This is a genomic window from Streptomyces sp. CA-210063 (assembly GCF_024612015.1).
In the GTDB taxonomy this organism is placed as follows: Bacteria; Actinomycetota; Actinomycetes; order Streptomycetales; family Streptomycetaceae; genus Streptomyces.
The window spans coordinates 4,830,776-4,887,379 of the sequence record NZ_CP102512.1 but is presented as its reverse complement, the minus strand read 5'-3'; the positions used below and the strand labels follow the sequence as shown (position 1 = coordinate 4,887,379).

General features: G+C 70.7%; 56 protein-coding genes and 2 pseudogenes (2 of these 58 only partly in view). 44 read left to right on the top strand and 14 right to left on the bottom strand.

Features of this window, described 5'->3' with window-relative positions:
* The 10 genes from JIX56_RS21150 to JIX56_RS21105 form a co-directional block, all read left to right on the top strand.
* A protein-coding gene (locus tag JIX56_RS21150; protein ID WP_257542775.1) for a hypothetical protein crosses the window boundary here: on the top strand, window positions 1–455 show its 3' portion. The gene continues 229 nt to the left of window position 1, outside the view; only the last 455 of its 684 coding nucleotides appear in the window; the start codon falls outside the window, past its left edge; it ends in the stop codon at window positions 453–455.
* Between the two features lie 6 nt (window positions 456–461).
* Window positions 462–2,537, top strand: coding sequence for a peptidoglycan DD-metalloendopeptidase family protein (locus tag JIX56_RS21145; protein ID WP_257542774.1), 2,076 nt, complete (start codon window positions 462–464; stop codon window positions 2,535–2,537).
* Window positions 2,538–2,592: 55 nt separating this feature from the next.
* Window positions 2,593–3,609 (top strand): hypothetical protein, encoded by a 1,017-nt coding sequence (locus tag JIX56_RS21140; RefSeq protein ID WP_257542773.1) that lies wholly within the window; start codon window positions 2,593–2,595, stop codon window positions 3,607–3,609.
* Window positions 3,600–4,037: a PQQ-like beta-propeller repeat protein gene (locus JIX56_RS21135; RefSeq protein WP_257542772.1), complete on the top strand. Its 438-nt coding sequence runs from the start codon at window positions 3,600–3,602 to the stop codon at window positions 4,035–4,037. Before JIX56_RS21140 ends, JIX56_RS21135 begins: the two co-directional genes overlap by 10 nt.
* Before the next feature lie 63 nt (window positions 4,038–4,100).
* A complete protein-coding gene (locus tag JIX56_RS21130) occupies window positions 4,101–5,831 on the top strand; it encodes a type IV secretory system conjugative DNA transfer family protein (protein ID WP_257542771.1) in 1,731 nt (576 codons plus the stop codon).
* Window positions 5,832–5,954: 123 nt separating this feature from the next.
* Window positions 5,955–6,761: a hypothetical protein gene (locus JIX56_RS21125; RefSeq protein ID WP_257542770.1), complete on the top strand. Its 807-nt coding sequence runs from the start codon at window positions 5,955–5,957 to the stop codon at window positions 6,759–6,761.
* 90 nt (window positions 6,762–6,851) lie between these two features.
* Window positions 6,852–7,358, top strand: a complete 507-nt coding sequence (locus JIX56_RS21120) for a hypothetical protein (protein ID WP_257542769.1) — start codon at window positions 6,852–6,854, stop codon at window positions 7,356–7,358.
* Window positions 7,359–7,544: 186 nt separating this feature from the next.
* Window positions 7,545–7,880, top strand: a complete 336-nt coding sequence (locus JIX56_RS21115) for a hypothetical protein (protein WP_257542768.1) — start codon at window positions 7,545–7,547, stop codon at window positions 7,878–7,880.
* Complete coding sequence (locus JIX56_RS21110; RefSeq protein WP_257542767.1) at window positions 7,877–9,127, top strand: zeta toxin family protein; 1,251 nt, start codon at window positions 7,877–7,879, stop codon at window positions 9,125–9,127. The genes JIX56_RS21115 and JIX56_RS21110 overlap by 4 nt, the downstream gene beginning before the upstream one ends.
* 540 nt (window positions 9,128–9,667) lie before the next feature.
* Window positions 9,668–10,822, top strand: coding sequence for a sugar ABC transporter substrate-binding protein (locus tag JIX56_RS21105; RefSeq protein ID WP_257542766.1), 1,155 nt, complete (start codon window positions 9,668–9,670; stop codon window positions 10,820–10,822).
* A gap of 112 nt (window positions 10,823–10,934) precedes the next feature.
* Here JIX56_RS21105 and JIX56_RS21100 read toward each other — a convergent pair whose 3' ends face one another.
* From JIX56_RS21100 to JIX56_RS21090, 3 genes are read right to left on the bottom strand one after another with little or no spacing between them, the layout of a single operon-like run.
* Complete coding sequence (locus JIX56_RS21100; RefSeq protein ID WP_257542765.1) at window positions 10,935–11,822, bottom strand: transglutaminase family protein; 888 nt, start codon at window positions 11,820–11,822, stop codon at window positions 10,935–10,937.
* Window positions 11,823–11,831: 9 nt separating this feature from the next.
* Complete coding sequence (locus JIX56_RS21095; RefSeq protein ID WP_257542764.1) at window positions 11,832–12,767, bottom strand: alpha-E domain-containing protein; 936 nt, start codon at window positions 12,765–12,767, stop codon at window positions 11,832–11,834.
* On the bottom strand, window positions 12,764–14,305 hold the full coding sequence (locus tag JIX56_RS21090) for a circularly permuted type 2 ATP-grasp protein (RefSeq protein ID WP_257542763.1): 1,542 nt from the start codon (window positions 14,303–14,305) through the stop codon (window positions 12,764–12,766). Before JIX56_RS21090 ends, JIX56_RS21095 begins: the two co-directional genes overlap by 4 nt.
* Window positions 14,306–14,709: 404 nt before the next feature.
* On the opposite strand from JIX56_RS21090, the gene JIX56_RS21085 reads away from it, so the two are divergent.
* Window positions 14,710–15,795 carry a helix-turn-helix transcriptional regulator gene (locus tag JIX56_RS21085; protein WP_257542762.1) on the top strand — a complete coding sequence of 362 codons (1,086 nt, stop codon included), beginning with the start codon at window positions 14,710–14,712 and terminating at the stop codon, window positions 15,793–15,795.
* Between the two features lie 84 nt (window positions 15,796–15,879).
* Here JIX56_RS21085 and JIX56_RS21080 read toward each other — a convergent pair whose 3' ends face one another.
* The gene (locus tag JIX56_RS21080) at window positions 15,880–16,893 is read right to left on the bottom strand and encodes a helix-turn-helix transcriptional regulator (protein WP_257542761.1); all 1,014 of its coding nucleotides are present in this window, start codon (window positions 16,891–16,893) and stop codon (window positions 15,880–15,882) included.
* Between the two features lie 104 nt (window positions 16,894–16,997).
* Here JIX56_RS21080 and JIX56_RS21075 point away from each other — a divergent pair, with 104 nt between their 5' ends.
* Window positions 16,998–17,192, top strand: coding sequence for a hypothetical protein (locus JIX56_RS21075; RefSeq protein WP_443031849.1), 195 nt, complete (start codon window positions 16,998–17,000; stop codon window positions 17,190–17,192).
* 5 nt (window positions 17,193–17,197) lie between these two features.
* Complete coding sequence (locus JIX56_RS21070) at window positions 17,198–17,533, top strand: hypothetical protein (RefSeq protein ID WP_257542760.1); 336 nt, start codon at window positions 17,198–17,200, stop codon at window positions 17,531–17,533.
* 214 nt (window positions 17,534–17,747) lie between these two features.
* On the opposite strand, the gene JIX56_RS21065 is transcribed toward JIX56_RS21070, so the two are convergent.
* A complete protein-coding gene (locus tag JIX56_RS21065; RefSeq protein WP_257542759.1) occupies window positions 17,748–18,161 on the bottom strand; it encodes a pyridoxamine 5'-phosphate oxidase family protein in 414 nt (137 codons plus the stop codon).
* 168 nt (window positions 18,162–18,329) lie between these two features.
* On the opposite strand from JIX56_RS21065, the gene clpB reads away from it, so the two are divergent.
* Together clpB and JIX56_RS21055 are read left to right on the top strand one after the other, a co-directional pair.
* A complete protein-coding gene (gene clpB, locus JIX56_RS21060; protein WP_257542758.1) occupies window positions 18,330–20,963 on the top strand; it encodes an ATP-dependent chaperone ClpB in 2,634 nt (877 codons plus the stop codon).
* A 241-nt stretch (window positions 20,964–21,204) separates the two neighbouring features.
* A complete protein-coding gene (locus JIX56_RS21055; protein ID WP_257542757.1) occupies window positions 21,205–21,732 on the top strand; it encodes a YbjN domain-containing protein in 528 nt (175 codons plus the stop codon).
* Between the two features lie 244 nt (window positions 21,733–21,976).
* Here JIX56_RS21055 and JIX56_RS21050 read toward each other — a convergent pair.
* A pseudogene (locus JIX56_RS21050) lies at window positions 21,977–22,072 on the bottom strand (aminotransferase class I/II-fold pyridoxal phosphate-dependent enzyme); the annotation flags it as partial.
* 164 nt (window positions 22,073–22,236) lie between these two features.
* On the opposite strand from JIX56_RS21050, the pseudogene JIX56_RS48070 reads away from it, so the two are divergent.
* The 5 genes and pseudogenes from JIX56_RS48070 to JIX56_RS21025 all read left to right on the top strand — a co-directional run.
* Window positions 22,237–22,572 (top strand): annotated as a pseudogene (locus tag JIX56_RS48070) (Scr1 family TA system antitoxin-like transcriptional regulator); the annotation flags it as partial.
* Window positions 22,573–22,642: 70 nt separating this feature from the next.
* Entirely contained in the window at window positions 22,643–22,864 is a 222-nt protein-coding gene (locus JIX56_RS48065) for a DUF397 domain-containing protein (protein ID WP_443031848.1), read from the top strand.
* Window positions 22,865–23,146: 282 nt separating this feature from the next.
* Window positions 23,147–24,082: a hypothetical protein gene (locus JIX56_RS21035; protein WP_257542755.1), complete on the top strand. Its 936-nt coding sequence runs from the start codon at window positions 23,147–23,149 to the stop codon at window positions 24,080–24,082.
* Window positions 24,083–24,168: 86 nt separating this feature from the next.
* A complete protein-coding gene (locus tag JIX56_RS21030; protein WP_257542754.1) occupies window positions 24,169–24,825 on the top strand; it encodes a DUF433 domain-containing protein in 657 nt (218 codons plus the stop codon).
* Window positions 24,815–25,201, top strand: a complete 387-nt coding sequence (locus JIX56_RS21025) for a toxin-antitoxin system, toxin component, PIN family protein (RefSeq protein WP_257542753.1) — start codon at window positions 24,815–24,817, stop codon at window positions 25,199–25,201. Before JIX56_RS21030 ends, JIX56_RS21025 begins: the two co-directional genes overlap by 11 nt.
* Window positions 25,202–25,241: 40 nt before the next feature.
* Here the strand turns inward: JIX56_RS21025 and JIX56_RS21020 are convergent, their stop codons facing one another.
* The 4 genes from JIX56_RS21020 to JIX56_RS21005 all read right to left on the bottom strand — a co-directional run bounded on the left by JIX56_RS21020 (window position 25,242) and on the right by JIX56_RS21005 (window position 26,985).
* A complete protein-coding gene (locus JIX56_RS21020) occupies window positions 25,242–25,898 on the bottom strand; it encodes a class I SAM-dependent methyltransferase (RefSeq protein ID WP_257542752.1) in 657 nt (218 codons plus the stop codon).
* Between the two features lie 69 nt (window positions 25,899–25,967).
* Window positions 25,968–26,468 (bottom strand): hypothetical protein, encoded by a 501-nt coding sequence (locus tag JIX56_RS21015; protein WP_257542751.1) that lies wholly within the window; start codon window positions 26,466–26,468, stop codon window positions 25,968–25,970.
* A gap of 98 nt (window positions 26,469–26,566) precedes the next feature.
* Window positions 26,567–26,782: a hypothetical protein gene (locus tag JIX56_RS21010; protein ID WP_257542750.1), complete on the bottom strand. Its 216-nt coding sequence runs from the start codon at window positions 26,780–26,782 to the stop codon at window positions 26,567–26,569.
* Window positions 26,782–26,985: a hypothetical protein gene (locus JIX56_RS21005; protein ID WP_257542749.1), complete on the bottom strand. Its 204-nt coding sequence runs from the start codon at window positions 26,983–26,985 to the stop codon at window positions 26,782–26,784. Before JIX56_RS21005 ends, JIX56_RS21010 begins: the two co-directional genes overlap by 1 nt.
* Before the next feature lie 173 nt (window positions 26,986–27,158).
* On the opposite strand from JIX56_RS21005, the gene JIX56_RS21000 reads away from it, so the two are divergent.
* From JIX56_RS21000 to JIX56_RS20990, 3 genes are read left to right on the top strand one after another with little or no spacing between them, the layout of a single operon-like run.
* Window positions 27,159–27,917, top strand: coding sequence for a DUF6879 family protein (locus tag JIX56_RS21000; RefSeq protein ID WP_257542748.1), 759 nt, complete (start codon window positions 27,159–27,161; stop codon window positions 27,915–27,917).
* Between the two features lie 16 nt (window positions 27,918–27,933).
* On the top strand, window positions 27,934–28,785 hold the full coding sequence (locus tag JIX56_RS20995; RefSeq protein WP_257542747.1) for a helix-turn-helix domain-containing protein: 852 nt from the start codon (window positions 27,934–27,936) through the stop codon (window positions 28,783–28,785).
* Window positions 28,786–28,826: 41 nt separating this feature from the next.
* Window positions 28,827–29,429, top strand: coding sequence for a hypothetical protein (locus JIX56_RS20990; protein WP_257542746.1), 603 nt, complete (start codon window positions 28,827–28,829; stop codon window positions 29,427–29,429).
* A gap of 126 nt (window positions 29,430–29,555) precedes the next feature.
* Here JIX56_RS20990 and JIX56_RS20985 read toward each other — a convergent pair whose 3' ends face one another.
* On the bottom strand, window positions 29,556–30,773 hold the full coding sequence (locus tag JIX56_RS20985) for a pyridoxal phosphate-dependent aminotransferase (RefSeq protein ID WP_257542745.1): 1,218 nt from the start codon (window positions 30,771–30,773) through the stop codon (window positions 29,556–29,558).
* A 110-nt stretch (window positions 30,774–30,883) separates the two neighbouring features.
* Here JIX56_RS20985 and JIX56_RS20980 point away from each other — a divergent pair, with 110 nt between their 5' ends.
* From JIX56_RS20980 to JIX56_RS20885, 20 genes are all read left to right on the top strand, one after another.
* A complete protein-coding gene (locus JIX56_RS20980) occupies window positions 30,884–31,108 on the top strand; it encodes a hypothetical protein (protein WP_257542744.1) in 225 nt (74 codons plus the stop codon).
* 269 nt (window positions 31,109–31,377) lie between these two features.
* Window positions 31,378–31,773 carry a hypothetical protein gene (locus JIX56_RS20975; RefSeq protein ID WP_257542743.1) on the top strand — a complete coding sequence of 132 codons (396 nt, stop codon included), beginning with the start codon at window positions 31,378–31,380 and terminating at the stop codon, window positions 31,771–31,773.
* Window positions 31,774–32,354: 581 nt separating this feature from the next.
* Complete coding sequence (locus tag JIX56_RS20970; RefSeq protein WP_257542742.1) at window positions 32,355–32,876, top strand: DUF2617 family protein; 522 nt, start codon at window positions 32,355–32,357, stop codon at window positions 32,874–32,876.
* Between the two features lie 328 nt (window positions 32,877–33,204).
* The gene (locus JIX56_RS20965) at window positions 33,205–34,839 is read left to right on the top strand and encodes a polyamine aminopropyltransferase (RefSeq protein WP_257542741.1); all 1,635 of its coding nucleotides are present in this window, start codon (window positions 33,205–33,207) and stop codon (window positions 34,837–34,839) included.
* Between the two features lie 108 nt (window positions 34,840–34,947).
* Complete coding sequence (locus tag JIX56_RS20960) at window positions 34,948–35,820, top strand: SRPBCC family protein (protein ID WP_257542740.1); 873 nt, start codon at window positions 34,948–34,950, stop codon at window positions 35,818–35,820.
* 83 nt (window positions 35,821–35,903) lie between these two features.
* On the top strand, window positions 35,904–36,707 hold the full coding sequence (locus tag JIX56_RS20955) for an aldose epimerase family protein (protein WP_257542739.1): 804 nt from the start codon (window positions 35,904–35,906) through the stop codon (window positions 36,705–36,707).
* A 32-nt stretch (window positions 36,708–36,739) separates the two neighbouring features.
* Complete coding sequence (gene pyrE, locus JIX56_RS20950; RefSeq protein ID WP_257542738.1) at window positions 36,740–37,294, top strand: orotate phosphoribosyltransferase; 555 nt, start codon at window positions 36,740–36,742, stop codon at window positions 37,292–37,294.
* 171 nt (window positions 37,295–37,465) lie between these two features.
* Window positions 37,466–38,488: a class II fructose-bisphosphate aldolase gene (fbaA, locus tag JIX56_RS20945; protein WP_257542737.1), complete on the top strand. Its 1,023-nt coding sequence runs from the start codon at window positions 37,466–37,468 to the stop codon at window positions 38,486–38,488.
* A 166-nt stretch (window positions 38,489–38,654) separates the two neighbouring features.
* Window positions 38,655–40,142, top strand: coding sequence for an MFS transporter (locus tag JIX56_RS20940; RefSeq protein WP_257542736.1), 1,488 nt, complete (start codon window positions 38,655–38,657; stop codon window positions 40,140–40,142).
* Between the two features lie 344 nt (window positions 40,143–40,486).
* A complete protein-coding gene (locus tag JIX56_RS20935; RefSeq protein WP_257542735.1) occupies window positions 40,487–40,900 on the top strand; it encodes a DUF3151 domain-containing protein in 414 nt (137 codons plus the stop codon).
* A 196-nt stretch (window positions 40,901–41,096) separates the two neighbouring features.
* Window positions 41,097–41,942 carry a tryptophan 2,3-dioxygenase family protein gene (locus JIX56_RS20930; protein WP_257542734.1) on the top strand — a complete coding sequence of 282 codons (846 nt, stop codon included), beginning with the start codon at window positions 41,097–41,099 and terminating at the stop codon, window positions 41,940–41,942.
* Window positions 41,935–43,509 carry a kynureninase gene (locus tag JIX56_RS20925; RefSeq protein ID WP_257542733.1) on the top strand — a complete coding sequence of 525 codons (1,575 nt, stop codon included), beginning with the start codon at window positions 41,935–41,937 and terminating at the stop codon, window positions 43,507–43,509. Before JIX56_RS20930 ends, JIX56_RS20925 begins: the two co-directional genes overlap by 8 nt.
* A gap of 477 nt (window positions 43,510–43,986) precedes the next feature.
* Window positions 43,987–45,021 carry an alpha/beta hydrolase gene (locus JIX56_RS20920; RefSeq protein WP_257542732.1) on the top strand — a complete coding sequence of 345 codons (1,035 nt, stop codon included), beginning with the start codon at window positions 43,987–43,989 and terminating at the stop codon, window positions 45,019–45,021.
* Between the two features lie 442 nt (window positions 45,022–45,463).
* Window positions 45,464–46,372, top strand: a complete 909-nt coding sequence (locus tag JIX56_RS20915) for an alpha/beta hydrolase family protein (RefSeq protein WP_257550998.1) — start codon at window positions 45,464–45,466, stop codon at window positions 46,370–46,372.
* A 301-nt stretch (window positions 46,373–46,673) separates the two neighbouring features.
* On the top strand, window positions 46,674–47,831 hold the full coding sequence (locus JIX56_RS20910; protein ID WP_257550996.1) for an acyltransferase family protein: 1,158 nt from the start codon (window positions 46,674–46,676) through the stop codon (window positions 47,829–47,831).
* 10 nt (window positions 47,832–47,841) lie between these two features.
* Window positions 47,842–49,272 carry a sensor histidine kinase gene (locus JIX56_RS20905; RefSeq protein ID WP_257542731.1) on the top strand — a complete coding sequence of 477 codons (1,431 nt, stop codon included), beginning with the start codon at window positions 47,842–47,844 and terminating at the stop codon, window positions 49,270–49,272.
* A complete protein-coding gene (locus tag JIX56_RS20900; protein WP_257542730.1) occupies window positions 49,269–49,943 on the top strand; it encodes a response regulator in 675 nt (224 codons plus the stop codon). The genes JIX56_RS20905 and JIX56_RS20900 overlap by 4 nt, the downstream gene beginning before the upstream one ends.
* 103 nt (window positions 49,944–50,046) lie before the next feature.
* Window positions 50,047–51,396, top strand: coding sequence for a sensor histidine kinase (locus tag JIX56_RS20895; RefSeq protein ID WP_257542729.1), 1,350 nt, complete (start codon window positions 50,047–50,049; stop codon window positions 51,394–51,396).
* Window positions 51,393–52,058, top strand: coding sequence for a response regulator (locus JIX56_RS20890; protein WP_257542728.1), 666 nt, complete (start codon window positions 51,393–51,395; stop codon window positions 52,056–52,058). The genes JIX56_RS20895 and JIX56_RS20890 overlap by 4 nt, the downstream gene beginning before the upstream one ends.
* 98 nt (window positions 52,059–52,156) lie before the next feature.
* Complete coding sequence (locus JIX56_RS20885) at window positions 52,157–53,374, top strand: cytochrome P450 (RefSeq protein ID WP_257542727.1); 1,218 nt, start codon at window positions 52,157–52,159, stop codon at window positions 53,372–53,374.
* Here JIX56_RS20885 and JIX56_RS20880 read toward each other — a convergent pair.
* The 3 genes from JIX56_RS20880 to JIX56_RS20870 form a co-directional block, all read right to left on the bottom strand.
* On the bottom strand, window positions 53,357–53,743 hold the full coding sequence (locus JIX56_RS20880) for a hypothetical protein (RefSeq protein ID WP_257542726.1): 387 nt from the start codon (window positions 53,741–53,743) through the stop codon (window positions 53,357–53,359). The two genes, JIX56_RS20885 and JIX56_RS20880, sit on opposite strands and share 18 nt — an antisense overlap.
* Before the next feature lie 96 nt (window positions 53,744–53,839).
* Window positions 53,840–55,468 (bottom strand): ABC transporter permease, encoded by a 1,629-nt coding sequence (locus JIX56_RS20875; protein WP_257542725.1) that lies wholly within the window; start codon window positions 55,466–55,468, stop codon window positions 53,840–53,842.
* On the bottom strand, window positions 55,468–56,412 hold the full coding sequence (locus tag JIX56_RS20870) for an ABC transporter ATP-binding protein (protein WP_257542724.1): 945 nt from the start codon (window positions 56,410–56,412) through the stop codon (window positions 55,468–55,470). Before JIX56_RS20870 ends, JIX56_RS20875 begins: the two co-directional genes overlap by 1 nt.
* A gap of 103 nt (window positions 56,413–56,515) precedes the next feature.
* On the opposite strand from JIX56_RS20870, the gene JIX56_RS20865 reads away from it, so the two are divergent.
* On the top strand, window positions 56,516–56,604 hold the beginning of the coding sequence (locus JIX56_RS20865; RefSeq protein ID WP_257542723.1) for a GbsR/MarR family transcriptional regulator. It continues 436 nt past the right edge of the window; only the first 89 of its 525 coding nucleotides appear in the window; the start codon lies at window positions 56,516–56,518; the stop codon falls past the right edge of the window.

Below are 56,604 nucleotides of genomic sequence, written 5' to 3'. Positions count from 1 at the left end.
CCGTGCCGATCGTCTCGGTCGCCGAAGCCGCCGAGGCCCACGAGATCATGACCCGGTACATGGCCGGCATCAACACGTACGACCACACGGCCAAGTCGGCGGCCTGGCAGGCCCCCCTCCTCGAACTCACGTTGAACGACGCGCGGATGAAGCAGCTGACCGTGCTGCCCACCGGAAAGGCGTGGGCGACCTGCGAGGCCGAACAGTGCTCCTCCAAGGGCACCGCGGTCGTCGAACGCGACGCGGTGATCTCGGACGATCTGGTGCGCGACAGCGGTCGTTCGATCTCCAGCCTGGTCGAGGTGAAGGCCACGCGCACCGAAGGCGGCGAGACCACCACTGAGTCCAACCAGTGGCTGGTCAGCGTCCAGGAGGTCAACGGCAAGTGGGTCGTCTCGGGATTCGACATCTTCGGCCTCGGTGACGTGGGCGCCTCCGACGACTCGGGGGTGTGACGCGCCATGGTTGCTCCGGCGGTACTGGCCGCCGCCGCCAAGGCGGCGAAGGTCGCCAAGGCGGCCAAGACGGCGGCCCAGGTCAAGAACGGCTCGGGCGGCGGCAAGAAGGACAACAACAACAAGAAGTGGCTGTGGATAGCCGCCGGTATCGGTTTCCTGCCCCTGGCCGGGATCGGCACCCTTGTCCTGGTCCTGCTGGGGTCGCTCCTCGGCGGTATGGGCGCGGGAGCCGCCGCGGCCGCCTGTGACGACTACGCCGACAACGTCGAGGCCGGCAACACCGACGACGCGGCGGCCACCAACCCGGTCATGCCGGCCGGGAAGATGTACATGCCGAGCGAGACCGCGCGCAACGAGATACCGCCGAAGATGATCCTGGCCTCGATGCGCGCCGCCGCCCGTTACGACGGCCTCGACTGGACGATGATCGCCGGGCAGATGTACCAGGAGACCAAGTACGGCCAAGACCCGTCGGCCGCGCCCGGCGGCGCCAACTCCCTCGGCTACATGGGCATCCTGCAGTTCGGCAAGCCGGCCTGGACGGACTACGGCGACGACGGCAACGGCGACGGCAAGAAGGACCTCTACAACATCGACGACGCGGCCTACGCCGCGGCCAACTTCCTGCACGCCAAGAAGGCGGAGACCCAGCCCTTCAAGGCGCTGCAGATCTACTCCGGCTCGACCGCCTCCAACACCATCTACCCGCGCGTGGTCCTCACCCAGTCCGCCCGCTACCGCGGTGTGCTCACCGGCGACAAGGACCTCATCAAGCGCTGGTACGCCCACCTGGCGGAGACGATCGAGAAGAACCCCGACTTCCCCACCCTGGGGAAGCAGTCGGACATCCCGGAGCCGGTCGGCAACGGCGCCCAGCCCAGCCGGGCCCTCAGCATCGCCGCGACCTCGGCCCGCTCGTGGTCGACACCGCCGCTGGACGACGAGGGCGACGACACCACCACGGCGATGTCCCTGGCGGCCAACTCCACCGACACGACGACCCGCGCCCTCCCCGTCGCCAAGAAGCCCGTCACCAGCGGCAAGGACTGGCAGTGGCCCATGAAGAAGGGCACCTACGTGATGGGCACGGAGTACCACAAGAGCGGCGGCATGTGGAGCCTCGGCTACCACACCGGCCTCGACCTGGTGGCTCGCAGCGGCACCCCGATCTACGCCCCGGCGGACGGCAAGGTCGTGGCCGCGGGCCCCGGCGGGGCGTACGGGAACATGACGAAGCTGCGGCACGCCGACGGCGTCATCACGCTCTACGCCCACCAGACCTCGTTCAATGTGTCCGCCGGTCAGTCCGTCAAGCGCGGCGACCAGATCGGCACGGTCGGCGCGTCCGGCAACGTGACCGGCCCCCACCTGCACTGGGAGGTCCTCGTCCCGGGTGTCGACAACCCGTTCGTCGGGGGCCAGGACCAGGGTCCCGGCATGGTCGACCCCGCGGGGTGGATGGCCGGCCGGGTCACCGCCAATCCCGACTACGGCACCGTTCCGGGCGACAACGGCAGCGAGGGCCGGAACGCGCAGTACGAGGAGTGTGCCGAGGACAACGGCGGCGCGGCCGTCGCCCCCGACGGCGCCGGCGCCTCCGGTGTCCTCCCCGACTCCGACGACCCGGTCATCCGGGCGGTCCTCGGCTGGGCGCAGCGCGGCATCGGTGTCCCGTACGTGTACGGCGCGCCGCGCCTCCAGGGCCAGAACCCGACCAGCTTCGACTGCTCCAGCTTCACGCAGTGGGCGTACTACATGGCCAGCGACAGGAAGATCGACATCGGCAGTACGACCCGCGTGCAGGAGCCCCGCCTCCGCAAGTACGAGGTGTCGCTGTCCGAGGCGCAGCCCGGCGACCTGATCTTCTTCCGGCCCGAGGGCGGCGGCTTCTCCGGCCACGTGGGCATCGTCTGGGACCCCAAGACCAAGAAGATCATCCACGCCCCGCGCCCCGGCAAGTCCGTCTCCTTCAGCACCTGGGACGTCCAGGACGAGATCACCGGCGTCTACCGCGTGCCGATCCCGGCAGGCACGAACGCGGTCGAGGGCGACGGCACGACCGGCACGGAGGACGCATGAGGCGGGCCTCGAACTCCTCTCCTTCAGCCATCGACCACCCGACGGAGCAAGCAAGTTGACGAAGGACCGGATGGCCCTGATCGCCGGGACGATCCTGTCCCTCGGTCTCCTCACCGCCTGCGGTGGGGACGGCGATCCCGAGGACACGGACGCGACCGGCCGGGCGACACCCAAGGCGTCCGCCTCCGCCGCCAAGCGGACGGGTCCCGCCTACGACGGCGCCGCGCTGCCGGGCCTGTCCAAAGAACCCGCGTGGAGTCTGAAGGGCGATGGCACTTCGGGCTGCGTCGCTGACCCCGCCGCATCCGCCGCGCGCCACGTCATCAACATCGACGTGCGGACCTGTGTCCTGGGCGACGCCGTCGTCCTGACCCAGGACATGACGGAGTACTCCCAGGCGGGAAGCGTGGCATCGGAGGAGTACCACTTCCGGGCCCGTCTCCACGACGCTGCCACCGGCAAGGTCCGCCGGACCGTCGACGTCACGGCCCCGGCCGACTGGCCGGGAGGGCGCGAGTTGAGCCTGGACCAGTTCATTCAGATCTCCCAGTGGGAGGACGGCTCCCCGGCTCTCCTGGTCGTGGAGGGCGACGTGGTCGCCCCCGACGGTTTGAAGAAGGAAACGGTCAGCACGACGTACACGATGTACGCCCCGTCCGGGGAGAAGCTGGGCAGTTCCACCCTCGAAGGCGAGGACGCCGACAACCTGACCGCTGAGGCCGGCCATCTGCTCACCGAAGAGGGGAACAAGAGCAGCACCTACACCCCTGTCGGCGGCGGCGCCACCGTCGAGGTCCGCAACCGGGGCGTCGACCAGGCGCCGCTCGGCGCCGGTTTCGGCTACCGCGTCGGTTCGACCTACTCCGCGGTCGACGGCAGCGGCAGCCGCCTGTCCGTCAGCGATCGCCTCACCGGCAAGGAGCTGTGGGACCTGGGCGACGTCGACCGACCCGCCGCCCTCGCCGATGTCGAGGAGGCCGGCGACCTGGAGGGCAGCCTGTACGCGCTGACCCAGGACAAGGGCCTGCTCGCCTGGACCTGCCGGACGACGACACGTACGACGTGGTCCTGACCGTGGTCGATCTCAGGACCGGGCGGCTGCTTGCCGAAGGGCCGAAGGCCGAGTACGGCGAGACGCTCAATGCGCGGGTGGCCTCCGTCCTGGCCTCGGACGGAGGCACCGTGGTCACCCAACTCGGCGGTGGCGCGGTCGCCTGGAACACCGAGACGGGCGCCGAACTGTGGCGCCAGGCGGCGGACGAGCAGAGCATCACGCCCCTGGCGCTGCCGACCGCGGACGTCCTCTACGCCTCCGCCGACGACCTGGGGCTGACGGCCCTGGACATGGGGACCAAGAAGGTCCTCGCTTCCCGCCTCGTCCCTGACATCACCTCCGAACTGACAGCGGACGGCGACGTCCTTCAGTTGACGACAGGCGGCTACGGCGTGCTGGCGAGCGGCTACGACCTCTTCGTATTCGCCCCCGAGACGAAGCAGTAGACGCGACGGACGTCGTGGCGAACCCGGCCCCGACCTTCCGGAGCCACGCAGAAAGGACCGCGGGTGACCGCAGAACAGCAGAAGAAGCCCCGCGCCGAGGACGACTGGACGATCGAGATCGTCATCGTGGTCGCGGTCGTGCTCCTGGGTGTGGTGGGGGCGTGGCTGGCCGCGAAGGTCGGCGCGCCGTTCGCGGACGCGCCGGCGCCGGCGTCGAATCCGCTGACGTTCCTCGTCGACATGGTGAAGGGCGACTACAGCTGGCCGGGGTCCCCCGCCAGCGCCGTCGCCGCCGGGGAGGCGGTACTGCTCGGCATCCTGGGAACCGCCGCGTACCGGGTGGTGCAGCGGTTCAAGAAGAAGCCGAAGGTGGACGGCGCGGCGCAGCACCTCGCGAAGGGTGAGGAGCTGGGCAAGCTGACGATGAAGGGCGCGGCGGCCACGGCCGAGCGCCTCGGGGTGAAGGCACGGACCCCGGGCGTCTTCATCGGACGGTCCGTCAAGGGCAGGCAGCCACTGTTCGGTTCGTACGAGGACATGCACGTCGACATCTGGGGCCCGCGCACCGGCAAGACGACCCGACGCGCTGTCCCCGCCATCCTCGACGGGCCCGGCGCCGTCCTCGTCACCTCCAACAAGCGGGACATCGTGGACTCCACCCGCGGCCCCCGCTCCGCGCGCGGACCCGTGTGGGTCTTCGACCCGCAGCAGGTCGCCGCCGAGACGCCGAGCTGGTGGTGGAACCCGCTGTCGTACGTCACCGACGTGGCCAAGGCACGGAAGATGGCCGACCACTTCGCCAGCGGGTCGCGTGACGCCAACGCCTCCACGGACGCCTTCTTCGACCCGGCCGGTCAGGACCTCCTCGCCAACCTGCTGCTCGCCGCCGCCAGCGGCAAGATGCCCATCACGCAGATCTACACCTGGCTGTCCAACCCCAAGGACGACACCCCGGAGCGGATCCTGCGCGGCGCCGGGCACACCATGGCCGCCGACGGCCTCAACGGTGTCCTCACCGCCCCTGACAAGCAGCGCAGCGGTATCTACGGTGTCGCCCAGCAGATGGCGTCCTGCCTGATCAACCCGGAGGTCAACCGCTGGGTGACGCCGCCCGCCGACCCGAACGCCCCCGAGTTCGACCCGCACGCGTTCGTCCGCACCGGCGGCACCCTCTACTCCCTCTCCCGGGAGGGCCGGGACTCCGCCGGGCCGCTCGTCACCGCGCTCACCGTCGCCGTCGTCGAGGCGGCCGAGGAGTACGCCACCACCCAGCGCGGCGGCCGCCTCGCGCTCCCCCTCGTCGGCGTCCTCGACGAGGCCGCGAACGTCTGCCGCTGGCGCACCCTGCCCGACCTGTACTCCCACTACGGCTCGCGCGGCATCATCCTCATGACCATCCTCCAGTCCTGGGCCCAGGGCATCGAGGTGTGGGGCGAGCGCGGCATGGAGAAGCTGTGGTCGGCCGCGAACATCCGGGTCTACGGCGGCGGCGTCTCCGACACCCGGTTCCTGGGCGACCTCAGCGAACTGGCGGGCGAGTACGACCAGCGCGAGTACCAGGCGAGCCGTGAGTCGGAGTTCGGCGGCTGGAGCGGCAACCGCACGGTCAGTGAGTCCGTCAGCCGCCAACGCGTCCTCGGCGTCTCCGACCTCGGCGCCATGCCCCCGGGCCGCGCCCTCGTACTCGCCTCCGGCACCAAGCCGGTCCTCGTCGAGACCGTCCCGTGGTGGGAGGGCCCGTACGCCCGCGAGGTCCAGGAGTCACTGCGGAAGTACGACCCCGGGGCGCGCTGAACGGTGTTCGCGAAGGCACCTGGCCCGAGCCGGGGGCAGAGAGCAGAGAGCAGAGAGCAGAGAGCAGAGAGCAGAGAGCAGAGACAAGAGAGCAGCCACATGCGAAGCGGAAGGAGGCCATGAGTGGGTGAGGCCGTGGGCATCCTGATCGGTGGGGCGGCGGCGTTGGCCGTCCCCAACCGGCCCGACCTCATCAGGGACCCGGTCATCACCTGGCTCCAGCGCGCCCGTACGGCGCTGGGGCTGCTGGCCACCGTATGGCTGGTGATGGCCTACCCGCTGCGGAAGGGACGCCAGGAGTTCGTCCTGGACAAGCTGGAGAACCTGGCGGTGGGGTGCGCCATCCTGCTGGGCGCCGGGGCCCTCGGGATCACGCTCTTCATCCTCGCGGCGCGCTCACCGCTGGGGGGTGTGTACCTACGACGTCTCGTCGGGCCGTTGACCGTGATCGGGGTCATCGCCCTCGGGGTCGGGCTGTGCTGGCTCATGGTTCTCGCGCTGCGCGGCGAGATCATCTCCGACGCCGACATCGGTCGTTTCGATCTCACGTTCGGGCTCTTCGGTGAGACGGCCGGCGTGGCGATCACCGGCCTGGCCATGTTGGCGCTGCTGGTCGTGGGAGCCATCGCCTGCGTCCTCGTCCTGCTCATCTCCGTCTTCACCACGCTGCTGGTCACGTTCATGGCGCTGAACTCCTGCTTCCGCACCGCCGACGTCCACGAACTGCTTCCCGCCCTCCTCTCTCCCCTGCTGGTCTGGTCACTCTTCGCCCTCAGCTTCTCCGACACCCCCGATGTGGCGGCCCCGCCCGCAGTGATCTACTCCTTCCTCCTCGGCGGCCCGCTGACGGTGACGGCCTTGTCCGTGTGGGAGCTACGGCGCCTGCGCGTGCGGCACGGCGTGACCCTGCGGACGGCACTGGGCCGGTGACCCTGCGGACGGCCCTGGGCCGCTGAACCGTCCAGCGCCGGAACACGTCTCACCAGGGGAAACGCGTACGTCGCTGTCGGGGAGGCACTCATGGCCATGGTCGGACTGTTCTGGATCGCCGAGGACGGTGGTGTGTACGTCGGGGCGCAGCCGGAGGGGTACGGGTGTGGGGTGCGGCTGACGCGGGACTGGGTGGAAGGGCTCGGGACGGGACAGAGCGCGGTGTGGGGCTGGTCGGAGATCCGGTCGGTCGCCGTGCGGTACGTACGGATCCGGTCCGGCGCCCGACTGCTCGCCACCACGGCCGTCGACCTCGTCCTCAACGCCGTCGCGGGGGGCAGTGATGCCGCGGCCGCGTTCGAGGTGCACCTGGAGACCGCCGACAGGACTGTCGAACTGAACGCACAGTCGGCCGCTTCCCTCGGCGGCTACGTCCAGTCCGAGTACGACCTCTCCGTCACCCTGCTGGAGCGCCTGGTGGCGGGTACGGCGGAGGTCGACACCCTCGCGGGCTGGGGCCGCGCCCACGCCGCCGAGGGCACCCCACGACGTGAGCAGCGGGAGGCCCTGCTGCGGAAGTGGGCGTCCGAGGGCTGAGCCGCCGGTGACCGTGGCGGGTGCCCCTCCGCGACTCCACCCTCCGATCCACTCTCCCCGATCCACACTCCCCGATCCACACTCCCCGATCCACTCTCCGGGTTCCTGGGAACCCGGCTCGCCTCGTCCGCCGTCCCCCACAATGACCACTCGACACACCGGGACACCGGGACACTGGAGGGACACATGACCGCACAGGACACTCCTCGAGACGCCTCACGGAACACCGGCATCTCCGTGACCCACTCCCTGGAGCCGCACGACTGGTCGAACGAGGAGACCGCGGCGTACGAGGCGGCGGTCGAGGCCGTCAACGGGGCCGTCGGGGCGTACAGCGCGCTGATCGCTGCGGAGGAGGCCAAGGACGCCCCCGAGCCCGCCGTCATCGAGGCCGCGCGCGCCGCGCAGGGGCGGCTGGCGAAGGAGCGTGAGGGGTTGCGCTCGGCGGACCGGGACCAGATCGCCGAGGCCCGCTCGCGCTACGCCGACCTCGCGCGCGAGATCCTGGCGAGCCTCACGTGACCGTGATCGACCCCGCCGAGGTGGAGCGGCACCGGCTGTCCGACGCCGAGAACCGGCGGATCTTCCGTGAGCGCATCGTCCCCGACCTCCTGGCGGGCCGCGTCGGGCAGGAGACGCCCACCGTGGTGTTCCTGGTCGGCCAGCCCGGCGCAGGCAAGAGCAGGGTCACCGAGATGGTGGCCGGCACGCTGAACCGGCACGGCGGCTTCGTCGACGTCGACAGCGATCTCTACAAGCCCTACCACCCCGAGTACGCCCGTCTGATGGCCCAGGACGACACCCTGATGGCCGCGTACACCCGCGCCGACGGACGGGCCTGGATGGCCCAGGCGGAGGCGTACGTCCGCGAGCACGGGCTGCACGCGATCATCCAGGAGACCTCGCAGAACGCGGCGGCCGTGGAGGAGAAGATGCGGGCCTACGGGGACTCCGGCGCCCGCGTCGAGGCACTCTTCATGGGGGTGCCGCAGGCGATGAGCAACCAGGGCATCGTCAACCGGTACTTCGAGCAGCTGGCCGACCGGGGCCAGGGGCGGCTGACCGTGCAGTCCAACGCCGACGAGTCCTACGCCGGCATCCTCGAACTCGCCGACCGGGTCGACCGGGGCGCCCTCGCCGACCTCGCGAGTGTCTACCGGCGCGGCGAGAGCAAGCCCCGTTACGGCAACTCCCTCGATGACACGGGCAACTGGACCGGCCCGCCCGGGCTGCGCGAGGCCCTCGCGGCGGAGCGCGCCCGCCCCTGGACGGCAGCCGAGAGCGACTCCTTCGTCACCACCCAGCTGCGGCTGCGCGAGACCGCCCAGGCGCTGGGCCCCGAGTGGCAGGGCAGACTCACCCGCATCGAGGACCAGGCCCGCCCCCTGCTGACCCCGAACGCCGCGGCCCAGCTGACCTCGAACGCCGCGGCCAAGCCGGTCCCGGACGCCGCGGCACAGTCGACCCCGAATGCCACGGCCAAGCCCACCCCGGACACCTCAGCCCAGCCGTCCCCGAGCACCCCAGCCCAGCCGTCCCCACCCTCACCCTCCCCCTCGGCCGCCGCCGCCCGCTCCCGCAGCACCCCACGCCCCGCCGGCGGGCCCGCCACCACCCCGCAGGCCCCCGGCGAGAGTCCACGCCCAGGCCCCGCCCGTCCGACGCCCCACCAGGGACCGGGCGGCCCCCCACCCCACCAGGGACCGGGCGGCCCCCCACCCCAGCAGGGACCGGGCGGCCCCCCACCCCACCGGGGGCACGGCAGGTAGCCGACCAGCACCTGGACCTCACCACCCGCCCATGTATGAACACGTAAGGACACGTAAGAACGTAAGAACACGTGAGAAGCGGACCACCCCCGCTCCACCAGTGAGGTCCACCACCCACCGGTGGGACGCCCGGATGTCCGGAGGGGGTCTCCGGGCACCGGGGACCGTGGACATCCCGGTCGGCGACGTCAGGTCCGCGTCCGCCCGGCGCGAGCCCGGTCACCGCGCTGACCTGCCGCCCGTACACGTAGGCTCCGGTGGCTCCGGTCACCGTCGGTACGCATCCCTTTCGTCCCCCAACGCCCGGTCGTACGGACACCCTTGGCCCCCGGGGGTATCCGGCGGCAGCCGTTGGCTCGTGTCAGGTGAAGGTCGAGCGGCGACACAGGGGGTCCCTTGCTTTACCCTCTTCACACCAGGACCACACAAGGCTGTTGTCATCTCGTTAAGTGATTACTCCTTGACGCTGAGGTGATCACCGCGTTGGCTTTCAGCCTCCTGGGTCGCAGTTGCTGCACCCACGCCCGGAAGGCCCTTGATGTGAACGCCCGTACCACCAGCAACACCCCCGGCGGTCGTATACGCCCTCGCACCGCTCTGCGCCGCACCGCCACCGCCCTCGCCGCCTCGGCCGCGGCCGTCTCCCTCGCCTCCTGCGGGGTCGTGGACGTCGGCGACAGCGCCGAGGCGAGTCCCACGAAGGGCGACGACATCACCGTGGGTGTGCTGTTCCCCGACAAGGAGACCAAGCGGTACGAGGAGTTCGACTACCCGAACATCAAGAAGAAGATCGCCGAGCTGACCGACAACAAGGGCGTGACCAAGTACGCCAACGCGGAGAAGGACCCGGAGACCCAGAACAGCCAGCTCGAGCAGATGGTCGAGGACAAGGTCGACATCATCATCGTCGACGCCGTGGACGCCAAGGCCATCAAGTCCGCCGTGCAGACGGCGGACGACGCGGGCATCCCCGTCATCGCCTACGACCGGCTGGCGCAGGGCCCGATCGACGGCTATGTCTCCTTCGACAACGAGCTCGTCGGGCAGGTGCAGGGCCGCTCGCTGGTGGAGGATCTCGGCGACAGCGCCGCCAACAAGATCGTCATGATGAACGGGTCCCCCACCGACCCGAACGCCGCCATGTTCAAGGACGGCGCGCTCTCCGAGCTCCAGGACAAGGTGACGATCTCCGAGACGTACGACACCAAGGACTGGGACCCGGTCGTCGCCAAGGCCAACATGGAGAAGGCCGTCGAGAAGCTCGGCCTCGACAACATCGACGCCGTCTACGCCGCCAACGACGGCATCGCCGGCGCCGTCATCGACGTGCTGAAGACCGCCGGTGTCACCAAGGTGCCGCCGGTCACCGGGCAGGACGCCGACCTGGACGCCGTGCAGCGAATCCTTTCGGGCGACCAGTACATGACCGTGTACAAGTCGTTCCCGACGCAGGCGGCCGCCGCCGCCGAGATGGCCGTCGCCAAGGTCCAGGGCCGCTCCATCGAGTTCGACGCCCTCGCCAAGGACAGCGTCGACTCCCCGACCACCAAGAACATCCCCGCCCAGCTGGTGCCCCCGGTCGCCCTCACCAAGTCCAACATCAAGGAGACGGTGGTCGCGGACGGCATCTACACCGTCAAGCAGATCTGCACGTCCGCCTTCAAGGCCGACTGCGACGCCGCCAAGCTGAACTAGCTTCCGGTCGACCTCCGACGCCCGGCCCGGCAGGGACGCCATCAGCGCCCCTGCCGGGCGGCCGCGCGGATCTCACCCACCACGGCGGCGCGGCCCCACCCGGTTCACCCCCTCACGCCACCCGCGTGAACTCGATCGTCACCTCCGGCGGCCCCCCGGCCACCCCCCGGTAGATGCCCTTGTGCGGGGTCACGTCGTCGTAGTCGCGGCCGCGGCCGACGACGACGTGGGACTCGTCGGCGGGCACGCGGTTGGTGGGGTCGTAGCCGGTCCAGTCGCCCGCCCAGTACTCGATCCAGGCGTGGCTCTGGCCGGCGACGGGCCGGTGGAGTTCGGCCTCGCGTTCGGGGTGCAGGTAGCCGGAGACATAGCGGGTGGGCAGGCCCAGGCCCCGCAGCATCCCGAGGGTGAGGTGGGCGATGTCCTGGCAGACGCCGGCGCCCTGCTCCCACGCCTCGGCCGCGCTGGTGTGCACACCGGTCGCGCCCGGCACGTACGAGACGTGGTCGGCGACCATCCCCGACACCGCGATCGCCGTCCCGTGCACGTCGAGCCCGGCGGCCACCTCCCGGGCCCGGTCCAGCAGTGCGGCCGGGAGTGTCGTGCGGCTGGTCGCGGTCAGGTACTCCAGGAGGCGGGAGTCGGCGGTCGCCGCGGTGACGTCCGCCCAGGCGGGCGCGTCCGGCAGGGGCTCCGGCGGGGCCGTCTCCACCAGGCTGGTCGCGGTGATCGTCAGGTCGGAGTGGGGTTCGATGAGGTCGAAGCCGGTGACCTGGGTGCCCCAGTAGTCCCAGTACGACCAAGTGGGTGTCGACGGGTTCACCAGGACCCGCGCGTCCAGGGTCGTCTGGCCCGGGAGCGTCAGCGGGGTCATACGGACCTCGTTGTGGGAGGAGGCCGCGGGCTGGGCGTACGCGACGCGGGTGATGTGCCGGATGCGCAGGCGCCGGGTCGCCCTCGTGGCGGGGGTCGGGGGCGGGGGTGGAGGTGGAGGTGTCATCGGGGTCGCTCACGCGCCTTCCTGGGCCCACTCGACGGGACCTTGGTACGGGAAGAACTTCTCGGCCACCGCCTCCGCCGAGGCCATGCACGCCTGCTGCAAGTCGCGCAGCAGCGTGGGCAGTCCGGCCTCCAGGGACTCGGAGTCGAGGTATTCGAGGTGGGTGCGCAGGGCACCGATCGGGCGGCGGGCCGGGTCCTGGCGGGGGCGGCCGAGCGCGGCCAGGCACTCCTCCGCCGTGGTCAGCGCGTGCAGCGCCGAGCGGGGGAAGTCCCGGTCCAGGAGCAGGAACTCGGCGACCTTGGGGCTGTCGCCGAAGCCGCCGTGCACCCGCGCGTACGCCTCGTCGGCGCCGCTCGCGCTCAGCAGGGTCGGCCAGTCGGGGGCGTGCGGCGCGTCCAGCACCCGGACCGACAGCAGCCGTACGGTCATGTCCACCCGCTCCAGGCTGCGGCCCAGGACGACGAAACGCCAACTGTCGTCGCGGCTCATCGTCGAGTCCGCCAGCCCGAAGAAGAGGGCCGCGCGCTGTCGTACCAGCTCCAGATACGCGTACGGGCCGCCCGTGCGGCGCGCGGCCGTCCGCTGGTCGGCGAGGGCGTGCCAGGTGGAGTTCAGGCACTCCCACATCTCGGAGGAGACGGCCTCGCGGGCGCTGCGGGCGTTGAGGCGGGCCGCCCCGAGCGCGCCCTCGATGGCCCCCGTCGAGCGGGCGTCGAAGGCCAGCTGGTCCAGCACCTGCTGCATGTCGCAGTGCTGGTCGGGCGCGTCCACGCCGAGAATCGCGTACAGCGACCGGCAGGCGGCGTCCTCGTCCCGCCAGGGGTCTTCGAGGAGGCGGTGGAGATAGGCGTCGAGGATGCGGCCGGTGGCGTCGGCCCGCTCCACATACCGTCCCGTCCAGGTCAGGGCCTCGGCTATCCGGGAGAGGATCACGTCGTTCACTGTTGCGCCCCTTCCTGTACGACGGTCCGGCCGCCGTCGGGCCCGAGCTGGCGCGGCGCCTTCTCGGGCAGGGTGCCGCGGGCCTCCTCGTAGCGCTGCTCGGCGGGGCCCTCGGCGAGGACCCACGTGTCCTTCGAGCCGCCGCCCTGGCTGGAGTTGACGATGAGGTTGCCCTCCTGAAGGGCGACGCGGGTCAGCCCGCCGGGGAGCACCCACACCTCGTCGCCGTCGTTCACGGCGAAGGGCCGCAGATCGATGTGGCGCGGGGCCATGCGTTCACCGGCGAGGGTGGGGGAGGTGGACAGGGCCACCGGCCGCTGGGCGATCCACCCGCGCGGATCGGCGAGCACGGCCTCCCGGGTGCGCTCCAGCGTCTCCCGGTCCGCCTTCGGCCCGATGACGATGCCCTGGCCGCCGGCCCCGTCGACCGGCTTGATGACGAGTTGGTCGATCTGGTCGAGGACCGCCTCCAACTGCCCGGGTTCGTCCGGCCGGAAGGACTCCACATTCGGGAGAATCGGTTCCTCACCGAGGTAGTACCTGATCAGATCCGGTACGTACGTGTAGAGCAGCTTGTCGTCAGCTATGCCGTTGCCGACCGCGTTCGCCAGCGTCACGTTCCCCGCCAGCGCGGCGCCCATGATCCCGGGGCAGCCGATCACCGAGTCGGGGCGGAAGTGGAGCGGATCGAGGAAGTCGTCGTCGAGGCGTCGGTATACGACGTGGACGGGCATCTCCCCGCGTGTGGTGCGCATCCACACCCGGTTGCCGCGGCAGACGAGGTCGTGGCCCTCGACCAGCTGCACGCCCATCAGGCGGGCCAGCAGGGCGTGTTCGAAGTAGGCGGCGTTGCTGGGGCCGGGGGTGAGGACGACGACCCGGGGATCACCGATGCCGCCGGGCGCGGCGGCCCTGAGCGCGGCGAGCAGCTTCTGCGCGTAGCCGTCGACGGGCACGACGTGCTGTTCGGCGAAGAGTGAGGGGAAGACGCGGGTCATCGCGCGCCGGTTCTCGATGACGTACGAGACCCCGGACGGCACCCGGACGTTGTCCTCCAGCACCCGGAAGTCGCCCGCCTCGTCCCGTACGAGGTCGATGCCGGCGACATGGATGCGGACCCCGCCGGGAGGTTCCACCCCGTGCGCGGCCCGGTGGAAGTGGGCGGAGTTGAGGAGCAGCCGCCAGGGCACGACCCCGTCCTCGAAGGCCCGGCACGGCCCGTACGCGTCCGCGAGATACGCCTCCAACGCCCTCACGCGCTGGGCGACCCCGCGCTGGATGAGGTCCCACTCCAGGGCGTCCAGGATGCGGGGGACCAGGTCCAGCGGCCATGGTCTCTCCTCGCCGGCGAAGGCGTACGTCACGCCCCGGTCCGTGAACGCCCGGGCCATCTGGTCCGCCCTGAACCTCAGTTCGGTCGGCTCGATGGGCTGCAGGGCGGCCAGTACCGGCTCATAGGCGGTCCTGACCTCACCCGGCCGCTCAAACATCTCGTCCCACGCGTCGGCCAACGCGTACGCGTCAAATATGTCCGCCATGGCCCGACGGTAAGTGCGAGGCGTAACGGCGCGATCACCATCGCATTTCCGCCGTCTTGCGGGCACGGCCACGACCTGCGGAAACGGAGGGTTTGAAGTACGGCCGGGCGGGGGAGGCGAGGCTTTCGTCCGCGCACTTCGAGTGCGGCGGGGAGCCGTACTCGGGGATCCCCGGCCGGGCGGTCGACCCGCCTCCCGCCGTTTCCACGGCCGGGCGAGGGGAACTTGCCAGGGTCGTCCGCGGGGCTCCCGTCCCCGACTTCAGCTTGTTGCAGAGCGCACTGCCTGAGGGGTGGAGATAGGCGGGCGCAAGGGAGGTTTTCGGGACGGAAACACGGCGGAGCCGTGTTGCGGAGCCGGTGCGGGCCGCGCATAGTGGCGCTCCGAAGAGGCGGGAACCGGGGGTGAATTGGGTGAGGGCCGGGCACGCGACCGAGGAGCATCCGCACGGCGCCGACCGGCTCTGCGCGGCCGGGGACCGCGTGTACTCCAGAGCCGTACGGCGGGGCCGTGTCCCGCGCGCGGACGCCGACGCCGTGCCCTGCCTGGTCGAACTCGCCCTGCTGCACCCCGACCCCGACGACATGGGCTGGCTGGTGCCCACCTCGCCCCAGGAGGTCATGACCCGGCTGCTGCGCGGCGTCCACGCGGAGGTCAGCGCCAGTCAGGCCCGGATGGGCGCGGCGGTCGACGCCGTCGAGTGGTACGCCGGGCTCGGCGGCTCCCCGGAACCGAGGTCGGCGGAGAGCACGGCGATCCGGGTGCTCGACGGGCTGTCCCGGATCCGGGCGGCGATCGACGAGGCCACCGACCGCTGCACCACGGAGGTGCTGACCGTCCAGCCGGGCGGCATCCGCCGCGAGGACGAGCTGCGCGAGGGGCTGCACCGGGCGCAGGCGATGTGCCGCCGGGGCGTGCGCATGCGGGACCTGTACACGCATGTGGCCCGGCACGGGCAGGGCCTGCACAACTACATGGAGCTGATGGGGGAGTCGGCGGAGGCCCGCACCCTGGACGAGGTCGTGGAACGCCTCATCGTCTTCGACCGCGCGGTGGCCTTCATCCCCGCCAACACCGACCGGACCATGGCCCTGGAGATCCGCCACCCGGCGCTCGTCGAGTACCTGGTCACGGTCTTCGAACGGCTCTGGCGGCTGGGCATCCCGCTGGCCGCGCCCCTCCCGGCGACCGGCATCGCGGGCATCACCCACCGGGAGCGCTCCATCGCCGCGCTGCTGGCGGAGGGCCACCAGGACGCCGTGGTCGCCGAACGCCTGGGCATCAGCGTCCGCACCTGCCGGGCCCACATCGCCCGCCTCTCCGAACGACTCGGCGCGGCCAGCCGCACGCAGCTGGGGGTCCGCATCGCCGAGGTGGGCCTCGACGGCCCACCCCGCTCCGCCGCCCCGGACGACCTGCCGGCCCTCCCCTCCCCGGCCCCCGCTCCTACGGTCCCGCTTCCCGCTCCGGAATCCCCGACCGCCCGCTGAGGTGGCCCGGTCGGGCCCGGCGCCCACTGCCCGGCAGGGCGACGAGCGGGATCCGGCCCTCGTGCGACCCGCCTCCCACGTCAGTCAGCCCTCCTGCTCGAGCATCCCCGACTGCGCTATCAGATAGCCGAGTTGGGCCCTGCTGCCGCTGCCCAGCGCCGTCGCCAGCTTGGCTATGTGGGCGCGGCAGGTGCGGACGTTCATGCCGAGGCGGCGCGCTATGGCCTCGTCGACGTGGCCCTCGACGAGGAGCTTGGCGATGGAGTGCTGGATGTCCGTGATGCCGTCGGGCGCCGCCTCGTACGGGGCGCCGGCGCTCAGCGGGACCGCCCGGGACCACATGAACTCGAAGACCTTGATGAGGTAGCGGACGAGGCCGGGGTGGCGCAGCTCCAGGGCGACCTGCCGGTCGTCCCGGACGGGGATGAAGGCGACGGACTCGTCGCAGACGATGAGCCGCTCGACGAGCTCGTCGATGGTGCGTATCTCCACCTTGCCGTCGCCGATCTGGTCGACGTACGCCAGCCGTTCGGGGCTGTACCGGGCGGTGTGCTGGTAGAGGGTGCGCAGCCGCACACCGCGTTCGATCAGCGGCCGGTCACGCTCCAGCCCCTCGATGAGCCGCTGTTCGGGGCGGCGGCGGCCGCTCGGCTGGACGGTGAGCATCTCGGTCCGGCACTCGGCCGTGGCCTGGTCGAGCGCCGCGTTGATCCGGTCCAGGCCCTCCAGGACCGTGATCGCGTGGGTGGGCGCCGTCCCCTGGGCGGTGAGCGCCATGAACGGCTCGAAGGCGTCGGAGAGTTCGATCGACAGCCGCCGGCGCTCGCTGATCTCGCGTTCTATGGGGCTCAGCCGCTGGGCCAGGGCGACCAGCGGGGCCACGGGGCGCAGCCAGCCGATGTCGTCCGGATCCGGATGCAGGAGCGCGAACTCCATCAGACAGGGCGCGGACTCCACGTCCGCGCGGGCGATACGTCCCACCCGCAGGGCGTTCGCGTAGAGGCGCCCGCCTTCCTCGCACAGCTCGGTCACTGGATGGGGATGTATCGCTTTCGTTCGGTTTGTCACCAAATCTCCACCCCCCAGGGTCCTGAACATGCAGGAACATGATGCATCGATTATGTGGCCATGACGTGCCCGAATGAGTCATCGTCATACCCGACGGGGGAAGAGGGGACCTTCAAGTGAGGACGAAGCCGACTATGCGTAACAGAATGCTTCGCTCGGTGCTTGTCGCCGCCTTCTCCACCGTTGTGGCTTTCGGAGCGCTGGGCGGCCTTTCCGGCGCGGAGAGCGGTGATCGCCTGGCGAACGGTGACGAGGCGTCGACTGGCGTGGTGGCAGTGGAAGCCGGTGGTACAGGAGAGACCGGCGAACAAGACAGCGTCTGGGACTGACTGACATGACGACTCCTCCCGACGACCGTTCCTTCCGGCGTGAAATGGCCACCGCCTATCGCTCCGGCTGGCACTTCATCGACCTGGCCACCGCCATCCCCCACAGCGGTGACTCGTTGATGGTGACCGTGTTCGGTGAGCCGGTGGTGGTGACGCGGGACGAGGACGAGGACATCCGGGCGTACCGGTGTCTGCGGCGTCCGCGCGGCGCGCCGCAGCCAGTGCGGTGTGCCGTCCGGTACGGGATGGTCTTCGTCAATCTCGACCAGCGCGACCATCAGCTCACCGAACCGGAGACCCCGGCCGCCACGGCCGTATCAGCCACCCCCCGCAGTGCCTGAAGCGATTCCCCCGTCGTTTCAAATCGCTCAGGCGCTTCCCCCCAGCAGCGGCGTCACCGTGACCTGAACACGGTGACGCCGCTGCAGGTTTGCGGGGACATTTCACGATCCCGGCCGGTATCGGCACCGGCTCGCCCGCTCGCTCTTCTGCCCGACCTCTGTCCGAAAAAAGGTCAACCGGAAGCGGCCGGAGGCCATCGGCCGCAGGTGACCCTCAGCCGCGGCCCAGCGCCGCCGTCAGCTCGATCTCGATCACCACGCGGTGCGGGTTCGGCCGCGGCTGTCTGCCGTAGCGCTCCGCGTACCGCCGCTCCGCCTCCGCGATCCGCTCCCGGTCCTCGTGGACGCGGGCGCGCCCCTCCAGCGTGGCCCAGCGCCGGCCCTCCATCTGGCATACGGCGACCTGGGCGCCCTCCGCCCCGGCGGCGCGCACATGCCGCGCCTTCGCGCTCGTCGTGCTGGTGATCACCCGAGCGAGTCGCGCCCCGGGCTCGTATGTAACGCCGACCGGCACCACATGGGGGCTGCCGTCGGCCCGGAGGGTGGTCAGCGTGCAGAGGTGGCGCTCCTGCCAGAAGACGAGGTACGCGGCGTCCGGCTCACCCGGATCCACTCGGTATGTGCTCACGTCCTGGAATCTAGCGGGGAACCCTGTTTTTCCGGGCTCCGGGCTCCGGGTCTCCGGGACCCCTCCCCGACCCCACCTTGAGTGGAATAGACTCAACTTTATGTACGTTGCCCAAGTCACTGTGACCGACGGCTGACGCAACGGCTGACGCAAGGAGGGAAAGCGAACGTGGACGCCGAGCTGACCAACAGGAGCCGGGACGCGATCAACGCGGCCAGCAGCCGGGCCGTGTCCGAGGGGAACCCGGACTTCACCCCCGCCCACCTGCTGCTGGCGCTGCTCCAGGGGCAGGACAACGAGAACATCACCGATCTGCTCGTCGCGGTCGAGGCCGACCTGGCGGCCGTGCGCACCGGCGCGGAGAAGATCGTGGCCGGCCTGCCCAGCGTGACCGGCTCCACCGTGTCGCCGCCCCAGCCCAACCGCGAACTGCTGAGCGTGGTCGCCGAGGCCCAGGCCAAGGCGAAGGAACTGGGCGACGAATACGTCTCCACCGAGCACCTCCTGATCGGGATCGCCGAGAAGGGCGGCCAGGCCGGGGACGTACTCTCCCGGCAGGGGGCGAACGCCAGGAAGTTGCAGGAGGCGTTCCAGAAGGCCAGGGGAGGACGTCGGGTGACCACAGCCGATCCGGAGGGGCAGTACAAGGCCCTGGAGAAGTTCGGGACGGACTTCACCGCCGCCGCGCGTGAGGGCAAGCTCGACCCGGTCATCGGCCGGGACCAGGAGATCCGGCGCGTCGTGCAGGTGCTGTCCCGCCGTACGAAGAACAACCCGGTCCTCATCGGTGAACCGGGCGTCGGCAAGACCGCCGTCGTCGAAGGTCTCGCCCAGCGGATCGTGAAGGGCGACGTGCCCGAGTCGCTGAAGAACAAGCGGCTGGTCGCGCTCGACCTCGGCGCCATGGTCGCCGGGGCCAAGTACCGGGGCGAGTTCGAGGAGCGGCTGAAGACGGTCCTCGCCGAGATCAAGGACTCCGACGGGCAGATCATCACCTTCATCGACGAGCTGCACACGGTCGTCGGCGCGGGCGCCGGCGGCGACTCCGCCATGGACGCCGGCAACATGCTGAAGCCGATGCTCGCCCGCGGTGAGCTGCGCATGGTCGGCGCGACCACCCTCGACGAGTACCGCGAGCGCATCGAGAAGGACCCGGCGCTGGAGCGCCGCTTCCAGCAGGTGCTGGTCGCCGAGCCGACCGTCGAGGACACCATCGCCATCCTGCGCGGGCTCAAGGGCCGCTACGAGGCCCACCACAAGGTCGTGATCGCGGACGCGGCGCTGGTCGCCGCGGCCACCCTCTCCGACCGGTACATCACCTCCCGCTTCCTGCCCGACAAGGCCATCGACCTCGTCGACGAGTCGGCCTCCCGGCTCCGGATGGAGATCGACTCCTCGCCCGTCGAGATCGACGAGCTCCAGCGGTCCGTGGACCGGCTGAAGATGGAGGAGCTGGCCCTCGTCAAGGAGACCGACCCCGCCTCCCGTGACCGTCTGGAGAAGCTGCGCCGCGACCTCGCCGACAAGGAGGAGGAGCTGCGCGGCCTCACCGCCCGCTGGGAGAAGGAGAAACAGTCCCTCAACGCCGTCGGTGAACTCAAGGAGAAGCTGGACGAGTTGCGCGGCCAGGCCGAACGCGCCCAGCGCGACGGCGACTTCGACACCGCCTCCAAGCTCCTCTACGGCGAGATCCCCACGCTGGAAAGGGCGTTGGAGGAGGCCTCCGAGGCCGAGGAGGAGGCCGCCGCGTCCAAGGACACCATGGTCAAGGACGAGGTCGGCGCCGACGACATCGCGGACGTCGTCGCCGCCTGGACCGGCATCCCGGCGGGCCGCCTGCTGGAGGGCGAGACCCAGAAGCTGCTCCGCATGGAGGACGAGCTGGGCCGCCGTCTGATCGGCCAGACCGAGGCCGTACGAGCGGTGAGCGACGCCGTACGCCGCAGCCGTGCGGGTATCGCCGACCCGGACCGCCCGACCGGTTCCTTCCTCTTCCTCGGCCCGACCGGCGTCGGCAAGACCGAGCTGGCCAAGGCCCTCGCCGACTTCCTCTTCGACGACGAGCGGGCCATGATCCGCATCGACATGTCGGAGTACAGCGAGAAGCACAGCGTGGCCCGCCTGGTCGGCGCCCCGCCCGGCTACATCGGCTACGAGGAGGGCGGCCAGCTGACGGAGGCCGTCCGCAGGCGCCCGTACTCGGTGATCCTGCTCGACGAGGTCGAGAAGGCCCACCCGGAGGTCTTCGACATCCTCCTCCAGGTGCTGGACGACGGCCGGCTCACGGACGGGCAGGGCCGTACGGTCGACTTCCGCAACACGATCCTGGTCCTCACCTCGAACCTGGGCAGCCAGTACCTGGTCGACCCCGTCACGAGTGAGGCGGAGAAGAAGCAGCAGGTCCTCGAAGTGGTGCGGGCCTCCTTCAAGCCGGAGTTCCTCAACCGCCTCGACGACCTCGTCGTCTTCTCCGCGCTGAACAAGGCGGAGCTGAAGCGCATCGCGAAGCTCCAGATCGACCGTCTCGCGGGGCGCCTGGCCGAGCGCCGTCTCACCCTGGACATCACCGACGGGGCCCTCACCTGGCTCGCCGACGAGGGCAACGACCCGGCGTACGGCGCCCGCCCGCTGCGCCGCCTCGTCCAGACCGCCATCGGCGACCGCCTCGCCAAGGAGATCCTGGCCGGCGAGGTCAAGGACGGCGACACGGTCCGGGTGGACGCCTTCGGGGACGGCGAGGGCCTGATCGTGGGCCCGGTCCCGAGGGAGACCCCGAGGGAGACCCCGGGCAAGACGCTGTAGTCCGCGTAGTCCGCACGACTCTCCGGTCGTGGCCCTGGGACACGTGCTTCAGGGCCACGCAGTCGTGCTGTGGGGCGCTTGGCTCCGGGACTCCCGTCGCTGATACGACACGCAGGGCAAACCCATCGGCGGTGGCGGTTGCCGGGCGAGGGTGAAGAGAGAGAGGGTGGAGTCTGTACGTCTGGTCTCAGCTCTCAGCGGACGGCCGGACGAGCCAGACGACCGCAGGAGTATCCAACGTATGTCCATCGACCCGTCCTCGATTCCGAACTTCGGGGGCCAGCCCGAGCCGCAGCCCCAAGGGCCGGCGGGCCCCGTCGTCCCGGATCAGGACCTCGTCAAGCAGCTCCTGGACCAGATGGAGCTGAAGTACGTCGTCGACGACGAGGGTGACCTCGCGGCGCCGTGGGAGGAATTCCGTACGTACTTCATGTTCCGTGGCGAGGGTGACCAGCAGGTCTTCTCGGTGCGCACGTTCTACGACCGCCCGCACCAGATCGACGAGAAGCCGGCCCTGCTGGAGAGCATCGACGACTGGAACCGCCGCACCCTGTGGCCCAAGGTCTACAGCCACACCCATGACGACGGCACGGTCCGTCTCATCGGCGAGGCCCAGCTGCTGATCGGCACCGGCGTCAGCCTGGAGCACTTCGTCTCGTCGACGGTCAGCTGGGTGCGGGCCGCCATCGAGTTCGACAAGTGGCTCGTCGAGCAGCTCGGCCTGGCCGAGGACGTGGACGAGGCCGAGAAGCCCGAGGACGACGAGTAGTCGCCCAGGAGCTGTTCCGCAGCCGTCACCCCGGCGGCTGCATAGCCGTCACCCCGGCGGCTGCAAGGGGGTCCGGTCACGACGACAGGGAACCCGCAGAACGTACGAGAGCCCGGCCAGGGCGCCGACCGGCACGGCGGCGCACCACGGCCGGGCTTTTCGCCGTCCGCGCGCGCCACCACCGCCGCACCTTTTCCACAGCCTGTGGAAAACGTCGGGCCCGCCCGGACCTCTTCCCAGGCGGCTAGAACGCCGCCTTCAGCCGCTTCGCCGCCTCCTCCAGCACCTCCGTACGCTTGCAGAACGCGAACCGGACGAAGGGCGCTCCGGCCTCGCGGTGGCCGCACGGTCCGAACGTTCTCGCGGTCGAAGCAGACGTACGCGGGCCGCAGGTCCGGCACGCATGCCTCGGCGCTGGAGAACCTCGCCGGGTCCCGGAAGATGGTGAGCGGGATGCCGTCCAGGTGACCGCCGAGGCGGCGCACGATCTGAGCGTGCTCGACGATGCCCAGGCTCCAGACGGAGGCGCCGCCCGGGATGAGAGTGATATCGGTGCGGCCTCCGCCCGGGGTGTGTAAGCCGACACTGGAGCTGGCACGTGCTCTGGACGCGGTACTCGGCGCCGACGACCTGCTGGTCGAGTTGTGGCCGTACGTGTACCGGGAGGCGTTACCGGACTGGTCGCGGAAGTTCATGGAGAACTCGGAGCGGGCGGTGGCCATCCGGCAGTACGCGGCTCATGTGGTGCCGGGTCTATTGCAGACGGAGGACTACGCGCGTGCCGTTCTCAGTCTTGATGCTCTGTTGGACGGTGAAGAGCAGTTGGACGAACGGGTCACGGCTCGTGCGGCAGCCCTGCCCCCGATCATGTCACTCGACATGATCCGGTCCACGATGGAGGGCAACTACCGTGGAGCGAATCTCCCGTCCCGATCTCAACGGCGTCGGCTGGCGCAGGAGCAGCTACAGCAATCAGGCGGGGGACGACTGCGTGGAGGTGGCCGACGGTTTCCGGGCCGTCGTCCCGGTCCGTGACAGCAAGATCCCGCACGGCCCGGCGCTGTGCTTCGAAGCCGCCTCCTGGGCCGCCTTCATAGGCGAGTTGCAGGCCGGGCACCACAACCGCCCCTGAGGCGGCCGGGCCCCGGCCGCCGTCCGTCTGCCGGGCTCACCGGGCCCTTGTCCACGAGGGTCCGGCGGGCCACTGACCTCCCCAAAGAACCGGGGGAAAGAACTACCCGCCCACCCACCCTCCCCGGCCGCGAAGCCCGCGTCACCCGTCCGAGTGACCGGCTTGCAGGCGCAGGATGCGGGCGGTTACGTTCGCCGCGACAACCGCAAACTGATACGGCCCCCGGCCGGGACGGCAATCCCGAACGAGGGCCTGACCGATCAGGAAGAAGCAAGCTTCCCGATGGCTGACCCGCAGTCTAACGCGCCCCTGCGCGCCGACGCCGGAGCTCCGACCTCCGGTGTGATCCACGTACGCACCCGCCTCACGGCCGACTTCACGGTGATTTCCAACGCCCTCGCGCAGCGGCGCGGCAGCGCGGTCACGGTCGGTGTCGCGGCGTACATCTCATCCCTGCCCACGGGCACGTGCGTGAGCATCACCGCCCTGTGCGAGCACTTCGACGAGGGTGAGATCCTCATCTCGCGAGCGCTGAGGGATCTGGAAGCGGCCGGGTACCTGGAACGCCGCCGCGAACGGACGCCCACCGGGCAGGTCCGTACCCGGACGTACTTCTACGACGTACCCGGCGTCGAACCAGACCCGGACCCGGACGGGCCTCCCAGACCCCCCAAGCCTCGTCGCCTCCGGAAGCAGACCGCCGCCGCGTCAGCGCCCGTGTCCGGGGCCGTGCGGGACACGGTGGAGGCACCCGTACAGGCGGGAGAGAAGACGGCGGAGGCAGCGGAGCCGGAAGCGCAGGCTGAGACCGAGGCCCCGGTCTCGCTCGCCGACGCCGACGCCGACCCCCGAGCCATCGCTGTACTCGCCGGCCTCCGCCGGGTCGACCCCCGTCTAGTCCTGTCCGAGCGGGAAGCCGCCCGCCTCGCCCCGGCCGTCTCCCGGTGGCTCGGGGCAGGCCTGCTGCCCATCCAGATCACCGACCACCTCACCGCACGACTCCCGGCAGACCTACTCGTCCGCCCGGTCGGCATCCTCGCCTACCGGCTCAGTGAGACTCCGCTGACCGCACCGGCGACCGGAAGCCCCGAGACCCCAGAACGCCCGGCGGTCCTGATCATGCGGAACTGCGACGGCTGCGACCGTGGCTTCCGCTCCGCGGGACACGGCCACTGCCGGGACTGCCGGTCCCGGGACCAACTCCCCGCGACCGGCTGAGCCGGTGGCTGGGTGTGCGGTCCACCCGCAGGTGGGAGGCTTGATGTGGCACGATGCGAACGCTGACGCCAAGAGGAGGTGGGGGCATGGTCAACAGGTTCACGGACGGGCTTCTGACGCCCACGGAAACAGCCTCCTACCTTCAGATTCCCCAGTCGACCCTCACCTCGTGGCTGAAGGGCAAAGCCGCCGGAGCACCACTGGTCCACCAGGTGGAGCCGGTGCGGAAAGGGCAGCCTTCGGTGCCGTTCATCGCGGTGGCCGAGGCACACGCCCTGCGTTCCCTGCGTTCCCTGGGGCTCCGCATGAGCGAGATCAGGGAGGCGGCCGCCGCCGTACGGGACGCCCTCGACACTCCCTACGGCCTCGTCTCCAAGAGAATCGCCACGGACGGGGTGGACATCTTCATCGAGCACGGCTGGGGGGATCTCCGCAGAGCCCGCGACGGCCAGGTCCCCATCCACGAAGTGGTCTCCGACTATCTCCGCTACCTCACCTGGGAGCCGGGCGACGACTTCCCCTCCAGCCTGCGGCTGAGGCAGTACCCGGACTCCGTCCCCGTCGTGATCGACCCGAGGTTCGGCCACGGACTCCCTGTCGTGGCCGCGAACCGCGTCACGGTCCAGGCCATCACCGACCTGTGGGAGGCCGGGGAGACTGTCGAGGACATCGCGTACGACTACGACATGACGCCTGAGCAGGTGGACGCGCTCTGCCAGGCAGTAGTGCACCTTGTCGCCTGAGTTCTTCCTCGACCGGAATCTCGGGCGCCGTGTGGCGGAGGGACTGAGAGCCTGCGGGTGGACGGTTCACCGCATCGGGGACGTCTTCCCGGACGACGGCCAGGACATCCCGGACGAGGAGTGGATCACGCACGGTCTCGACCGCTTCTGGGTTCCGCTGTCGAAGGACGGGCGGATCAAGACCCGGGACCTGGAGATCCGACCGGTCCTGGAACGCGAGGCTGTGCTGTTCTATCTGGACAACCAGCAGCTTCGAAGCGCCGAGATGATCGGTCGGCTCGCCATGCACCAGGACGCGATCCACCGGGCGGTCGAGAAGGGCGGTCCGGCGGCCTACGCCGTGCGGCACGATCGCATCGAACGCACCTGGCCGTGAGGGGCCGGCGAAGGAAGGCCGGCCACAGGTACACCGTCGGTCACGGTGCCACCGCGCGAACGAGGAGCGTACCGATGTGGCCAGGGTGCGGGGCATCAAGTATCCGGGCGTCGGCCGTGAGGAACCCGGCCCGGGTGAGCAGGCGCTCCCACACGGCCGGGCGGTAGCTGTAGCGGTAGGTGAACATCGCCTTGCCCGCGAAGCCCCCCTTGTACATGCCCTGCGGCCCGTAGGCGCCCGGGATGGCCGGCGGCTGCGAGAAGACGAAGACGCCCCCGGGCCTGAGCCGCTGGCGGACGAGCGGGAAGAGGCGGCTCGGGTCGGTGAACCAGGCGGCTCCGAAGATCGAGTAGACGGCGTCGTACGCCGCCTCTTCCTCGCTCAGGTACCGCAGAACCTCGGAGCACACGAACTCCGCGCCGGTACTGGCCCACTTCGTGGTGGTCTTCTTGACCATGACCGGAGACAGGTCAACGCCCCGAGCAGCGATGCCACGCTGAGCCAGGTAGGCGAGAGCGCGGCCGGTGCCGCAGCCGATTTCCAGAACGCAGCGTGGGTCGCCGAGCAGTTCGGGGCCGGGGCCGTGACCGGCGTACTGGGTCCAGGAGAACCCAGGCTCTGCGTCGTCCTTGAAGGCGGACGCGGCGAAGGTGTCCCACAGCTCCGTCTCGGCGGCGATGTTGTGATGTGCAGGCAAGACGATTCCTCTTCGCAAGGGACGGCCCCTGCCTCAGGGGACCGAGGGCAGGGGCCAGGGTAGGGCCGTTCAATGGCTGTCGGGGACCTTGTTGTCGCACGGCGAGCAGTCCGTGCCGTCGATGGCCCACAGCTCTTCGTCGATGTCGAAGCCGATGGATTTCAGGAAGTCCGCCGTGCGCAGGCACAGGCCGTCACGGCGACGCTCGATGAACGGGGCGTGGTGCTTGTACCGGCCCTCGTTGTACGCATGGCACAGAGCCCACCACACCGGCGTGTCGAGGATGAGCTGGTGGACACCGATGTCGACGAGCTTGCCGACCCCGAGGTGGACCTCCGGGTGCTCCATGCAACCGATGGTGTACATGACGGCGTTGCTCAGGACGCGTTCGGCCATGTCGCGGACCATCGTGTGATCGCGCAGCAACAGGGCGACCTCGCGCTCCCACAGGTTCATGCCGCTGTCGAGGACATTGACGGTCAGGTGCCTGATGTGCGGCTGGACGGCGTTGAGCAGCTCCTTCGGTTCCCTGGTGCGGGTGTGGGCGGGGTTGTCGAGCATGACGGTCATGAACGTTCCCTTTCTCGGAGGTGGCGTGCCGTGCTGGTAACTCGCCCCAGCGGAGGTTCGTGGTCCTTCGGAGGAGTGGGTATTGGAGACGGGCGCGGTCATCCGAGGCGCTCCGCCCGGTTCATCTCGGTCACACGGGCGCGCAGTACTTCGGTATCCGTGGCCTGCCGGATGGCATCGGGGTCCGCGTCCCACTCACGCCCGCCGCCGGGGGGTCTGAGCTGGACGTGGGGGCCGGCTCGCCCCATCACGTAGCCGATCTTGTCCGTCTTCATGTCGATGACCAGGGCGCCGTTCCCTTCCCGCGTCGCCATTACTCACGGCCCCCTCGCCGAAGTGTTTCCGTCAGTCGTTCAGCGACGTCGGCGCGGACGCGCCCCAGCTCGACGAGTTTCAGGTCGGGGTTCGCGAGGTCGACGCCGAGGGAGGGGAAGACGATCCCGGCCTCGGCGAGCGCCGCCCTCAATGACTCCATTGCCGCGTGCGGGTCGACGTCCCGCAGTTCCGTCGTAGCCATGAACAGGACGCTAGAGAGGTGGAGTTGATGGCCGCGATGGAAGTTGCGCGAAGTTGCTTGACTGTATGGCGAAGTTGCGCAACGTTGCTGATATGGGTCGACGGAACCCCCACCGGAAGAGCCTGACCTCAGGGAGGCTTGGGAGGTCAGTCCCCCAGGAGAAGGACGTGATCATGGCCCGACGACTGCGTTTCAACGGCACGGGCAGCGGCGTCAACGGGTGCCCGTCCATTCACGAAGACCTCGACACGGGCGAGGTCATCGTGCACGGCCCGGCCCTCACCGACCCGCACGATGTCGCCCAGCTCAGGCACCTGAGCGAGGGGGAGGTGCCCATCGTGGTGCCACGGGAAGTGCTCGTCGACTTCGCACCCAAGGAGTTCACACGCGTGCCGAACATCATCGGGCTGGACGAGTTCGACCGACTCTTCACGCAGTTCGAGCACACGGCGTGGCGTCTGGAGAGCCGCCGCCGGTACGCGTCCGACGAGCTCACGGACACGTATGCGCAGTTCAACCGTGGCGAGCCCGTCAACTGGGAGGGCGTCGACGCCGAGTGGTGTGCCGAGCGCCGCGAGCAGACCGGGCTCGGTAAGAGGTTCGAACGGGTCCGCACGGTCGACGATCCGCCGACGGCCGGCCAGCTCTATCTTCTCGACAACGCACGCCGCAACAGTGGTGTCGGAGAGAAGATCCGCAATCTCCGGCGTGTGGACGCCCACCGGCTCGGCCTGCCCGACGAAGACTTCTGGATCTTCGACTCCCGGCTGGTCGCGCTGCTCAATTTCGACGACGCCGACCACTTGGTCAACGTCGAACTGATCACGGAGCCTGCGGCGGTCCTGCGGTACGCCATGGCACGGGACGCGGCGATGCATCACGCCGTCCCGTACGAACAGTTCGCGGCGCAGCTGACCGCGAAGAAGGACTGAGAGCAGGTGCGTACCGGTGAGCACGGACTATCAGCAGGCACGAGAAGCCCTCGGGGCGCGCCTACGCGAACTCCGGCTCTCCGCCCCTGGACGTCGGCTCACCGGCACGGAACTCGCCACGCTGTACGGGTGGAACAAGTCCAAGGTCAGCAGGCTGGAGAACGGCAGGCAGACTCCGACACCCGAGGACCTACGCAAATGGGCGGAGGCAACCGGCCAGTCCGAGGTGTACGACGAGTTGCTGGCCCGCCTCCGGGGCTTCGAGTCCCATATCCGTTCCTGGCGGCGACAACTGGCGGCCGGGCACAAGCCAGTCCAGGACACACACCTGAGCGCTCATGCCGACGCCTCCGTGTTCCGTGGCTGGGAGCCCGCCATGATCTTCGGTATTCTCCAGACGCCGGACTACGCCCGGTCGATCTTCACGAGGTACTCGGAGCTGCAGGGATCGCCACGCGACACCGAGGAGGCAGTCCGGTCCCGCATGAAGCGGCAAGAGACGCTGTACGACTCATCGAAGCGTTTCCACCTCATCATGTGGGAAGCCGCCCTGCATGCCTTGGTCTGCCCGCCTTCGGTGCTCGCGGCCCAGCTTGACCGACTCGCAGGAGCCGTCGGACTGGACACCGTAGAGCTGGGGATCATCCCACTGTCTGCCTCGCTCAAGATTCCCCCAGCCACCGCCTTCTGGATCTACGACGACCGCCAAGTGATCGTCGAGAACTGGCACGCGGAGTTGTGGATCGACGACGAGGCCAGCGTGGACACCTATCTCCGCACCTGGAAGACACTCCGGGAGTCCGCCGTGTACGGCGCTGAAGCGCACAACCTCATCAGCGCCGCACGACGAGCGTTGCACTCACCTTGACGCCAAGCCCATGTCCGAGGATCTTGCGCTCGACGGTGTGAGTGCGCCCGAGCGTGTTGCGCGGGCTGGTGGACGTGGAGGAGGTCCTTCCCGCGATCGACGCCGTACTGCTGCTCACCGCGCTGCGCGACGACGAACCCGTGCCCGACCTCACTCTGCCGTTGTCAGCGTTCGAGAACGGCGACGCCGGGGAGCATCCTCGCCTCACACAGGAGGACCTGGACCGGGACTTCAAGGCAGACCTGGCCCGGGCGGACCGGCGCTGGGAGGAGATCTGGGGCGACCATGCCTGGGCGGACTCCGACGAACGGGACTCCCACCGGGCCGACCACCGCGCCGAGGCCGAACGGGAGGCGATCAAGGACCGTGCCCGACGGGCGGCAGCCCATGTCGAGGAGCTCGTCGACCACATCGGCGACCCGCTGTGGCCCGACCTCGTGGAGGCGGTGGAAGCCGGCGACCGGGAGCGTGCGGTCCGAATGCTGGCCGCCGCATGTGCGGCGGCGCGCGCGACCGAACCCGCCTACAAGCTCTACGAGGTCAACCTCTCGGCGCAGTACGAGTCGTCGCCCATGTCCCTCGGCGCCATGGGCGAGGTCCTGAGCGACTTCGAGACCTGGTTGAGGTCGCCCAAGGCCGAGTGATCGGCGAGAAAGGTTCGCCCGCCCCGCTCAACGCAGTAGTGGATCACTGTTGACACGGAGCTTCGCCCGGCCCGGCGACACGGGTTTCCCTCGCGGTGGAGGGGCCCTCCAAGAGTGAGCCGGGGTTCAGGACGTCAGGCGTCGCAGGCGGTTGGCGGCCTCGGTGAGGACGTCGGTACGCTTGCAGAACGCGAACCGTACGAAGGGCGCTCCGGCCTCGCGGTGGTCGTAGAACACGGCGTTCGGGATGGCGACGACACCGGCCCGCTCGGGCAGCGCGCGGCAGAAGGCGAAGCCGTCCCTCTCGCCGAGAGGCCGGATGTCGGTGGTGATGAAGTACGTACCCGCCGTCCGGAACACCTCGAACCCGGCGTCCGCCAGCCCCGTAGCCAGCAGGTCCCGCTTGGCCAGCAGGTCCGCGCGGAACGCCTCGAAGTAGCTGTCCGGCAGCGCGAGCGCCTCGGCGACGGCGTACTGGAACGGCCCGGACGCCACGTACGTCAGGTACTGCTTCGCCGAGCGCACGGCCGAGACGAGCGCGGGCGGGGCCGTCGCCCAGCCCACCTTCCACCCCGTGAAGGAGAACGTCTTGCCCGCAGAACCGACGGTGACCGTCCGCTCCCGCATCCCGGGGAAGGTCGCCAGGGGAATGTGCTCGGCGTCGTCGAAGACGAGGTGCTCGTACACCTCGTCCGTCACCACCAGCAGGTCCCGCTCGACGGCCAGCTCGGCGATCGCCGTCAGCTCCGCACGGGTGAGGACCGTGCCGGTCGGGTTGTGCGGGGTGTTGATCAGCAGCAGCCGCGTCCGGTCGGTGACGGCGTCCCGCAGCTCGTCGAGGTCCAGCCGGAAGCTCGCGTGCCCGTCGGAGTGCGGGCGCAGCGTCACCGGTACGCGCGTCCCGCCCGCCATCGCGATGCAGGCCGCGTACGAGTCGTAGTACGGCTCCAGGGCGACCACCTCGTCGCCGGGTTCGAGCAGCCCCAGCAAGGCGGCCGCGATGGCCTCCGTGGCGCCCGCCGTGACCAGCACCTCCGTGTCCGGGTCGTACGTCAGCCCGTACCGCTTCTCCTGATGCGCGGCGATCGCGGTGCGCAGCTCGGGGACGCCCGGCCCCGGCGGGTACTGGTTGCCGCGCCCGTCGCGCAGCGCCCGTACGGCGGCCTCGCGGATCTCCTCGGGGCCGTCGGTGTCCGGGAAACCCTGGCCCAGGTTGATCGACCCGGTGCTCAGGGCGAGCGCCGACATCTCGGCGAAGATCGTCGTCCCGAACTCGGCGAGCCGCCGGTTGAGCGGAGGGCGAGGGGTGGGGGCGGGGCTTGCGCTGGAGGTCATGGCCGTCATCCTGCGCCGAACCTCTGGACTTCCTCAACTCGGCTTTGAGTGAGCGGACGGGAGGGCATCCCCACGTCACGCACGGCCCACGGGGGGTCTGCAAGGGGAACGAAAGGCAGGTGGCCGAGATGGAGGTCTTCTACATCTTCTTGGGCGCGATCGTGGTGTTCGCTCTGCTGTCGACGCTGGGCGGCTCCCGCCGGCGCCGGCGCCGCTCGGGCAGCTGGTGGGCGGGCGGCGGGTCGTCCGGCGGGAGCGGCGGGTCGTCGTGCGGGGGCAGCTCGTCGTGTGGCGGCGGTTCCTCCTGCGGCGGCGGAGGGGGCGGCTGCGGCGGCGGCAGCTGACCGCGAGACGCGGAGAGAGGACCGCGAGACGCCGAGAGCGCATCGCGGCACCGGACTCGCACGACGAAGCTCTGGATCGCACGACAAAGCTCTGATCACGACAAAGGTCTGATCACGACAAAGGTCTGGATTCGCACGCGAAGCTCTGGACTTGCTCAACTCGGCTTTGAACGAAAGACAGCGGGGGCATCCCCGCCACACGCAAGTGAGCGAGGCGCCCACGGGGGGCCGCTTCGGGGGACTCGGGAAACAGAGGGGAGGGTGACGCCATGAACGCGATCGCGGTGATCGGCATCATCCTGGCGGTGGTCTTTCTCGTGACGGTGGGCGTGGTGGCCGCCGTCAACCGCAGCAGGGCGAACGCGGCGCGGGCGGCGGCACGAAGCCGTCGGTCGTCCGGCCGCGGCGGCAGCGCCTACGGCAGCGGCAGCAGCACCAACAACGCCTCGAGCAACAGCGACAACAGCTGGTGGGTGGTGGGCGCCGCCGGCGTCGGCGTCGGCGACAGCGGTTCGTCCGACTCCTCGTCCGACTCCTCGTCGAACGACGACCGGGGTTCGTCGTCCGGGGGAGGCGGCTCGTCCTGCGGCAGCAGCAGCGGCTCGTCCTGCGGCGGCGGTTCCTCCTGCGGTGGAGGCGGGGGCGGATGCGGTGGAGGCAGCTGACACGGGGCAGCTGAGCTTCACGACACGAGCGCCTGCCGGGACGAACGTCCCGGCAGGCGCTCGCGTGTGTACGGCCCGTGTGTACGGCCCGTGTGTACGGCCCGTGTGTACGGCCCGTGTGTACGGCCGCCTTCTCCGGGCAGACGCCCGGATGTCCACGGCTGGTGACCCATGTGGGCGGCGCACGGGTGTGACTCCTGTGTACGCCTGAGTACGCCGGGTGGGCTCGGTTGTCCGGTGGGCGCTCCCCGGGATTCGCGCGCCCGGTCCGGTGGGCGTGCGGGGAGCACTTCGGCGGACGGGGCGTACGCCGGGTTGAACAGTTGAGCTGGGCAGCCCTCGGGGGGATGGAAAGCACGTCAAGTTGGGTAAAAACGCTGTGGTGGCGCCACAGTTCATGATTCCCTATAAATCGCCAACGCAGCCCCGGGACGTCCCTCCCGGCAGGCCTGATCTGGCTCGACCGGACCGACCGGGACATCGTCCTCGCCCGACCTGGCTGACCGGGCCACATCCCCCGGTGCCGACCGGGGCGCGCCGGACCCACTCCTCCTCTCTTTGCGTCTCTGCGGAGCCGACCCATGCTCACGACCCTGAAAACCGCCTACACCGACACGCGCGCGGCCGACCTCGCCTGGGCCCTGGGCCGCGAACCGCTGCCCGCGCTCGCCATGCTCGACCTCGAACTCACCGGCGCAAAGCTGCAGTTGAGACTGCTCGGCGCGTCCCATCAGGTGCTCCTGGAGGAGGAGCGGGGCAGCCACTGTTCGGAGACGGTCGCATGCATCCCGGGGTCCAGCACGCCCCTCCCGCTCGGCGTCGCCAAACGCGTGGACGACTGGGAGTACGAATTCGCGGCCCGGGTCGAGGTCCTCTCACCGGGTTCCTTCGCCGGCCGCGCCCAGGAGCTGCTGGCGCTCGTCTCCGACCATCCCCACGGCCTCGCAGGCGTCTTCCCCGGCAGCCCCCACGCCTTCACGGCGATGCTCGCGCAGCGATACGAGGGCCAAGTGCACTGGCGTACGTGGCACGCGTATCCGCAGGACGGCCAACTGGTGGCCACGAGAACGAGAGTGGGGGTCCGGGTGCCGGCGACGCTGTGAGCGAAGGGTGCGCTGTGGTGGGTGGGGCGAGGGGTGGGGTGGCTGTGGTGAGTGGCCGGGTGCGGGTCCGGTGGGGCTTCTCGCGCAGTTCCCCGCGCCCCTGAAAGACCAGGCCCTGCGGGCCTGGAAGACAACGGCGCTCGGGGCCGAAAAGCCAGGGGCGCAGCCCCTGCTTTTCAGGGGCGCGGGGAACTGCGCGAGCAACCACGACCCACCCGCACCCGCGAAACAACCCGAACTCCCGAGCTATTAGGCGCCCGGTGTAGCGTCGCAGACCACCCGTGTGGGTGACCCAGCGGAACGTGACCCTGACGGTAGCGTGCCAGGCGTGATCGAGCCGCACGCCCCCGCACCCCCTGGCGCCCCTCCTCCCTGGCGCGGCCAGGGCGGTCATGGAGGCCCGGCCGGCCCCCACGCATGGCTCCCGGTCCGCCCCGGCGTCGGCCGCTTCCTCGTCCTCGCCGGCGTCTTCGTCTGCGCGGCCTGCGGACTCGTGTACGAACTCGAACTCGTCGCGCTCGCCTCGTACTTGATCGGCGACTCCGTCACCCAGGCCTCGGTCGTGCTCTCCGTCATGGTCTTCGCCATGGGCATCGGCTCCCTCGCCGCCAAACGCCTCCGCCCCCGCGCGGCCCTCGGCTTCGGCGCGATCGAAGCCGCCCTCGCCCTGGTCGGCGGCTGCAGCGCCCTCGCGCTGTACGCGGCGTTCGCCTGGACCGGCGACTGGGGCGGCATGTGGGCGAGCGGCTCGCGCCACCTCCTCGTCGCCTTCTCCCTCGCCATCGGCCTGCTCATCGGCGCCGAGGTCCCGCTCCTTATGGAGCTGATCCAGCGCATCCGCCGCCAGGACGCGGGCGGCGCGGTCGCCGACCTGTTCGCGGCGGACTACGTGGGCGCGCTGGTCGGCGGCCTGGCCTTCCCCTTCCTGCTCCTCCCCTGGCTCGGCCAGCTGACCGGCGCCCTCCTCACCGGCACGGTCAACGCCCTCGTCGGCGGCGCCCTCGTCCTGGGCCTGTTCCGCCACGACCTCAGCCGCCGCGCCCGCTGGCTCCTGGTGGTCACCAACCTCGCCGTCCTCGGCCTCCTCGCCACCGCCGCCGTACACGTCGACGACTTCGAACGTGCCGCCCGGCGCGCGGTCTACGGCCACGACGTACGGGTCGCCACGCAGACGGGCATCCAGGAGGTCGTCCTCACCGGCGGCACGGACGGCCGCCCGCTCTCCCTCTTCCTCGACGGCCGCCTGCGCATCAGCGGCCGCGACGAACACCGCTACCACCACGCCCTCGTCCACCCCGCCATGAGCGCCGGCCCCCACACCCGCGTCCTCGTCCTGGGCGGCGGCGACGGCCTCGCCGCCCGCGAAGTGCTCCGCCACGCGGACGTACGCCGGGTCGACATCGTCGAACTCGACCCGGGCGTGGTCCGGCTGGCGCGCACGGACCCGGCCCTCGCCTCCCTCAACGGCCACGTCCACGACGACGACCGCGTCCGCGTCTTCACGCAGGACTCCTTCGCCTGGCTGCGCGACGCCCGCCGGACGGGGACGTACGACGTCGTGATCTCGGACCTCCCCGACCCCGGCATCACGGCGAGCACCAAGCTCTACTCGCAGGAGTTCTACGGACTGGCACTCGAGGTCCTGGCCCACGACGGCCGCATGGTCGTGCACGCGGGCCCGGTGTCGTCCCGCCGCCACGTCTTCTGGACGGTCGACGCGACCGTCCGCGCCACGGGCCTGCACACCACGCCCTACCGCGTCGCCGGCTTCGTCACCGGCCCCGACCGCACGGCCCACACCTCCCGCACCCCCCACGACTGGGGCTTCGTCCTGGCGACCCAGCCCGCCGCCGGCCGACGCCCGCCGCCGGACCTCGGCACCGGGGCCGCGCGACTCCACCCCGACGACCGTATGGACGGCCTGCCACCGTCGACGCTGGTCCATCCGAGGTACGCCGACTGAGCCCCATGCGCCCGGGTGTGGCCGTCCGTGGCACGCATGGGGCGGAACACGAGCAATAACGCGTAGGTACAGGTGCGGTGCGGTCCCTCCTGGGTAGGCTCGGCTTCCATGGAGCATGAGGTGTTCGTTCCGGTTCCCGTCGGCCGCCTCCGGGAGGCGCTGTCCGACCCCGAGCGGGTGGCCCGAGCGGTCCCCGGGCTCCAGCAGGACGCGGGCACCACACCCGTCGCCGGACGCCTGAAGGTACGTATCGCCGGCCACACGATCACCTACCGCGGCACCCTCCGCGTCACCGCCCGGTCCGACGGCTCCTACGCCATCGAGGGCGACGCCACCGAGGCCCGAGGCACCGGCTCCGCCGAACTCACCCTCACCCTCCGCCTCGTCCCGGCCGCCGAGGGCACCACCCTCGCCTTCGCCGGCACGGCCACCGCCGACGGCCGCGTGAGTGAACTCCCGCCCGAGTCGGTGGCGTCGGCGATGACGCGACTGCTGGGGAGGTTCGCGGAGAACCTGGGGGCTGAGGCCGAGCGGGAGGACGGGCCGGAGCCGGAGCCGGCTCCTGAACCCGAAACGGCTGAAACGGCTGAAACGGCCGAACCCACAGGCGCGGCCGAACCCGCAGGCGCCACTGAAACCCCCGATGCCCCCGATGCCCCCGAGGCCTCCGAGGTTTCTGAGGTTTCTGAAGCCACTGACGCCTTCGAGGCCGAAGTGCCGCCGCCGGCGCCGGACCCCTTCGGTGAGGACGACTTCGTCGCCGGGGGTGAGCCGCCGGCCGAGGCCGCGCATGCGCGGCGGACGATGATCGGCCGCAGTGCGGAGGAGGTCGACCACGCCCCGCCACGCGGCCGGTACGCCCCGGTCCCGGCCCCCGAAACCGTCTCCGCGAGCGCCACCCTCCGCTGGGCGGCCCCGGCGGCGGCCCTCGTCGTCGCCTCCGCCATCATCGTGAGCCGCGCCCTGCGCAAACGCCGTTGATGTCGCTGTCGCTGTCGCAACTCCACCCACTGCCCCTGCCACCGCTGAACTCCCCAGGCGCGTGGGCCCAGTAGGGTCGAGGCGTGAGTAGCGAAGAGATCACGTTGGCCGCGGGTGACGCGGAGGCGGTGCTGGCGCCGGGCAACGGCGGGCGGGTGGCGGGCCTGCGGGTCGGTGGGGTCGAACTGCTGCGGCAGGGAGAGCGGTTCGGCAGCTTCCCGATGGTGCCGTGGTGCGGCCGGGTCCGCGACGGCCGTTTCCTCAGCGGCGGCACCGTACAGCAGATGCCCCTCAACGCCCCGCCCCACGCCATCCACGGCACGACCCGCGAGGGACCGTGGCGGGTGGCGCGCCTCGGCGACACCGAGGCCGTCCTCACGTACGACCTCGTCGACCCCTGGCCCTACCCCGGCCGCGTCACCCAGGTGGTGACGCTCACCCCGGACGCCCTCACCCTCGCCATGTCCGTGGAGGCGCACGACTCCTCCTTCCCGGCCCAGATCGGCTGGCACCCCTGGTTCAACCGGAACCTGGCGGGCGGCGTGGAGGACGGGGGAGACGTACGGATCGACTTCGCGCCCGCCTGGCAGGAGGAGCGCGGCGCGGACCACCTGCCCACCGGCAGCCGTCTCGACCCGAAGCCCGGCCCCTGGGACGACTGCTTCGGCATGCCCGGCGGCGTCGACGTCACCCTCATCTGGCCGGGCCGGCTGGAGCTGAAGGTCACCTCCCGCGAGGAGTGGGTCGTGGTCTACGACGAACAGGCGGAGGCCGTGTGCGTCGAACCGCAGACCGGCCCGCCCAACGGCCTCAACACCCACCCCCGTCTGGTCACTCCCATCGACCCCCTGGAAGCCACGACCACGTGGACCTGGCGGCGGCTGTAAGCGGACATAAGGGCCCCCTTAAGCTGGCTGCCATGACTGACGTGGACGTACGCGGCTCGCTGCTGCAGCAGATCAAGGACAAGGCCGTGGTGCACGGCAAGGTGACCCTGTCGTCGGGTCTGGAGGCGGACTACTACGTCGACCTGCGCCGCGTCACCCTCGACGGCGAGGCCGCCCCGCTGGTCGGGCAGGTGCTGCTCGACCTGACCGCCGACCTCGACTTCGACGCGGTCGGCGGTCTCACGATGGGCGCCGACCCCGTGGCCGGCGCGATGCTGCACGCGGCCGCCGCGCGCGGCAGGCGGCTCGACGCGTTCGTCGTCCGCAAGGCGGCCAAGGCGCACGGTATGCAGCGCCGGGTCGAGGGGCCGGACATCGCGGGCCGCCGGGTCCTCGTCGTCGAGGACACCTCCACCACCGGCGGCTCCCCGCTGACCGCCGTCGAGGCCGTGCGTGAGGCCGGCGCGGAGGTCGTCGCCGTCGCCACGATCGTCGACCGGGCGACCGGCGCCGCCGAGAAGATCGAGCAGGGCGCCGGTGTCCCGTACCGGTTCGCGTTCTCGAAGGACGAACTGGGACTCGACTGAGGTTTGGGCAGCCTCGGCTGAGGTCCAGGCCGCCTCGGCTGAGGTACACGCAGGTGAGGTCCAGGCATGGAGCATCCGGTCATGTCTGGAAAGATGGGGCCGACGATGACGTCGCAACCCTAGGTCAGGGCTCGTAAGCACAACGCCACCCGCACATACAAGGAGCGGACCATGCCCATCGCAACCCCCGAGGTCTACAACGAGATGCTCGACCGGGCGAAGGCAGGCAAGTTCGCCTACCCGGCCATCAACGTGACCTCGACCCAGACGCTGCACGCCGCCCTGCGTGGCTTCGCGGAGGCGGAGAGCGACGGCATCGTCCAGATCTCGACCGGCGGTGCCGAGTTCCTGGGCGGCCAGTACAGCAAGGACATGGTGACGGGTTCCGTCGCCCTGGCCGAGTTCGCGCACATCGTGGCCGAGAAGTACCCCGTCACGGTCGCCCTGCACACGGACCACTGTCCGAAGGACAAGCTGGACGGCTACGTACGTCCGCTGCTGGCGGTGTCGGAGGAGCGCGTCGCGCGCGGCGAGAACCCTCTCTTCCAGTCCCACATGTGGGACGGCTCGGCCGAGACCCTCGCCGACAACCTCTCCATCGCCCAGGAGCTCCTCGGCCGCGCCGCCGCCGCGAAGATCATCCTCGAGGTCGAGATCACCCCGACCGGTGGCGAGGAGGACGGCGTCTCCCACGAGATCAACGACTCCCTCTACACGACGGTCGACGACGCGGTCCGTACGGCCGAGGCGCTGGGCCTGGGCGAGAAGGGCCGCTACCTGCTGGCCGCGTCCTTCGGCAACGTCCACGGCGTCTACAAGCCGGGCAACGTCGTCCTGCGCCCCGACCTCCTCAAGGAGCTGAACGAGGGCGTCGCCGCCCGCTTCGGCAAGGCGTCCCCCTTCGACTTCGTCTTCCACGGCGGCTCCGGCTCCACCGAGGAGGAGATCCGCACCGCCCTGGAGAACGGCGTCGTCAAGATGAACATCGACACCGACACCCAGTACGCCTTCACGCGTCCGGTCGCCGACCACATGTTCAAGAACTACGACGGCGTCCTGAAGGTCGACGGCGAGGTCGGCTCCAAGAAGACCTACGACCCCCGCACCTGGGGCAAGCTCGCGGAGGCGTCGATGGCCGCCCGCGTGCTCGAGGCCTGCGGCAACCTGCGCTCGGCGGGCACGAAGATCAAGTAAGCGGTACGGGGCGGCCTCGCCGCCGTAACTGCCCGCAGCCTCCTGAGGGGCTGCGGGCAGCCGTGCTTCGGGGCGTCGCGCCAGCCCCACAGCTCCGGGCAATTCCGCTCATCCGCCGCACCCGCACCCCTGGCCCAATCGCCCCCAGCACGGGATGATTCCCACCATGGCCGAAGTACGCCTGGCCTCCGCCCAGGGCAAATGGATCCTCCTGACCACGGTGCTCGGCTCCAGCATGGCCTTGCTGGACTCGACGGTCGTCAACGTCGCCCTCCCCCGCATCGGCCTCGACCTGGACGCCGACCTCGCGGCCCTCCAGTGGACCGTGAACGCGTACATGCTCACCCTCGCCGGCCTGATCCTCCTCGGCGGCGCGTTGGGCGACCGCTTCGGCCGCCGCAAGGTGTTCGTGGTCGGCGTGGTCTGGTTCGCCGCGGCCTCACTCCTCTGCGGCATCGCCCCGAACGGCGAAGTACTGATCGCCGCCCGAGCCCTCCAGGGCGTGGGCGGCGCACTCCTCACCCCGGGCTCCCTCGCCCTCATCCAGGCGTCGTTCCACCCCGACGACAGGGCGAAGGCGGTGGGCCTGTGGTCCGGCTTCGGCGGCATGGGCGCGGCCGTCGGCCCGTTCGTCGGCGGCTGGCTGGTCGACGGCCCCGGCTGGCGCTGGGTGTTCTTCCTGAACGTCCCCCTGGCCCTCCTCTGCGTCCCCATCGCCGCCCGCCACGTACCGGAGTCGGCGGACGGCCGCAGCCACGACCGAGGCTTCGACATCCTGGGCGCCGTGCTCGGCGCCGCGTCCCTGGCCTTCATCACGTACGCGCTGATCGAGGCCGACGCGGGCTCGGTGGCGGTCGTACTCACCGCACTGGCCGGTGTGGCGACGGCCGTGGCCTTCGTCCACGTCGAACGCCACCGCCCCGACCCGATGATGCCCCCGGAGATCTTCGCGTCCCGCCAGTTCACGGCGGTCAACATCGTCACCCTGTTCGTGTACGCGGCCTTCGGCGGCTTCTTCTTCCTCGCCGCCCTCCAGCTCCAGGTCGTCTCCGGCTACTCGGCCCTGGGCGCCGGCACGGCGCTGCTCCCCATCACCGTGCTGATGCTGCTCCTCTCCGCCCGCGCGGGCGCCCTCGGCGAACGCATCGGCCCTCGCATCCCCCTCACCGTCGGCCCCCTGCTGTGCGCGGCGGGCGTCCTGCTGATGCTCCGCGTGGGCCCCGACGCCTCGTACACGACGGACGTCCTCCCCGCCCTCCTGGTCATGGGCCTGGGCATGGTCACGCTCGTGGCCCCCCTGACCGCCACCGTCCTGGCCTCCGTCCCCACCGACCACGCCGGTCTGGCCAGCGGCATCAACAACGCCGCCGCCCGGGCGGCCGGCCTCATCGCCGTAGCCGCGCTCCCCCTGATCGCCGGCATGGGCCCCGAGGCATACCGCTCACCCACCCAGTTCGACCAGGCCTTCAACACCGCCATGCTCGCCTGCGCGGCCGCCCTCCTGGCCGCTTCCGCCCTCTCCTACGCAACCGTCCGCCGCCCCGCCCCCGACTGCCACCACCCCGAATGCCGCACCCACGGCTGCGTAACGGCCCCACCCCTGGAAGCCACGAAGCCGGGAGACCCCGAGAGCAAAGAGCGGCGACACCCTTAGCAGAGCCGGGGGCGTTTAGGGACGCGGGGAACTGCGCGAGCTTTCAAGGGCGGGGGGAACTGCGCAGGCTTTTAGGGGCGGGGGGAACTGCGCAGGCTTTTAGGGGCGCGGGGAACTGCGCGAGCAACCACCCACAACCCGCACCCGCCCACGAACCCCACCCCACGAGCTCTCAGGCGCCAGGGGGGTCGAAGGGGCGCAGCCCCTGGGGATGGGACGGGTAGGGGCGGCGGGGGCGACAAAACCCCACCCGCCACCCCGAGGCGAATCCCACCCGCCACCCCGAGGCGAATCCCACCCCCACCCCCCGAACCCGACCCCCCACATACGCCAGACTGGAACCCATGACGATTCACGAAAACCTCCTCGGCGGCCCACCCCCGACCCACCTCCCCGACGACCCGGAACCCCGCGAACTCCTCGCCAACGGCACACCCCCCTCCGACGTCGCCGCCAAGTACCCCACCTCCTCCCTCGCCTGGGCCCAACTCGCCGACGACGCCTACGAGCGCGGCAGCGTCGTGGAGTCGTACGCCTACGCCCGTACGGGCTACCACCGCGGCCTCGACGCCCTGCGCCGCAACGGCTGGAAGGGCCACGGCCCCGTCCCCTGGGAGCACGAGCCGAACCGCGGCTTCCTGCGCGCCCTGCACGCCCTCGCCCGCGCCGCGGGCTCGATCGGCGAGCAGGAGGAGTACGAGCGCTGCTCCCAGTTCCTGAAGGACTCCTCCCCGACGGCGGCGCAGACGCTCAGCTGACCCGGCGCGCCCGGACCGTCCCGGACCACCCCCGGTGATCCGGAGGGAGCGCGCGTACATGCAGGTCCGCCTGGTGTGACCAGGCGGACCTTGCGGTCTCGGGTCGGATCCCTGAATATGCCGGTGGGGACCGGGGCCCCCGTGTCGGAATCGGCAGGGGCGGACCGCTACCCGGAGTACACAGCAGGAGACAGCGATGTCCCATCCGGCTCAGCCCCACGAGGCTTCGGAGCCCGAGACTCCGCATCTCGACTTCCAGGGCACGACCCCGTACGAGGACTACGTGCAGGCGGACGTCCTCACCCACCTCCAGCACCCCCTCTCCGAGGACCCCGGAGAAATGGTCTTCCTGGTGACGACCCAGGTCATGGAGCTGTGGTTCACCGTCATCGTCCACGAGTGGGAGACCGCGACCACCGCGATCCGGGGCGACGACGTACCGACGGCGAGGGACGCGCTGAAGCGTTCCGTACGCGAGCTGGAGGCCCTGAACGCCTCCTGGAAGCCCCTCGGCCAGCTCACCCCCGCCCAGTTCAACTCCTACCGCGCCGCCCTCGGCGAGGGCTCCGGCTTCCAGTCGGCGATGTACCGCCGTATGGAGTTCCTGCTCGGCGAGAAGTCCGCCTCCATGCTCGTACCGCACCGGGGCGCCCCGCGCGTCCACGCCGAACTGGAGAAGGCGCTGCACGAGCCGAGCCTCTACGACGAGGTACTACGGCTCCTGGCCCGCCGCGGCCACGCGATCCCCGAGTCCGTCGTACGCCGTGACGTCTCCCAGCGCTACGAGCCGTCCCCCGAGGTCGAGGAGGCGTGGACCGAGGTGTACTCCGGCGACCCGGACCACGACCTCGCCCGCCTCGGCGAGGCGCTGACCGACGTCGCCGAACTCGTCTGGCGCTGGCGCAACGACCACCTCGTCGCCACCCGCCGCGCGATGGGCGCCAAGGCCGGCACGGGCGGCTCCGCCGGCGTGGCCTGGCTGGAGAAGCGTGCCCGCAAGAACGTCTTCCCCGAGCTGTGGACGGCGCGCTCCCATGTCTGAACTCGATGCCGAACGAAATGACCGCGAACTGAACGGCCGCGAACCGAACGACCGCGAACCGAACGACCGCGAACCGAACGACCGCGAATCGAACGACCGCGAATCGAACGACCGCGAATCGAGCGGCCGTGAACCGAACGACCGCGAATCGAGCGGCCGTGAACCGAATGGCCGAGAACTGAACGTCCGTGAACCGAAGGGCCGCGAACTTGCCCTTGAGGCAAGGCAGTTGGACGCGGCCGACGAACTGGCCGGACTGCGCACCCGCTTCGTCCTCGACGACGCCGTGTACCTCGACGGCAACTCCCTGGGCGCACTGCCGGTCTCGGTCCCCGGCCGGCTCGCGGATGTCGTGTACCGCGAGTGGGGCGAGCTGCGCATCCGTTCCTGGGACGAGAGCGGCTGGTGGACCGCGCCCGAGCGGATCGGCGACCGTATCGCTCCGCTGGTGGGCGCGGCGCCCGGCCAGATCGTGGTCGGCGACTCCACAAGTGTCAACGTGTTCAAGGCACTTGTGGCGGCGGTACGCATGGCGGACCCGGCGGGTGACGGCCGCCGCGACGAGATCCTGGTCGACGCGACGACGTTCCCCACGGACGGCTACATCGCCGAGTCCGCGGCCCGTATGACGGGCCGCACGCTGCGCCCGGTGACCCCCGCGGAGGTGCCGGCCGCCCTCAGCGACCGTACGGCCGCCGTACTCCTCAACCACGTCGACTACCGCACCGGCCGCCTCCACGACCTGCCCGGCCTGACCGCGGCGGCCCACCGGGCGGGCGCCCACATCGTCTGGGACCTCTGTCACAGCGCGGGTGCCCTCCCCGTCGGCCTCGACGAACACGGCGTCGACCTGGCCGTCGGCTGCACCTACAAATACCTCAACGGAGGCCCCGGCTCCCCGGCCTACCTCTACGTCCGCCACGACCTCCAGCCCCACTTCGACTCCCCCCTCCCCGGCTGGACCTCCCACGCCCAACCCTTCGCCATGCACCCGTCCTACGAGCCCGCCACGGGCGCACCACGAGGCCGCGTAGGCACACCTGACATCCTGTCAATGCTCGCTCTGGAGGCGGCACTTGACGTCTGGTACGGGGGGAGCGGAGGGCCGACCGAAGGACCGGGAGCCGACACCGCGACGACGGCGGGAACCGGAAGCAGGACTGGGACCGGAACCAGGACCGGGACCGGAAGCGGGACCGGAACCAGGACCGGAAGCGGGACCGGAACGGGAAGCGGAACCGGAACCGGAATCGGCGTGACGATCGAGTCGGTCCGCGCCAAGTCCCTCGCCCTCACGGACTTCTTCCTGCGCTGCGTATCGGCGTACGTCCCCGAAGGCCGCGTCGAGTCCCTCACCCCGACCGCCCACGCGGAACGCGGCAGCCAGATCGCCCTCCGCTGCGACGACGCCGGCGACGTCATGAAACGCCTCATCCACCAGGGCGTCATAGGCGACTTCCGCCACCCCGACGTCCTCCGCTTCGGCTTCACCCCCCTCTACGTCAGCTTCACGGACGTAGAGCATGCGGCATGGGTACTGGGAGAGACGTTGGGGTCACCGGGGTAACGGCGCCCGGGGGAGCGGGGGTGGTGGTGCCGGGGGAGCTTGGGGTCGCTGGGGTGGTGCTGCCGGGGCAGCTTGGGGGGTCGCTGGGGTAGCGGTGCCCGGGGCAGCTTGGGGTCGCTGAGGGCAGCCGTGCCGCAGGGGCCGTGCCCCCCAGCTGTCCCAGCTGTCCCAGCTGCGGGCAGTCGTGCCGCTAGGGGCGGCACGGGTGGGCGCAGCGGCACCCGGCAAGCGCCGGTGAGCGAAACCCACCCCCGCCCAGCCCCAGCACCGGCCTCGCTTCCACCCCCACCGCCCCACTTGACCCCGCTCCACCCCGCACCAGAACCCCCCTCCCCGCCCACCCTGACCCAGCGTCACATCCCCGTGTAGACGCACGTCACCGGCCTGATACCGTCCCCGCCAACGGCAGGCCTCCCCACCCCAGAGCCCCGCCCACCCCAAACCCTTCCAAATCCGTTTCACCCGAGAGGTTGGCGCATGCCGGACGACGACGCCGCAGCCCGCGATGCCGCCGAAGAGGCATCCGCCTTCTCACACCCACCGGTCGCCCCCGACGCCACCGCCCCCTACGGTGACCACCCCGACCAGGTGATCGACTTCTACGCCCCCCGCCCCCCTGACACGGGCGCGAGCGCGGACACAGGCACGGGCACAGGCACAGGCACAGGCACAGGCACGGTCCCCGAGCCCGGCGCAGGCACAGGCGCAGGCACAGGCACAGGCACAGGCACAGGCGCAGGCACAGGCACAGACGCAGACGCAGCCCCCCGCACCGCCCCCGTGATCGTCGTCCTGCACGGCGGCGCCTGGCGCGCCCCCTACGACCGCCACCACATCACCCCCTTCGCCGACTTCCTCACCCGTCACGGCTTCGCCGTGGCCAACGTCGAGTACAGAAGGGGCAGTTCACTCCCGGCCCAGACGGGCCCGACCGGCACCCCCGCCCCACTCGCGGGCCGCTGGCCGGAGACGTTCGACGACATCGCGGCCGCGCTGGACGCCCTGCCCGGCCTCGTACGCCAGGCCCTGCCCCAGGCAGACCCACGCCGCATGGTCCTCACGGGCCACTCCGCCGGCGGCCACCTCGCCCTCTGGGCCGCCGCCCGCCACGTACTCCCGGCCGACAGCCCGTGGCGCACGCCCCGCCCGGCCCCCCTCCGAGGCGTCGTCGCCCTGGCCCCCATCGCCGACTTCGAGGTGGCCGTGAAACTGGACGTCTGCGGCGGCGCCACCACCCAACTCCTGCGCGGCCAGGACAAGTTCACCGAACGCCGCCCCCACGCCGACCCGGCCCTCCTCCTCCCGACCGGCATCGCCACCACCCTCGTACAGGGCCGCTCCGACATCGTCGTCCCCGAGGCCGTCGCCGAGGCATACGCCGACGCCGCGGCCAAGGCGGGCGAGGTCGTGGGCCTGACCCTCCTGGAGGACGTGGGCCACTTCCCCCTGATCGACCCGGCGGCGGACGCCTGCGCGGTAGTGGTGGAGGAAATCGCGCAATTGGCCTGGTGAGCGGGCCCGGCGCCACCCCCTTCACCGCCCTTCCCCCTCCCCGCTGATACCCGTAATACCTGAGAGCTACCTCTCAGGTGAGCTCCCTGGCGTGACGCCGACCACGACCTCCGATTCGTAACTTCCTTCCCAGAGCGGCCCGACGGACGGGCGGCCTGAATGGGAAGGGGCGGGTGACATGGGGGTCGCGACATGGCCGGAGGCAGCCCTCCGACCACCCACGGAACCACGGCCCGCGGCAGCCACCCCCGCCCCCGTCCTACTCGCGCCCGTACTCGCATCCCCATCCCCATCCCCATCCCCATCCGCATCCGCATCCGCATCCGCATCCGCATCCGCATCCGCACCCTCATCGGCCCCCACGCCGCAGAACCCCCGACACCCCACCCCCTGGTTCCGACCCACCTGGTCGGCCCGCCTACGCCGCACGCTCCTCGCCCTCCTGATCGCCACGGCCGTAGTCGCCCCCGTCTCCGCCGCGGCCAGGCCCCGGATCCCGGCCCCGCCCCCGGCCTCGCTCGCCCCGCTGACCCCGACGACACTCCGGTCGACATACGAGGCCAACCGCGCGAACGCCGCAGAGGCGGCCCGCATGGCCGAAGCCCACGGCGACCGAAGCCGAGCCGCGACGGACCGGTGGATGGCGGCGCCCGCCCGACAACTCCTGTCGTTCGACGGCCGAGGCCCGGGCCAGGCGGTAGAAGTCCTGGGTGACCTGCTGAAGGCCGACCACATAGCGGTCCTGGTCCCGGGCTCGGACACCAGCCTGGACACCTACGACCGCTTCCACAAAGCCGCACTGGCCTTGCACGACCGCACGGGCCCGGACACAGCGTTGATCGCCTGGCTCGGCTACGAGACACCCGGAACGATCAGCACGACGGTCCTGACCCCCACCCGCGCGGAACAGGCGGCCCCTCACCTCCGCACGTTCCTACGCGAACTCCGAGGTCTGTCGGGCGACTCCACCAGCATCGCCCTCCTCTGCCACTCCTACGGCTCGGTCGTCTGCGCCCGCGCAGCCACCGACCTGAAGAACGTCGTCGACGACATGGCCCTGATCGGCAGCCCCGGCACAGGTGTGGACAGCGCGGCCGCCCTGCACACCTCGGCACGCGTATGGGCGGCCCGAGGCACCGAGGACTGGATCGCGATGGTCCCCCACTCCCGCACCGACCTCTTCGGGACCACCCTCGGCTTCGGCCCCGACCCCACCTCCCCCTCCTACGGCGCCCACGTCTTCACCGCAGGCCCCGCCGGCCACAGCGACTACTTCACCCCCAACTCCACCGCCCTCAAGAACCTCGCCCACATAGCCCAAGGCACCCGCTCGGAGGCACCCCATGCGTAACCACCACGCACCGACGCCAACGGCTACGAACCCACTACAAACCGAAGCCGAAGGCCGAGCGGCAGCCGAGGCGGGGCCCGCCGCCGCAGTCGCCGACGGCGCTCAACCCCCACAGGGGCCACCCGCACCCGACGACGATTCCCGCACGGGCGGTGCGGGTGGGAAACCAAACCCGGCCGCAGGCCGGCTGCACCCCCACGCACCCGCACGAGCCACACAAACCGAACGACCCCCACGCCGCCTCCGAACCCCGCGAACCCCGCGAACCCCCCTCACCACCGCCCGCCAAGCCGCCCACCACATCAACACCGCAACCCCACCCCACCGAGACCGCGCAGTCGACGCCCTACGAGCCCTCGCCATACTCGGCATAATCCTGGGCCACTGGCTGGTGACCGCCCTGGTCGCGGACGGCAACACCCTCCACTCCACCAGCCCCCTCCAGCACCTGCCCTGGCTGGCCCCCATCTCCTGGCTCTTCCAAACCCTGGCCGTCTTCTTCCTGGTAGGCGGCCACGTGGCCACGAAGAGCTACACCTCGGCCCGGGCCCACGGCACGACGTACACCCAATGGCTCCACACCCGTCTGACCCGCCTGTTCATACCGGTCGCCGCCCTCCTGACCCTCTGGACGGCGGTGACGATCGGCCTCCTGGCCACAGGCACCCGCATCGACACGATCCACACCCTCCTGAACCTGGCCCTGTCCCCCCTGTGGTTCCTCCTGGTCTTCGCCGCCCTCACAGCGGCGACGCCCCTACTGACCCGCATCAACCCCCTCTGGCCCTTGGCAGTCGTCCTCCACGTGGACCTCATCCGCTTCGGCCTCGGCGGCCCCCAGGCACTCGGCTGGATCAACCTGGCCGCGGGCTGGCTCGTGCCGTACACCCTGGGCGCGGCCTGGACCCGAGGGGAGCTGGACCGCCGCCGCGCGGGCTGGACCCTGCTGGTGTCCGGCACGGCGGCGACGGCGGCCCTGATCCTCTGGGCCGGCTACCCGGCGTCGATGGTCGGCGTCCCCGGCGCCCAGATCTCCAACCTGAACCCACCCACCCTGGCCGCCGTCACCTTCGGCCTGGCCCAGTGCGGCCTGGCCCTCCTCCTGCGCGGCCCCCTCCGCCGTACGCTGCGACGCCGGCCGATGGCCTGGGCGGCGGTCGCGGTGGTCAACCTCTCGGCGATGACCGTGTTCCTCTGGCACCAGACGGCACTGATGGCGACAACAGCAACAGGCCTGGCGGCGGGCCGCCTCCCCGGCCTGCACACCCTCCCTGACCACCTGAGCTGGGTGGCGGCCCGCCTCGCCTGGCTGCCGGTCTTCACCCTCGCACTCCTGCTCTGCTGGTCCGCGTTCCACGGTTACGAGAACCGCCGCCTCCGCAGGACCTTCCGACCGATACGGCCCCGAACGACCCCCCAACCGCAGAACACGCCAACCCAAGCGGTACGCCATGCCTAGGCTGATGCGAATGAACGCGGTGGAGAAGCGGCTGACCAGGGGCCTACGGCTGCTGCGCGAGGACCTGTGGAGCGCCACGCCCCACCCCCTGCCGCCCTCCGCCCGCCTGCGCCGGCTCCCGCACGTCCTGGTCGTCCTCGTCGCGTTCGTCACGATGCTCGGGAACATCGACCAGCTGGACGACCGCTATCAACTGGGCGCGGAGTACACGCTGTTGTGCTCGCTGGCACAGGCCGCGGCCGTGGTGCTGGCGCTGTGGTGGCCGGTACCGGCGTGGTGGGCCTCGATGGTGGCGACCACCGTGGTGGCCCTGGGTGTCCCAGCCCGACTGATCACCGATCAGGCCGGCTCCCGCCTCACACACCCCGACGTCGCCGACGGCCTCAACGCCCCGCTGCCCCATGGCGCGATCGGCACCGTCGTTCCGTGGCCATGGAGCCCGATGGCGCTGATCGCCCACGCGATCATCCTCTTCCTCCTCGCCCTGCGCCTGCCCACGCGCGTGGCGACAGAGGTGCTGGCACTGACCGCGCTGGGCACCTACGCCCTCCAAAGCCTCGCCGGTTCCCACGTGTACGCGTCGACGAGCACCCTGGCACTCGCCCTGTTCGTCGGTGCCGTCCTCCTCGGCAGCGCGATGCGTGGCCGCCGCGAGGCCCGTACCCAACTCGTCGAGCAGACGAGCATCACCGCCGAGGAACGCGCCCGCCGCACCCTCCTGGAGGAGCGCAGCCGTATCGCCCGTGAACTGCACGACGTGGTCGCCCACCACATGTCGGTGATCTCCATCCAGGCCCAGGTCGCCCCGCACCTGGTGGAGAACCCCTCCGAGGAGCTGAAGGAGAACCTCCACGGCATCCGGAAGAACGCGCTGGAGGCCCTCACCGAACTCCGCCGCGTCCTCGGTGTACTGCGCTCCGAGAACCCACCGGACGCCGACCCCGACGACCCGCACGGCATAACGGCCGCCGCCGAGGGCACCGCCCCGCACACCCCGCAGCCCACCCTGGACCGCCTCGACGCCCTCATCGACAACACCCGCGCCGCCGGCCTGGCGGTCGTCACCGAGATCCACGGCGAGGTGAGCCCCCTCCCACCCGGTGTGGAGCTGTCGGCGTACCGGATAGTCCAGGAGGCGCTCAGCAACGCCCTGCGGCATGCGCCCGGGGCGACCGTGCGGGTGGAGCTCACCCACTTCCCCCGCGGTCTGCAGGTACGGGTCATCAACTCCCGTCCCGCCCACAAGGCCCCGCCGTCCCCCGGCGCCGGGCACGGCCTCCTCGGCATGCGTGAGCGCGCCGCGATGCTCGGTGGCACCCTCATGGCGACCGAGACCTCCCACGGCGGCTTCGCGGTCGTGGCCTTCCTCCCACGAAACGGCGATCCCGGCGGCGAGCCCTCGGCCCCCGTACCGGACACGACAGGAGAACAGCGTCCATGACGAGCAGCACCATCCGCGTACTGATCGCCGACGACCAGCAGATGGTCCGCCAGGGCTTCTCGGTGCTGCTCAACACCCGGCCCGACATCGACGTCGTCGGCCAGGCGGTGCACGGCCTCGACGCGATCGACAAGGTGGCCGAACTCGCCCCGGACGTCGTCCTGATGGACATCCGCATGCCCGAACTCGGCGGCATCGAGGCCACCCACCGCATCACCACCGAGCACCCGCACATCAGAGTCCTCGTCCTCACGACCTTCGACCTCGACGAGTACGTGTACGAGGCCCTGCGCGCCGGCGCGTCCGGCTTCCTGCTCAAGGACGCCTCCGCCGACCAGCTCGCCGAAGCGGTACGGGTGGTGGCGGCGGGCGACGCCCTGCTCGCCCCCGGCATCACCCGCCGTCTCATCGCCGAGTTCTCCCGCCTCGGCACCACACCCCGCGCCCCCCTCAAGGCCCGCGTCGGCGACCTGACCGAACGGGAGACGGAGGTGCTCACCCTGATCGCCCAGGGCCTGTCCAACGCCGAGATCGCCCAGCGCCTCGTCGTCGCCGAGCAGACCGTGAAGACCCACGTCGGCCGCATCCTGGTCAAACTGGGCCTCCGCGACCGCACCCAGGCAGCGGTCTTCGCCTACGAGTCGGGCCTGGTCCGCCCCGCCGGGTACTGAGCGGACACCGGCCACGCACTACCCGTAGTACCTGAGACGGACCCGGACAGACCCTCCTCACTGGTGACGACGCCGACCCCGCCCTCCACCTACCGTTTTCAACGTGACCGAGACGACCCAGACGCAGACGATGCCCTCACGCGGCGGGGGCAGGCCGAGCAGCCCGGAGTTCCGGGTGGCGATGGACGCGTGGCGCAGGCTGCGGCAGGACCTGTTCCACGACGCGTTCGCCTACCGACCACTGCCGCCCATGAAGATGGACGGCCTGTTCACCAGCCGGCTCTCCGGCCACCTGCGGGAGTACGCGCGCTGGACCCCGCACGCGATGGTGGTGACGGCCGGCCTGCTGTCGCTGACCATCTCGGCATCCGCCAGCCAGGGCGGCGGTGAGGTCGCCATCATCCTGTCCGCCCTCCTCGCCCTGTGCCCGGTCCTGCTGACGCTGATACGGCCCGTCGGAGCCTTCTGGGTGTCCATGGCCGCTACCCCTGTCACCGGGGCGTTCACCGACATGTGGAGCGACTGGCCCTGGGCGACCGGCAGCTTCGCCTGCCACCTCGTGGTGTTGACGGTGGTGGCGCTGCGTACCCGGCCGCGCACGGCCGCGTGGATGTGGGCCTTGAGCGCGACGTACGGACTGCTCCTCGAAAGCACCGCCGGCGGGGGGCACTACGCCTCGAACACAGGCCCCTTTCTGATCATCTCCGCGATGGCCCTGCTGGCCGCCTCCGTCGTGAACATACGCCGGTCGGCCCAGCAGGAGGTGACCGCCCAGCAGACCGTGACGGCGCACGAGCGTTCCAAGCGCACCCTTCTCGAAGAGCGCACCACGATCGCCCGTGAGCTGCACGACGTGGTCGCCCACCACATGTCGGTGGTCGCCATCCAGGCCGAGGCCGCGCCCTACCGCGTGGAGAACCCGCCGCCGGAGCTGGAGCAGGCCTTCGTCACGATCCGGGAGAACGCGGTGGCAGCGCTCACCGAGCTGCGCCGTGTCCTGGGCGTCGTCCGCGCCGAGGACTACGAGGCCCCGGACGCCCCGCAGCCCACCCTCGCCGACCTCGACGGCCTGCTCGCCAATGTGCGCGAGGCCGGCCTCACGGTCGACAAGGCGGTCACCGGAGCGGTCCGCGAACTCCCGCAGGGCGTGGAGCTGTCGGCGTACCGCATAGTCCAGGAAGCCCTCAGCAACACCCTGCGGCACGCGCCCGGTGCGACGGCCCGCGTGGAGATCGGCTACGTACTGGGCGGACTCGGCCTGCGCATAGTCAACGGCCCGTCCCCGGAGGTGACCCTGGTGAAGTCCACACACGGCGCCGGCCACGGCATCACGGGCATGCGCGAGCGCGTGACGATGCTGAACGGCGAGATGACGACGGGCGAGACGGACGACGGAGGCTATGAGGTGACGGTGTTCCTGCCGGTGACCACCACGAGCGAGGCCGACGCATGACGATCCGTGTGCTGATCGCCGACGACCAGATGATGGTCCGCGAGGGCTTCTCGGTGCTGCTCGGCGCGATGCCGGACATCGAGGTGGTCGGCGAGGCGGTCAACGGCCGGGAGGCGGTCGACCGGGTCCGGGAGCTGTCGCCGGACGTGGTCCTGATGGACATCCGTATGCCCGAGCTGAACGGCATCGAGGCAACCCGGGAGATCGTGGCGGCGGACGGCGGGGCGAAGGTGCTGGTGCTGACCACGTTCGACCTCGACGAGTACGTGTACCAGGCGTTGCGCGCGGGAGCCTCCGGCTTCCTCCTCAAGGACGCCTCGGCCCGTCAACTGGCCGACGGGGTCCGGGTGGTGGCCGCCGGCGAGGCCCTGCTGGCCCCGTCCGTCACCAAGCGTCTGATCACGGAGTTCTCCAAGCTGGCCCAGTCACCTCGCCCGTCGGCGGCCACCCAGCTGGCGTACGGCGAACTCACCGACCGCGAGACGGAGGTCCTGGTTCTCATCGCCCAGGGTCTGTCCAACATGGAGATAGCCGAGCGCCTGGTGGTCGCCGAGTCCACGATCAAGACCCACGTGAGCCGGATCCTGGTCAAACTGGGCCTGCGTGACCGCACCCAGGCAGCGGTGTTCGCGTACGAGGCGAGGCTGGTCACACCGGGGTAAGAGATCCCTGGTCAGGGAGACACCCCTGGTCAGGGAGACCCCCCTGGTCAGGGAGACACCCCTGGTCAGAAAGGGGGGAGCCGGGCTAGCGTCCATCCATGGCAGCTGCTTCCGACTTCGCTTTCGACCCGTGGGACCCCGACTTCGTGGCCAACCCGTACCCGGCGTACGCGGAGCTGCGGGCCCGGGGCAGGGTGCGGTACTTCGAGCCGACGAACCAGTGGCTCGTCCCGCACCACGCGGAGGTCTCGGCGTTGCTGCGGGACCGGCGGCTCGGGCGGACGTATCAGCACAGGTTCACGCACGAGGACTTCGGGCGGACGGCGCCGCCGGCGGAGCACGAACCGTTCCACACGCTGAACGACCACGGGATGCTCGATCTGGAGCCCCCGGACCACACGCGGATCCGGCGGCTGGTGTCGAAGGCCTTCACGCCGCGCACGGTGGAGCGGCTGAAGCCGTATGTGGAGGAGCTGGCCGGTGAGCTGGCGGCGGGGCTGGTGGAGGCCGGCGGGGGTGACCTGCTGACGGATGTCGCGGAGCCGCTTCCGGTGGCGGTGATCGCGGAGATGCTCGGTATCCCCGAGTCGGACCGGGCGCAGCTGCGGCCCTGGTCGGCGGACATCTGTGGGATGTACGAGCTGAGTCCGTCGGAAGAGACGGCGAAGCGGGCGGTGCGGGCGTCGGTGGAGTTCTCGGAGTATCTCCGGGAGCTGATCGCGCACCGCAGGGCGGTGCCGGGCGAGGATCTGATCTCGGGGCTGATCGCGGCGTACGACGAGGGTGACCGGCTCACCGAGCAGGAGATGATCTCGACCTGTGTGCTGCTGCTGAACGCGGGCCATGAGGCGACGGTGAACGCCACGGTGAACGGCTGGTGGGCGCTGTTCCGGAACCCGGAGCAGTTGGCGGCGCTGCGGGCGGATCACTCGCTCGTGCCCTCGGCGGTGGAGGAGCTGATGCGGTACGACACTCCGTTGCAGCTTTTCGAGCGCTGGGTGCTGGACGACATCGAGATCGACGGTACGACGGTTCCGCGGGGCGCGGAGATCGCGATGCTGTTCGGTTCGGCGAACCATGACCCGTCCGTGTTCGCCGCACCCGAGAAGCTGGACCTCACGCGCAAGGAGAACCCGCACATCTCGTTCAGCGCGGGTATCCACTACTGCATCGGCGCTCCCCTCGCCCGTATCGAACTGGCGGCTTCGATGACGGCCCTCCTGGAGAAGGCCCCGACCCTCGCCCTCGCCACCGAGCCGACGCGGAAGCCGAACTTCGTGATCCGGGGGCTGGACGGCCTACCCGTCGAGGTCTGAGGAACCCTCGCCACCCGCCCGCGAACCCGCCCGCGAACCCGGCCCCGGATCCGGCGCTCCCCGTCGCCGGGCCAGGATCAGCGCGATCGCGAGGCAGACGAGGGCCGGGAGGGCGGCTCCGGCGAGGGCGACGAAGGGGAGTTCGGTGGCGAGGACGGTGTAGTCCATGTCCTCGCCCTCGAAGCCGCCTTGGAGGTGGCGCCGGGTGCGGTCCGAGGTGCTCCAGACGAGCGTCGCGGCGGTCGCGCCCACCGCCGAGAGCGCACAACCGCCGCACCCCAGCGCACTCTGCCGGTCCACCCGCCGGCCCCTTTCGTCCAGATGCTCCCGCCGCTGCTCCCGCTGCTCCCGCTGCTCGGCTTGGTCCATGACCGCAGGGACGCGCCCCGTCCGACCGTGGTTCTCCAGGGCAGGGGCGACGCGACTTCCCGCTCTCCCCGACCCACCACCCACCACCCCCCGCCCTCAGCTGCTCAGATCCCGCCGCCGCAGTCCCGCCAGCCCGCCCGTGACCAGTACCACCGCGATGCCGGTCAGTACCAGCACCGGCGCCCACTCCATCTCCCCGCCCGGCAGCTTCGGGAGGTGGCCGAAGGGGGAGAGGTCGAGGACGGCTCGGGGAGCGTTGAGTGCGGGGCCGATCCAGCCGATCAGGAGGACGGCGCCGGCGAGGCCCCAGGCCGCCATCGCCGCTCGGGGGGTGAGGCCGTACAGCAGGACGGCCGCTCCGCCGATGACCCAGATTCCGGCGACCTGGACGAGGCAGGCGCCCAGGATCGGGCCGGCCTCCTTGCCGTAGCCGATGGTGAAACCGAGGCCGGCGAGGAGCATGATCCACACCGCTCCACCGAAGGCCACGACCAGGTGTCCGGCTGCCCACCGCATCCGGCTCACCGAGTTGGCGAGGAGCGGTTCGGCCCGCCCGGACGTCTCCTCGCCGTGCAGGCGCAGCACGGCGCTGACGATGTACAGCGCGGCGATCAGGCCGAGCACGCCGATCATCGAGGCGAGGAAGGCGTTCGTCAGGCCGGACTGGCCGCCCATGCGTTCGAAGATCTCGCGGGCGCTCTCGTTGTCGCCGACGAAGTCGGCCGTGCCCTCGGTCAGCCCGCCGTAGACGACGCCGGCGAGGAAGAAGCCGATGCTCCAGCCCAGGACGCTGCCGCGTTGCAGCCGCCAGGCCAGCGCGCCGGCCGTACCCAGTCGGCCGGCCGTCGGTCCGGGGCGGGTCGGCAGGAAGCTCATGCCGACGTCGCGGCGCCCGGCGAGTGCGTAGGCCACCGTGCCCTGGATCGCCGTCGCCGCAACGAACAGCAGTAGCACCCACCACCGTTCATCCGCGAAGGAACGCTCGTTCTCCAGCCACCCCAGCGGCGACACCCAGGTCAGAAAGGACGAACCCTCGTTCGCGGAGGCGTCGCCGGCCGCCCGCAGCACGAACGCCGCGCCCAGCACCCCCGCCGTCAGCCCCCGCGCCAGCCGCGCGCTCTCCGTCAGCTGGGCGACGACCGCGGCCATCGTCGCGAACACCATTCCGACGCCCGCGATCCCCAGCCCGAAGGCCACCGCACCCGCGGCGCCCTCCCCGGCCAGCCCGAGCGTGATGAGTAACGCCAGCCCGCCGTTCGCGACCGCCGCCGTGAGCAGGGCCGCGGTCAAGGATGCCCGACGCCCCACCATCCCCGACGCGACGAGTTCCTGGCGGCCGCTCTCCTCCTCGTCGCGGGTGTGGCGGATGACGACGAGGAGGCTCATGACGGCGGCGAGGAGGCCGGCGTACACGCCGACGCGCCAGGCGGTCAGGGCGCCGAGGGAGTCGTCGAAGACGGGGCCGACCAGGGCGCGCAGCGACGAGTTCGTGGTCATCTGGCGCATGAGGTCGGCGCGTTCGGCGGCGGTGCCGTACAGGCTCTTCAGGCTGTTCGGCATGGACAGGACCATCAGCCCGGTCACCGCGACCCAGGCCGGGACCATCACGCGGTCGCGGCGCAGGGCGAACCTCAACAGGGTTGCCGTACCGGCCAGTTGACGGCTCCCGCCGGACCGTACGGCGAAGGTGCTCGGGGTCGTGGTGTCGGTGGCGGCGGTGGTCATCACGCGACCGCCTCTCCCGCCACGTCCACGTCCGCGTTCGCGTTCGCGTTCGCGTCCCGTACGTCGTCCTGGTAGTGCCGCAGGAACAGTTCCTCCAGCGTCGGCGGGGTCGACGTCAGTGACCGTACGCCGGACTCGGTCAGGGAGCGCAGTACGGCGTTGAGTTTGTCGGTGTCGACCTGGAGGCGGACCCGGCTGCCCTGTATGTCGAGGTCGTGGATGCCGGAGAGGCGGGCCAGGCCGCCCGCCGGACCGGCGAGTTCGGCGGTGACGCTCGTCCGGGTCAGATGGCGCAGGTCGGCGAGGGAGCCGCTCTCGACGGTGACGCCCTTGCGGATGATGCTCACCCGGTCGCACAACTCCTCGACCTCGCTGAGGATGTGCGACGACAACAGGACCGTACGGCCCCGGTCGCGCTCCTCCCGTATGCACCGCTGGAAGACCTCCTCCATCAGCGGGTCCAGGCCGGAGGTCGGCTCGTCGAGGATGAGGAGGTCGACGTCGGAGGCGAAGGCGGCGACGAGGGCGACCTTCTGGCGGTTGCCCTTCGAGTAGGTGCGGCCCTTCTTCGTCGGGTCCAGTTCGAAGCGCTCGATCAGTTCGGCGCGGCGGCGGGTGTCGAGGCCGCCCCGCAGCCGGCCGTAGAGGTCGATGACCTCGCCGCCGGACAGGTTGCGCCACAGGGTCACGTCGCCCGGTACGTAGGCGATCCGGCGGTGCACCTCGACCGCGTCCGTCCACGGGTCGCGGCCGAGTACCTGCGCGGCGCCCGAGTCGGCGCGCAGCAGGCCGAGGAGGACGCGGATGGTGGTGGACTTTCCGGCGCCGTTGGGGCCGAGGAAGCCGTGGACCTCGCCGGTCTCGACGGTGAGGTCGAGCCCGTCCAATGCGTGGGTCCGTCCGAAGGACTTGTGCAGTCCGGAGACGGTAAGGGCCTTCGTCATGCTTCAGAACGTACGCTTCCTTCAGAAATTTGTGAAGTTAAGGAAGCGTATGAATCACCGGTAGACTCGGTGACGGTGTCTGACCAGGGGAGATGATCCAGGGATGGCGGAAGCGAAGGCCGGAGCGGAGGCCGGCGGTGCCGGGGCTGTGGGGCGCGACCCCGAGGCGGTCTCCCGTTTCGTCGAGGGTTT

Bases quoted from the DNA above. Each gene is read 5' to 3' on its own strand.
- JIX56_RS20930 (WP_257542734.1), top strand. From the start codon at position 41,097: ATGTCCCATCCGGCTCAGCCCCACGAGGCTTCGGAGCCCGAGACTCCG.
- JIX56_RS20985 (WP_257542745.1), bottom strand. From the start codon at position 30,773: ATGACGGCCATGACCTCCAGCGCAAGCCCCGCCCCCACCCCTCGCCCT.
- fbaA (WP_257542737.1), top strand. From the start codon at position 37,466: ATGCCCATCGCAACCCCCGAGGTCTACAACGAGATGCTCGACCGGGCG.
- pyrE (WP_257542738.1), top strand. From the start codon at position 36,740: ATGACTGACGTGGACGTACGCGGCTCGCTGCTGCAGCAGATCAAGGAC.
- JIX56_RS21030 (WP_257542754.1), top strand. From the start codon at position 24,169: ATGGTCAACAGGTTCACGGACGGGCTTCTGACGCCCACGGAAACAGCC.
- JIX56_RS20875 (WP_257542725.1), bottom strand. From the start codon at position 55,468: ATGACCACCGCCGCCACCGACACCACGACCCCGAGCACCTTCGCCGTA.
- JIX56_RS20890 (WP_257542728.1), top strand. From the start codon at position 51,393: ATGACGATCCGTGTGCTGATCGCCGACGACCAGATGATGGTCCGCGAG.
- JIX56_RS20900 (WP_257542730.1), top strand. From the start codon at position 49,269: ATGACGAGCAGCACCATCCGCGTACTGATCGCCGACGACCAGCAGATG.
- JIX56_RS20880 (WP_257542726.1), bottom strand. From the start codon at position 53,743: ATGGACCAAGCCGAGCAGCGGGAGCAGCGGGAGCAGCGGCGGGAGCAT.
- JIX56_RS21120 (WP_257542769.1), top strand. From the start codon at position 6,852: ATGGCCATGGTCGGACTGTTCTGGATCGCCGAGGACGGTGGTGTGTAC.
- JIX56_RS20960 (WP_257542740.1), top strand. From the start codon at position 34,948: ATGGAGCATGAGGTGTTCGTTCCGGTTCCCGTCGGCCGCCTCCGGGAG.
- JIX56_RS21080 (WP_257542761.1), bottom strand. From the start codon at position 16,893: ATGTTCAGGACCCTGGGGGGTGGAGATTTGGTGACAAACCGAACGAAA.
- JIX56_RS21015 (WP_257542751.1), bottom strand. From the start codon at position 26,468: ATGACCGTCATGCTCGACAACCCCGCCCACACCCGCACCAGGGAACCG.
- JIX56_RS20975 (WP_257542743.1), top strand. From the start codon at position 31,378: ATGAACGCGATCGCGGTGATCGGCATCATCCTGGCGGTGGTCTTTCTC.
- JIX56_RS20940 (WP_257542736.1), top strand. From the start codon at position 38,655: ATGGCCGAAGTACGCCTGGCCTCCGCCCAGGGCAAATGGATCCTCCTG.
- JIX56_RS20905 (WP_257542731.1), top strand. From the start codon at position 47,842: ATGAACGCGGTGGAGAAGCGGCTGACCAGGGGCCTACGGCTGCTGCGC.
- JIX56_RS20920 (WP_257542732.1), top strand. From the start codon at position 43,987: ATGCCGGACGACGACGCCGCAGCCCGCGATGCCGCCGAAGAGGCATCC.
- JIX56_RS21100 (WP_257542765.1), bottom strand. From the start codon at position 11,822: ATGACACCTCCACCTCCACCCCCGCCCCCGACCCCCGCCACGAGGGCG.
- JIX56_RS20935 (WP_257542735.1), top strand. From the start codon at position 40,487: ATGACGATTCACGAAAACCTCCTCGGCGGCCCACCCCCGACCCACCTC.
- JIX56_RS21075 (WP_443031849.1), top strand. From the start codon at position 16,998: ATGCGTAACAGAATGCTTCGCTCGGTGCTTGTCGCCGCCTTCTCCACC.
- JIX56_RS21035 (WP_257542755.1), top strand. From the start codon at position 23,147: ATGGCTGACCCGCAGTCTAACGCGCCCCTGCGCGCCGACGCCGGAGCT.
- JIX56_RS21000 (WP_257542748.1), top strand. From the start codon at position 27,159: ATGGCCCGACGACTGCGTTTCAACGGCACGGGCAGCGGCGTCAACGGG.
- JIX56_RS21145 (WP_257542774.1), top strand. From the start codon at position 462: ATGGTTGCTCCGGCGGTACTGGCCGCCGCCGCCAAGGCGGCGAAGGTC.
- JIX56_RS20870 (WP_257542724.1), bottom strand. From the start codon at position 56,412: ATGACGAAGGCCCTTACCGTCTCCGGACTGCACAAGTCCTTCGGACGG.
- JIX56_RS21010 (WP_257542750.1), bottom strand. From the start codon at position 26,782: ATGGCGACGCGGGAAGGGAACGGCGCCCTGGTCATCGACATGAAGACG.
- JIX56_RS20925 (WP_257542733.1), top strand. From the start codon at position 41,935: ATGTCTGAACTCGATGCCGAACGAAATGACCGCGAACTGAACGGCCGC.
- JIX56_RS21090 (WP_257542763.1), bottom strand. From the start codon at position 14,305: ATGGCGGACATATTTGACGCGTACGCGTTGGCCGACGCGTGGGACGAG.
- JIX56_RS20885 (WP_257542727.1), top strand. From the start codon at position 52,157: ATGGCAGCTGCTTCCGACTTCGCTTTCGACCCGTGGGACCCCGACTTC.
- JIX56_RS21005 (WP_257542749.1), bottom strand. From the start codon at position 26,985: ATGGCTACGACGGAACTGCGGGACGTCGACCCGCACGCGGCAATGGAG.
- JIX56_RS21070 (WP_257542760.1), top strand. From the start codon at position 17,198: ATGACGACTCCTCCCGACGACCGTTCCTTCCGGCGTGAAATGGCCACC.
- JIX56_RS21115 (WP_257542768.1), top strand. From the start codon at position 7,545: ATGACCGCACAGGACACTCCTCGAGACGCCTCACGGAACACCGGCATC.
- JIX56_RS21055 (WP_257542757.1), top strand. From the start codon at position 21,205: ATGTCCATCGACCCGTCCTCGATTCCGAACTTCGGGGGCCAGCCCGAG.
- JIX56_RS20970 (WP_257542742.1), top strand. From the start codon at position 32,355: ATGCTCACGACCCTGAAAACCGCCTACACCGACACGCGCGCGGCCGAC.